The sequence below is a fragment of the Streptomyces sp. NPDC005574 genome (genome assembly GCF_040605435.1).
Lineage (GTDB): Bacteria > Actinomycetota > Actinomycetes > Streptomycetales > Streptomycetaceae > Streptomyces.
In genome coordinates this window covers 56,558-113,890 of the sequence record NZ_JBEXCW010000018.1, presented here as the reverse complement: position 1 = coordinate 113,890, position 57,333 = coordinate 56,558, and the positions used below count along the sequence as shown (strand labels likewise).

Genomic DNA, 57,333 nt, shown 5'->3' with positions numbered 1-57,333 from the left:
CGATTTCAGGAGGCGGCAATGGCCCAGGACGTGGGCGAACGGGCGGCAGACCCGCAGGGTGCGGCGGGACACCGGCACAGGGTGCGGGTGTCCATCGGCGCGCTGCTGCTCGGCATGCTCATCTCGGCACTCGACCAGACGATCGTCTCCACCGCGCTGCCGACGATCGTCAGCGACCTCGGCGGGATGAGCCATCTGTCCTGGGTCGTCACCGCCTACCTGCTCGCCTCGACCGCGGCGACCCCGCTGTGGGGCAAACTCGGCGACCAGTACGGGCGCAAGAGACTCTTCCAGGCCGCGATCGTGATCTTCCTGGTCGGATCGGCGCTGTGCGGACTGGCGCAGGACATGTCGCAGCTGATCGCCTTCCGTGCCGTTCAGGGCCTCGGCGGCGGTGGCCTGATGGTCCTGTCGATGGCGATCGTGGGCGACATCGTGCCGCCCCGGGACCGGGGCCGCTACCAGGGACTGTTCGGTGCCGTCTTCGGCGCCACCAGCGTCCTGGGGCCGCTCCTCGGCGGGCTGTTCGTGGACCAGCTCAGCTGGCGCTGGGTCTTCTACATCAACCTGCCCGTAGGTGCCGTCGCCCTGCTCGTGATCGCCGCCGCGCTGCGCATCCCGGTCCGGGCCGAGAAACCCCGGATCGACTACCTCGGCACGCTCCTGATCGCGGCCGTCGCCACCTGTCTGATCCTGGTGACCTCGCTCGGCGGCAGGACCTGGGGATGGACGTCGGTCCCGCTGATCGGGACCGCGGTCCTGGGCGCCGTACTGCTCGGGTGGTTCCTGTTCGTCGAGCGCAGGGCCACCGAACCGGTGCTTCCGCTGAAGCTGTTCCGGATCCGTACGTTCACGCTCTCCTCGGCGATCAGCTTCGTGATCGGCTTCGCGATGTTCGGCGCGATGACCTATCTGCCGACGTTCCTGCAGGTCGTGCGGGGGGTGTCGCCCACCATGTCAGGTGTGCACATGCTGCCGATGGTGCTCGGACTGCTGCTGACGTCCACAGTGTCGGGCCAGATCGTCTCGCGTACGGGGCGCTGGAAGGTGTTCCCGGTGCTCGGCACCGCCGTCACCGCCGTGGCGCTGCTGTTGCTGCACCGGCTCAGGGAGTCGTCCGGCGACATCGAGATGAGCCTGTGCTTCTTCGTCTTCGGCCTCGGGCTCGGCCTGGTCATGCAGGTGCTCGTACTGATCGTGCAGAACGCGGTGTCGTACGAGGACCTGGGCGTCGCCACCTCGGGGGTCACCTTCTTCCGGTCGATCGGCTCCGCCTTCGGTGTCGCCGTCTTCGGCACGGTCTTCACCGGCCGGCTCGACGACAAGCTGCGCGGCGCCTTCACCGGCTCGGTGCCGCCGGAGACGGCCGCCACGCTCGAAGCCGACCCGCGTGCCATCGCCGGACTCCCGCCGGAGATGCGCCCGCCCGCACTGCACGCGTACGCCACTTCGATCACTGACGTCTTCCTCTACGCGGCCCCGATCGTTCTGCTCGCCTTCGCGCTGTCCTGGCTGCTCAAGGAGGACAGGCTGCGCGGTTCGGTCACCGCGCCCGACCTGGCGCAGACCATCGGCGCCCACCCCGTGCACCGCTCCTCCCGCGAGGAGGTGCAGCGGGCCCTGTCCGTGTTCGGGTCACGGGAGGGACGGCGCGGGATCTACGAGAACATCACTGCCAAGGCCGGCTACGACCTGCTGCCCGCCTCCAGTTGGCTGCTGCTGCGAGCACTGCACCCGGAACGATCGCTGTCGCCGACGCGGCTCGCCGAATACAGCCATGTGCCGCTGCCGGTGATCCAGGCTACCCTGCAGCAGATCGAGCAGCAGCACCTGGCCACACGCGAGGGCATGGACCTACGCCTCACCGACGCCGGGCACGAAGCCGCGGCGAAGCTGTCGGCCGCGCGCGAGGACGCCTTCGCCGAACTGCTCGGCGACTGGTGGGGGCCCGACCGGCCGACGGACCTGGTCGAACTGGTCGAGGACCTGACATCGCAGCTACCGGGCTCGAAACGGGGGCGGGCCGGCTGATCGCGCTGCAATCGGGCCGCACGTGCGCCGTGTCGAGCGGCGGACGAGCGCTGAGGTGCCCGCCGGTGGCCTTCTGGCCGAAGCGGTATTCGTCGCACTGCCGATAGGGGCAGAGATGCCATCGGTCAGTGTCCGCTCTGAGGACGAGGAGGGCCCGCGCCGATCTGGCGCGGATGTCGCTCTCGACCGCCTCCGAATTGCTCATTCTGGCGACGAGCCGCCACACGCTGGGCATCACGGGCGAGTACGTCTTCACCGTGCCCGCACGGAGCCGGGCGCAAGATCGCCCGGAGATCGTCAGGCGAAAGGACGACCGCCTGCTGCACGCCCTGGCCGCAGAAACGGGCGCCGGAATCAGTCGGCCCCGGCCCGCCCCTGCCCACGGGTCTGCCATTGCGTGGTCTACCAGGCATACGCCTCCGGGGCCTCTCCACCGGGGCCGGGCCAGATCTCATCAAGCCTGCGCAGGGTGTCGTCCGACAGATGCACGTCGAGAGCCCGCCGGCTGGCCGCGAGCTGCTCGGGCGTGCGGGGGCCTGCCATCACGGCCGTGAGGACGGGGTTGTGCAGCAGCCAGGCCAGCGCGACGTCGGCGGGCTGTGCGCCGATCTCAGCGCACAGGGCCTCGTACTTCTCCAACTGGGGCCGGTATCGCTCGATGGTCTGCTGCATCTGGGCAGAAGCGCGGCGGCCGTTCTCGATCTTCTGCAGGACTCCACCGAGGAGGCCGCCGCCCAGCGGGCTCCAGGGGATGAGCCCTATCCCGTAGTGGCGCAGGGCGGGAATCACCTCCAGCTCGACGGTCCGTGCGGTGAGGTTGTAGACGCTCTGCTCGGATACCAGGCCCATGAAGTGGCGATTGGCTGCCGCGTTCTGGGCGGTGGCGATCTGCCACCCGGCGAAATTGCTGCTGCCGACGTAGGTGATCTTGCCCTCGCGGACGAGTTGTTCCATGGCCTGCCAGATCTCCTCCCACGGCGTCGACCGGTCGATGTGGTGCATCTGGTACAGGTCGATGTGGTCGGTCTGCAGGCGCAGAAGGCTGGCCTCGACCGACCGGCGGATCTTGTACGCGGACAGGTACTTGTCGTTCGGGCCCGGGCCCATGGGCTGGTACAGCTTGGTGGCCAGCACGACCTGGTCCCGGCGTCCGCCGCCCTGGGCGAGCCAGTGCCCGATGATCTCTTCTGACAGGCCGTAGCCCTGCTTCATGTCGGGTGACTGCGGGCCGCCGTACACGTCGGCGGTGTCGAACAGGTTGATGCCCGCGTCCACCGCCGCATCCATGATCTTGAAACTGGTGGCCTCGTCCGTGACGTCGCCGAAGTTCATGGTGCCCAGTGCCAGGCGGCTGACCTTCAGGCCGCTGCGGCCGAGGTGTGCGTAGTGCATGTGGTGTCCTTTCCTTGGCGGCGCGGGACGGCTACGTGACCGTTCCGCGCACGGCCGGAGTGTCCGGAGGCGGCCGTCATCTCGTCGATGGGCCACCCGGGGCGACGGTGTACTCCGCCGCGCTGGTGTGGGGGTGTGGCGGCCGTGCACGCCTCAGATGCGACGCGCGAGGTCTGCGGTCGAGCGGCTGCCGACCCGGCGCACGGCCCGACGCAGATCAGGAGATCGTGGCAGCGTCGATGTCTGAGCGGTAGCGGACGTCGCAGGCCGACTTGCGTTGCAAGCCTCGCTGCCCTGGTAGGAGGAGATCACCTCGATGTCGGCGCCGACGAGTGCTCAGCACAGAAGTCGAGCATCTCGCGGTGTGGCGCTCGCTTTCGGCAGGTGCCAATTTCTCCGGTGCCATGGTTCGGCTACTCCATTGCGCTCGGTTGCCTACGGGTCACACGAAAGACAGTCGGGGATTCCCGAATCCCGCATCGGGTTCCGGATTGAGAAAACCTGCGGACAGCCGCGTTCCCGCCTGAGCGTCACCTATCCAGGTACAAATCCTTACCCCCTTAGCGCGGGCATTCGGGGCAATGCTGCAAGGGCGTGACCACAGCGCACATGGCAACACCATCGGGCCGGATGCCCCAGCCACCTGCTGTGCCGGGCGGCGCGGTGTGCACCCCACAGGCCAGAACGTGAACACAGCCGATGACGGCTGACCCAGTGCGCCGACACCGAGGACGCACCCACCACATGCCCACTGAGCCGGACGCCACCATGAACGTCCTTTCGAACGGAAAGAAGGAGTGGATGACCATGAAGTTCCGCACCCGACGTACCCACAAGGTCCCGTTGGCACTGCTGGTGTCCGGGGCGCTTGCCGCTTCCGGGACGGCGGCGAGCGCGGCAGAGCACCAAGGACACCCATGGGTCGGTGGCTGGGAAGCGGGCATGACGGCCGGCGGGCCGAGTTTCTCCGAACGGACAGTGCGGATGGTGGTGCACACCACCGTCGCGGGACAGAAGGTGCGGCTGCGGCTGAGTAACAAGTACGGCAGCGCGCCGCTGGTGATCGGCGCCGTCAACGTCGCCGTACGCGCCTCTGGCGGCAGTGTCGCCGCCCGCACCCGGCACAAGGTCACCTTTCACGGCGCTACCGGAGCAGTGGTCCCGGCAGGGGGTGAACTCCGCAGTGACGCCGTCGACTTCACCACCGCCGCCGATGAGGATCTGTTGGTGAGCATCTATGTGCCGAAGAGGACCGGCCCCGCCACCTTCCACTCCGTGGCCCGGGACACCAGCTACGTCTCCACGACGGGCGACCACACCGCGGACACCGGCACCCAGGACTACCCCCGCACGACCAGTTCCTGGTATTTCCTGGACGGCCTGGAGGTTCTCAACCCCCGCGCTCGCGGCACGCTGGTCGCCTTCGGCGACTCCATCACCGACGGATTCGCCTCTTCTCCGGGCACCGACACCCGCTGGCCGGACGACCTGGCCCGCCGCCTCGCCGCGCAGCCGGGTGGCAGCCGCCTGGGTGTGGTGAACGCGGGTATCAGCGGCAACAGGCTCCTGACCGACGCACCGGCCGCCGAGCCCGCACTCGGCGTCAGTGGATCGGACCGCTTCGCCCACGACGCCCTCGGCGCACCCCGGGTCCGCAGCGTGATCCTGCTCGAAGGCATCAACGACATCGGCAACAACGCCAGCCCTGACGGCAAGCCACTCACCGCCCAGGACCTGATCGACGGCTACCGCACCCTGATCGCCAAGGCGCACGCCGCCCACGTCCGCATCTACGGCGGCACCCTCCTCCCCTACAAGGACGCCACCTACACCAACACCAAGGGCGACCCCTACTACACCGCCGCCGGCGACGCCATCCGCCAGAAGGTCAACCACTGGATCCTCACCAGTCACGCCTTCGACGGCACCATCGACTTCGCCAAGACCGTCGCCGACCCGTCCGACCCACTGAAGCTCCGCGCCGCCTACGACAGCGGAGACCACCTGCACCCGAACTCCTCGGGCGACCAGGCAATGGCGAACGCCATCGACCTCGCCCAGCTGCACTGACCCGCGCGGTCCGATGCACAGAGCGGCACCGCGTTATCGGACAGCGCCGTCCGGCCGTCCGTGAGGGCATGAATCCGCCCCTCCCCGGTGCGGGGATCGAGGCCTGTCAAGGCTCTCGGCCGCCAACAGGACTCCTTCGCCGAACCGCCCGGCGGCTGATCGGGACTCGACCTGCCGACGGGCCTGGTCGAACTGGACGAACTGGTCGACGAGTTGCCGTCGGAAGTCGTCGGGCTCCGACGGGGAACGGCCGCACGTCGCGGCGTCCCGGGACCGCACCCGTCGCACCTGGCCCCAGGGCATGCCCCGGTCCGGGTGTGGGCAGGCAGCGCGTCCCTCCCCTCGCCCAGGCCCTCCACGGCGGCGGCCTGGCCGCCGCGTCGGGCGGCCACGCCGATCCGCCAATCCTGCGGCTGTCGGCGAGTCACCTGGACCGGAGAACTCAAGCTGCCGCATCCTGCGCGGGCTGGTCCGGTTCCGCGGTCCACGACGCCAGGAACAGCAGCCCGTCGTGGGAGGGGGTACCGGGATCGGCGGTCGCGACCACCAGCTTCTGCGTGGGGTCAGCGGTGCAGGTCAGGCTGTCCCAGTCGAGGGTGAGGTCGCCGACGATAGGGTGACGCAGCCGCTTGGTGCCCATCCGCCAGCCGGGCATCTGGCGTCCTGCCCACCACTGCCGGAAGTCGGCGTCGGTGACGGACAATTCGCCGACGAGGGCGGTCAATCCGGGGTCGCCGGGATGCCGGGCGGCCTCCATGCGCAGATGGGCGACACAGGTGCGGGCGTTCGTCCTCCAGTCGAGGCAGAGCTCTCGGAAGGCGGGGTCGGTGAACATCAGCCGCGCGAAGTTGCGCTTCCTGGCGGGCATGGTGTCGAAGTCGGTGAGCAGAGCGGCCGCCAGAGGATTCCAGGCGAGGATGTCGAGACGTCGTCCGAGGACAAGCGCGGGGGTCGCGGTCAGCTCGTCCAGGATGCGTCTGAGCTGCGGGTGAACCTTCTGCACCGGCCGACGGCGCGATTCACACTCGCCCCCCGCAGCCAGCTCGAAGAGGTGGTCGCGCTGGGCGTCGTCGAGGTGCAGGACGTCGGCGAGCGCGGCGAGCACAGTCCGCGGCACCGGGGCACGCCCCTGTTCCAGCCGGGCGTAGGCGTGGGTGCTGATCCCCACGAGGTGAGCGACCTCCTCCCGACGCAGCCCCGGCACGCGCCGGGGCGTACCGGACTCGGGCAGACCGACGGTCCGCGGGCTGAGCTGGGCCCGGCACACCTTGAGGAATTCTCCCAGTTCAGGAAATCGCACTTTGGTGTACATGAAAGTGAGTGTCACATCGTTCAGCCGAAATGTAAGGGGGAGGATTTTCTCCCGGGTCTGCCGTCTGTCCTTTGCGAAGCGGCGGGGCCGAGATGATGGGCGTATCAGCCGGGCTGACAGGACGTGTTCCCGCCGGGCCGACCGGTGGTCCGCGAGGCGAGGGTGCGCAGTCCGTCGTACGACGGCGTGCCCGGCTCCGCAGTCCAGACAACGAGTTCCTGATCGGGATCGCCGCCGCAGACGAGGGTGTCCCAGTCCAGGACGAGTTCACCCACGAGGGGATGGCAGAACCTCTTGACGCCCGCCTTGCGCGACGGCGCTCGACGACCACCCCACCATTGACCGAATTCCCTGTCCTCCACGGAGAGTTCACCGACCAAGCTGATCAACTGCGGATCCTCGGGGTATTTGGCGGCCTCCCTGCGCAGATGGGACACGCAGTCACGGGCGACGGCCCGCCAGTCCGCGTAGAGCGTCCGCATGGAGGGATCGGTGAAGAGGATGCGGACGCAGTTCCGCCGGCCCTCCGGCACCTTCGCGAAATCGGTGAACAGGGCGACTGCGAGCGGATTCCACGCCAGGATGTCCATACGGCGGCCGATCACCACGCCAGGACTCGAGGTGAGATCGTCGAGCAGGCGGCGCAACTGCGGATGCGCCTTCTGCGCGGCCGGACGGCGGTGTCGTGCCCGTTGTCGGCCCCCCAGCTCGAACAAGTGGTCACGCTGGTGATCCGACAGGCGCAGCACCTGGGCGAGCTCGGCCAGCACTGACGCGGACGGCTTGATGCGGCCCTGCTCCAGCCGTGTGTAGTAGTCGGTGCTGATGGCGGCCAGCAGAGCGACCTCCTCCCTGCGCAGACCTGGCACACGTCGGCCACCGGTGTCGGGAAGACCGACGGCGCGCGGAGTCAGCTCGGCCCTCCGCGCCTTGAGGATTTCTCCCAGCTCATTCAGATGCGCGTCGCCGGCCATGACGCCAGTGTGGCATCGCTCGACCGCCGGGAGGGGGGTAAGGATTTCTCCCCTGGATAAGGGGATCCCCGGATGAAATTCTCCCCTTGCAGGTTCCTGGGAAAGTGACAGGGTCGGTGACGTGACCGCCGGAGAGAATGTTTTCCCGAATGTCACCGATATCCAGTATTCCCGTGGAAAGCGGAGGAAGCGAGGCCAGACAGTGCGGACGGATGTCCCCTTCCTCGGCAACACGCTGGCCCTCACCGGTGGCCCCACAGACCTGGCGCCCGTGCCAGAACGCCTCGAAAGCCGCGTGTGCCACCACTCCTCCCGCCCTCGCCTCGGTCATCGGTCAGCAACCCGCCCAGCCCCGGTCAACGGCTGGGCAGCGTGAAGTCCCCCCACCCGAAACCACGCCAGGAGCACCACCTCATGTCCGAACGGAAGAAGTTCGCGCCGCCCGCCATCCAGGAGTTCGCCCCCAAGCTCGCGGAGGTGACCGACACCGTCCTATTCGGCGACATCTGGGAGCGGCCGGGTCTGTCCCCGCGCGACCGCAGCCTCGTCACCGTCACCGCTCTGGCTTCCCTGTACCGGGCCGACCAGCTCGGATTCCACCTCGGCAAGGCGCTGGAGAACGGTGTCACCAAGGACGAACTGATCGAGGTCATCACCCATCTGGCCTTCTACGCCGGATGGCCCAACGCCATGACCGCGATGACTCAGCTCAAGGAGATCGTGGAGAAGTCCGACCAGTCGGGCTGATGCTCCTCCGCCCGCACATACCCCACAACACGGGCTCTCTCCCCCACACACCGCCGCCGCGCGGTCCGGTGGCAGCACCACACCAGAGGAACGACACACCATGGAACTGCTGAAGCGGCCTCCCACCATGAAGCTCCCGGCCGAGTGGTTCACCGGCGACGCCTACGCCGACGTGATTTACCGCGGTGAGGACCCCTCGCGGATGCGGGCCAACCTGGTCCGATTCGCTCCCGGAGCCCGTACCGCCTGGCACTCCCACGCTCTTGGCCAGACCCTCCACATCGTCGAAGGCATCGCCCTGGTGCAGTCCCGTGGCGGCGACATTCTCGAGGCCCATCCCGGCGACGTCATCCACACACCCCCGGGTGAGGAGCACTGGCACGGTGCCGCGCCCGACCAGTTCATGGTCCATCTCGCCCTGTGGGAAACGGACGACACCACCTGGCTCGAACACGTCCCGGACGACGAATACAACGGCCCGCGCGTCAGCACGCGTACCCACCCCTGACGCCACGACAGACCGATAGGAACTGGGAAGCCATCATGCGAGCAACCATCATTCACGCGCCCGGGGACATCCGGGTGGAGGACGCCCCAGAGCCGAAGATCGTGGCGCCCACGGACGCGGTCATCCGCACTGTCGCCACCTGTGTGTGCGGCTCCGACCTGTGGAGCTACCGCGGCATCAACCCGGTCACCGAGCCGCAGCCGATCGGCCACGAGTACGTCGGCATCGTCGAGGAGATCGGCAGCGACGTATCGACCGTCAAGCCCGGCCAGTTCGTCATCGGCTCCTTCATCGCATCCGACAACACCTGCCCGAACTGCCAGGCCGGCTACCAGACCAACTGCATGCACCGGGACTTCCCCAACGGCTGCCAGGCCGAGTACGTCCGCGTCCCTCTCGCCGACGGCACTCTGGTCGCCACCCCGGAGCAGCCGGCCGAGGAGCTGATCCCTGGCCTGCTGACACTCTCCGACGTCATGGGCACCGGCTGGTACGCCGCCAAGGCCGCCGAGGTCAGGCCTGGTTCGACCGCCGTGGTCGTCGGTGACGGCGCGGTGGGCCTGTGTGGTGTCATCGCCGCCAAGGAACTGGGCGCCGAGCGCATCATCGCCATGAGCCGGCACGAGTCCCGGCAGAAGCTGGCGCTGGAGTTCGGCGCGACCGACATCGTCGCCGAACGCGGCGAGGAAGGCGTCGCCCGCGTCAAGGAACTCACGAACGGCATCGGCGCCGAGTCCGTCCTCGAATGCGTCGGTACCCAGCAGTCCATGCACCAGGCCCTGCAGTCCACCCGCCCCGGCGGCAACGTCGGCTTCGTCGGCATGCCGCACGATGTGCAGATCGACGGCCAGGAGCTCTTCTTCTCCCACGTCGGTCTGCGCGGTGGCCCCGCTCCCGTGCGCGCCTACCTTCCCGACCTGATCGACCGCGTCGTCGGCGGTCGCATCAACCCGGGCAAGGTCTTCGACCTCACCCTGCCCCTGGACGAGGTCGCAGAAGGTTACAAGGCCATGGACGAGCGCCGCGCCATCAAGGCATTGCTGCGCCCGTGACCTGCAGCCCAGGCCATGGTGGGCGCCGGTCGACGGCGCCCACCACCGCCGACCCGACTGGCGGCGGCTCGGCCGCCGGCCCGTCGCAGCCGCCGGACAGAACGGACCGACAGCCATGATCAGCGAAGCGATCGCCACCGTCGAGGCGTACTTCGAGGCCTTCGGCACGCGCGACATGGAGCGCGTCCTCTCCCACTTCACACCCGAGGCGACCTGGACGATTCCGGGCGATCAGGCCCTGACCCCCTGGGCCGGGGGCCGCACCGGTCCGCAGGAGATCCGGCAGTCCCTCACCGCATTCTTCGCCGCCGTCGAGCCACTCTCATTCGAGCTGGGCACCGTGGTGGAGGCCGACGGACGGGTCTTTGCACCGGGCCGGTACACCTCCCGGTTCCACCCCTCAGGACAGGTACTCGAAAGCGAGATGATCATGCGCTTCACCGTCGCCGACGGAATGATCAACGACTATCGCGTTTTCGAGGACTCCCTCGGCGTCACCCGCACCTACCTCGGTGAGCCGCTCACCACAACTCCCAACTGATCACGAGTCTTCCGGCACCCTCCATCACAGCGGCACCGCCTTATGCCCTGCTCGGCCTCCGGATTTCCCGCATGTCCGCCCCGCTCGCCGCCTCCTCGACCGGAGAACACCGATGACGCAATGGACGAACGACGAGCTCGACCGCATCGCCGCGGCCGACGAGCTGGAGATGGCGCCGCGCCGCGGTGACAACACTCTGCGAGGTCCGGTGCCGATCTGGGTCGTCCGTGCCGGCGACGACCTGTACGTCCGCTCCTTCCGCGGGACGGACGGCGGCTGGTGGCGCACGGCCCGCGCCTGCCACGAAGGGCACATCCGCTCCGGCGGCGTCGACAAGGACGTCACCTTCGTCCACGTAGCGGACTCCGAGATCAACGACCGCGTCGACACCGCGTACCGGACCAAGTACGGCCGTTTCGGCGGCGCATACGTCAACCCCATGGTCGCGGCGCGCGCCACGACACTGCGACTGGTGCCCCGATGACCAAGACGATCCCGGTGGAAGCCGCTGAGCCACCACCGACAGCCAGTCCCGCACAGGAGTAAGCACCATGCTCGGTCTCGAACTCGTCGTCGTCCTGGGTGCGGCCGTGCTGGTGGGCAACGTTCTGGGGCAGCGCCTCCGCGTCGCGCCGCCCGTCGTGCTGCTCGTCGTGGGCGCGCTCATCGGTCTCGTCCCGGCCGTTCGCCAGACCCAACTCCCGCCCGAAGTGGTGTTGTTGCTCTTCCTTCCCGTGTTGCTGTACTGGGAGAGTCTGACCACGTCAATGCGGGAGATTCGTACGAACCTGCGCGGCATCGTCCTGCTGAGCACGGTCCTGGTGATCCTCACCGCAGGGGCCGTGGCGGTCGCCGGGCACGCGCTTGGACTGCCGTGGGGACCGGCGTGGGCTCTGGGCGCGGCCGTCGCTCCCACCGACGCCACAGCGGTCGGCGCGCTGGCCGGCTCTCTCCCCCGACGTCAGATCACCGTGCTGCGCGCGGAAAGCCTCGTCAACGACGGCACCGCACTGGTCATCTACGGCCTGGCGGTCGGTATCACCGTCGGCGAGGAGCACCTCACCCTTCCGCACGTCGGAGCGCTGTTCCTGCTGGCCTACGGCGGAGGGGCCGCGGTCGGAGTGGCGGTCGCCTGGGTCAACATGAATCTGCGGCGCCGGCTGGACGATCCCCTGCTGGGCAATCTCGTCATGATTTTGGCCCCGTTCACGGCGTATCTGCTGGCCGAACAGATCCATGCCTCCGGCGTCCTCGCGGTCGTCGTGAGCGGACTGATCATGGCCCAGGTAGCTCCGAGCCTCATCCGCGCCGATCACCGCCGCCAGGCACTGGCCTTCTGGCCACTGGCCACGTTCATCATCAACGGCGCGCTGTTCGTCCTGGTCGGGGTGGAACTGCAATACGCACTCCGTCATCTGAGCCGCTCCGACCTCCAGGATGCCCTGATCGCGATCGGAGCGATCAGCGTGGTCCTGGTCGCGGTCCGGTTCGCGTTCCTGTTCTCGTCCGCCTACCTGATCCGCGTGATCGACCGGCGTCCCGAGCAGCGGCTGCGGAGAATGAGTGACCGGGCCCGCGTGGTCAGCGGGTTGGCCGGCTTCCGGGGCGCGGTGTCGCTGGCCGTGGCGCTCTCCGTACCGGAGACCCTCGACTCGGGGGCGCCGTTCCCCGGCCGGGCGTTCATTGTCTTCGTCACCTCGGGCGTCATCGTGGTGACTCTCGTGGTGCAGGGGCTGCTGCTGCCGGGCGTGGTGCGCTGGGCCCGGCTGCCCCGCGACACGTCCGTCGACGAGGAGCAGATCCTCGCCGAGACCACAGCCACCAAGGAAGCCATCAAGGCACTGCCCCGACTCGCGGCCGAACTGGGCACCACCCCCAAGGTCATGGAGTGGCTGCGCCAGGAGTACGAGGCCAACCTGGCGACCGCACGAGCAAGGGGGGCCGGCACCGACGACGATCCCGCCCTGCTCCACAACCGCCACTACACCGACCTCCGCCTCGCCCTCATCGCCACAAAGCGTGCGACTGTCGTCCGCCTGCGCGACGAGTCGCAGATCGACGACACCGTGCTCCGCCGGCTCCAGGCAACCCTGGACAACGAAGAGGTCCGGTTGGCCGGAGGCGAGCAGGTGGAGTAGGCCAATTGCGGTATTTGCATTGACTACGCGATCCCCACGAGAAGGATTCCCGCTGCCATGTCCTCCAGCCTCATCGATGTCCACGCCCATCTGCTTCCCGACTTCTACGTCCAGCAGGCGACGGCGGCCGGCCACGCCCACCCCGACGGCATGGGCGGCTGGCCGTCATGGTCCGTGCAAGCCCATCTCGATCTGATGGACCGCAATGGCATCGAGACCGCGATGCTCTCCATGTCCTCCCCCGGTGTGCACTTCGGCGATGACAAGGCAGCCCGCCTCCTTGCCCGGCGCGTCAACGAGTACACCGCCGAACTGGCCCGGGACCGCCCTGGTCATTTCGGCAATTTCGTGTCGCTTCCGCTGCCGGATGTCGACGGTGCGCTGGAGGAGATCGCCTTCTCCTTCGACGAACTCAACGCCGACGGCGTGGCGTTGCTGACTCACACCCACGGGGTGTACCTGGGCGACCAGCGCCTCGACCCGGTGTTCGCGGAGCTCGACCGGCGGCGGGCCGTGGTCTTCCTGCACCCCACCTCCCCCGTGTGCTGGGAACAGTCGGCGCTCGGCAGGCCGCGTCCGATGGTCGAGTACATCTTCGACACGGCCCGCACCGTCACGGACCTGGTGATGGCGGGCGTCCTGACGCGTCACCCGAACATGCGGGTGATCGTCCCGCACTGCGGCGGCTCGATTCCCGTCCTGGCCGACCGCATCAACGAGTTCATGAGCCTGTTCCTGGATGCGCGGCAGCCACCCGGCCCCGACGCAGTGCAGCAACTCCGCAGCCTGTACTACGACATGGCGGGTACAGCGTTCCCACGCCAGGTCCCCGCACTGCTGCAGCTCGTCGACCCTGACCGCGTGCTCTTCGGCAGCGACTACTGCTGGACGCCTGCGCCACTGGCCGACGCCCACATCGCGGCGATCGACGCGGCCGAACCACCGGCGCAGGACACGACATGGCGATCGCTCACGACCGCGAACGCCAAGCGCCTGTTTCCGCGGACAACGCGGTGACCCGCAGTACGCCGGCCCTCAGCGCGATCACGCTCCCGACGTCGTCGGCACGATGGCCGGTCGCGGCGGCCGTGAGCGGGGCGATCTTGCCCGCCGGGGTCAGGAGGTACTCGCGTTGGTCGCCGTCGAGGCGGAGCACCCATGTGAGTACGTCGAGGCGGCCTGCGACGCGCTGTCGCGCAGTGCGCGTCGGCATGGTCGTCCCGCCCTGCACGTAACACGTAAGTCGCCGGGCTCGACATGCGAAGAAAAGCAATCCGCGACGACACCGGATGCGGCGGCGGCCTGCCCATGGCCTGGCCCACCCACCGGTATTGCCAGCAACGAGGAGGAAGAATGCACACCCGAACACTCGGACGCGACCTGCATGTCTCCGCCATCGGTCTCGGGGTCATGGGAATGTCCCAGAGCTACGGCCCCAACCCCGGCGATCGCACCGACATGATCGCCGTACTGCGTAGCGCCGTCGACCGCGGAGTCACGTTCTTCGACACCGCAGAGGTGTACGGCCCCTACGTCAACGAAGAGCTCCTCGGAGAAGCCCTCGCTCCAGTGCGGGAGCAGGCAGTGATCGCCACCAAGTTCGGATTCCGCATCGAGAACGGCGCCTCCGCCGGACTCAACAGCCGGCCCGAGCAGATCCGCGCCGTCGCCACGGCCTCCCTCAAACGGCTCAGGGTCGAAACGCTCGACCTCTTCTACCAGCACCGCGTTGATCCGGACGTGCCGATCGAAGACGTCGCCGGAACCGTGGGAGAGCTCGTACAGGAAGGCAAGGTGCGCTACTTCGGGCTTTCCGAAGTCAGTGCGCGGACCATCCGCCGCGCCCACTCGGTCCACCCCGTGACGGCAGTACAGAGCGAGTACTCGCTGTGGACCCGGGACCCCGAGCATGAAGTTCTGCCGACCTGCTCGGAACTCGGCATCGGATTCGTACCCTTCAGCCCGCTCGGCAAAGGGTTCCTGACCGGGACTGTGGACGCCACCACGCCCTTCACCGCCGACGACGTCCGCACGAACATTCCACGGTTCACAGCCGAGAACCGGGCGACGAACCAAGCCCTCGTCGACCACGTCACACGGCTTGCGCAGGCCAAGGACGCCACACCGGGCCAGGTCGCGCTCGCCTGGCTGCTCGCGCAGCATCCGTCGATCGTTCCGATCCCCGGAACCCGGCGCACCGCACGCATCGAGGAGAACATCGGCGCGACCCAACTGCCCCTCTCCGCCGACGAACTGGCCGACCTCAACCAACTCGCCAGCCGCATAGGGGTACAGGGAAACCGCTACAACGAGCACCACATGTCCCTGGTCGACAAGTAGCTCGGCCTGTCCACCCCGCCAAGCCGCTTTCCTGCACCGCTCCTTCTCCCGGCCCATCCAGTGGCCAGGTTCTCGGCGAACAGTTCGCTGAGGGCGGCCGAAAAGCTGTCGCGGCACACCACCAGTGGGATCCGCGCCGAGCGTGTTCCAGTCCCTACCGGAAGCCTTCGTAGCGGCGTCCCTGCACCAGCAAAACCCGCATCCGCCCCCCTTCCCTCGACGATTGAGGAACCCCTTCATGCGCATCGACACACACGCGCACGTCTACCCCAGCGACTACCTGGACTTCCTGGCCGACTCCGGCGTCACCACCACCCGCGGCCAGCGCGGGCTCGGGGCCGACGACACAGACAAGGAACTCGAGGCCCGCTTCTCCCTGATGGACCAGGCCGGTGTGGACAGGCAGGTGATCTCCGCCTCCCCGCTGACGGGCGCACTGCCGGATCCGGATCACGCCACGGCGGCCGCACGCATGATCAACGACCGGTACGTCGACCTGGTGGACCGCCACCCCGACCGCTTCCTGGCCTTCGTCGTGCTTCCTCTCCCGCACGTCGACGCGGCCCTGGCCGAACTCGACCGCGTCCTCGACGCGCCGGGTGTCGTGGGCGTGGCCCTGACCACCTCAGCCGCGGGCCGAGCCCTGACCGACCCGGCCTTCGCACCGGTGTGGCAGGAACTCGACCGCCGCGGCACCGTGATGTACCTCCACCCCGCCGGCGACGGCGTCGCCTCGCCGCAGATCACCGACCACAACCTCACCTGGATGGTCGGCGCGCCCGTGGAGGACACCGTCGTAGCGGCCCAGCTCATCACCCGTGGGTTCATCACGCGCTACCCCCGTGTGCGCATCCTCAACTCCCACTTCGGCGGCGCGTTGCCCATGCTGCTGGAACGGTGGGACAACCTTGCCCACTTCGAGGCACCTGATGCTCCTCTCCCGCCGAGCGAGGCGGCGCGCCGGATGTGGTACGACACCGTCGCCCACAGTTCCCAGGCGGCACTGCGCGCCGCGGTCCAGGCAGTCGGTGCGGACCGGCTCGTCCTCGGCAGCGACTTCCCGTACCAGGGTGGCGAGCACTACCTCGACACCGTCGCCTACATCGAACGGGCCGGCCTCGACGCAGAGGACACCCAGGGCATCCTGGCCGGCAACGCCGAAGCGCTTCTTGGACTGGCCTGATCCTCGGGGGGCTGTCGAGACCATCCGGGCCGACAGGACAGCAAGCGCACAGCGTTGTACCGCGGTACCACCTGATGGAATGGGGTTCCTACCGCGGTACCACGGTCTGCTCGACTGCCGCGCCTAGCGTCCTTGCAGGGCACCGAACGGCGGTGGCCCGGTTCGAAGGATGAGTAGATGATCAAGGCACGGCAACTTGCCAAACGCTTCGGGGACAGGACAGCCATGGCCCGGCTGGACTTCTCGGTAACGCCTGGGACGGTAACCGGGTTCCTCGGGTTGAGCGGTGCGGGCGGGTCAGTTCCCGGCGGTTCCACCTCTGTTCTCCCCGGCGGGCGTTCATGACCGAGACCAGCCAGGCGCGCCGTACCGGATACCTCTACGCCAAGGTTCCCGCGCTCACCGCGGTCTTCTGGGTCGCCAAGTTGCTCACGACCGGTCTGGGGGAGTCGGCCTCGGACTTCATGTTTCTGGGCGGGCACTGGATCACGCTGATCGTCGCCGCAGTCGCGGTCGTCGGGGCTTTCGTGTGGCAGTTCCGGACATCCCGGTACCGGGCGGTCCCGTATTGGACCGCGGTCCTGGGCGTCGCTGTGTTCGGCACCGCCGAAGCCGACATCGTGGCCTTCGTCGTCGGCGTACCTCTGCCGCTGGTGGCCGCCAGCTACGCCGCTGCCACCGCTGCCGTACTCGCACTCTGGTACCGGTCAGAAGGGACGCTCTCGGTTCACAGCATCACGACGCGGCGCCGGGAGACCTTCTACTGGCTGACCGTCATGTGCAGCTTCGCTCTGGGCACCGCGGCGGGTGACCTGACAGCCAGCACCCTGGGACTCGGCTTTGTGGGCTCGATGGCGTTGTTCGGCGTCGCCATCGTGGTGCCGTGGATCCTCCACCGCCGCGGAACCCTCCATTCGGTCACGGCTTTCTGGGCGGCATACGTCCTCACCCGGCCGCTGGGTGCCTCGGTGGCCGACTGGCTCCTCAAGCCAGTCCACGACGACGGTGAAGGGGGCGGTGGTATCGGCCTCGGGTCAGGCGCGGTCACCTTCGGAGGGCTCGTGCTGTTCGTGGTCCTGGTCGCCTATCTCGCGATCAAGCGCCCCGACGTGCAGGATTCGATCGAGAGTGTCGACGCCCAGCGCGTCGCCTCTCCCACCGGGACGCCGAACGCCTGAGCAGGGGAAGTGCGGGACAGGCCAGCGCCGCTCGTGGTCGTGGCCCCCATTGCCCACGTGATCCGGGCGTCGCCGACCGGGGTCCTGCGGGACGCGCATGGCTCGGTTCCGTTCGCGACCGCGCCCTGCTCATCACCGCCGCTGGGGGGAATTGATGGGGTCAGCTGGAGGCCGGAGTCCGGCCGGTTCCGGGGACACCTGCCTGCGGTAGCCGCAAGGTGAACGTTGCTCCCTTGCCCAGCCCGTCGGATGCCGCGGTGATGTCTCCGCCGTGAGCCCGGGCGATGCCGCGGGCGATGGTCAGTCCAATGCCGCTGCCGCCGGCGGCAGCGGGTCTGCCGGGATGTTCGAGGCGTTCGAAGCGGTGGAAGATGCGCACGAGGTCGTGTTCAGCGATGCCGATGCCGTCGTCCATAACGCGGACGATCACGTGGTGCCCGAGCGACGGCTCAGCGTGAACCGACAGCGCCACTTGCCCGTACGGATCGGACGCGGCCAGTGCGTTGCCGAGCTGGTTCACCAAGACCTGCGTGATCCGGTCCGGGTCGCAGAAGGCGGCGACGGGTGTGTCTGCGTCAACGATGAGGGTGACCTTCTGGTCGTCGTATTGGGGGCGCAGTCGCTCGGCTGTGCTCCGAGCCAGCATGGCCACGTCGGTGGACTTGCGGTGGAGATCGAAGGCACCCTCCTCCGACCGTGACAGGCTGGAGAGATCACCGGCAAGGCGCTGCAGCCTGTCGAGGTCATCGGCGAGGGAGGCGAACATCGCCTCGTCGGGGGTGAAGATACCGTCGGCGATGCCCTCGATCTGGCCGCGAAGAATGGTGATCGGGGTGCGCATCTCGTGGGCGACCTCAGAGATCAGCCGGGCGCGGCGGCGCTCGGTGTCGGCGAGGGCAGCCGCCAGCGTGTTGACGTCTTGGACCAGCGCTGCCAGGTCCGGCTCACTGGGAAGTTCGAGAACATCGTCGTAGTGTCCCTCCGCCAGTCGGCGCGTGGCGGCGCGCACCCTGTCGAGCGGACGCAGCAGAAACCGGGACAGGGCGACGGACGCCGAGAAGGCGGCGGCCCCGCCGAACAGAAGCCCGACCTGCAGGACCACGTCGCCTTCGATGTCGTCAAAACCGAGCCACACCTCGATCAGTGCGCTGATCGCCGCCATGGCCGCCAGTGCCAGGAGCAGCACCATGACGTGCGAGAGCACCAGCCGGTTGCGCAGCGACAGACGCTCCTTGATCCGGCGCAGCCGCGCACGAGACCGGTGGTAGTCCGGAAAGTGGGAGGCACGCATGCGTCGGTGTCCTTCCTGGCCGCTAGGCAGGGCGCCCGATGAACCGGTAGCCGATGGTGCGGACGGTCCTCACGAACCGGGGTGCGCCCGCGTCGTCGCCCAGTGCGCGCCGCAGAGTGCGGATGTGCACGTCCACGACGCGCTCGTCACCGAAGAAGTCATCGCCCCACACCTGGGCCAGCAGACCGCGCCGGGTGAAGACCCGCCCGGGGGAACGGGCCATCGCGGACAGGAGATCGAAGTCGAGGGCGGAAAGCTCCACCGTTCGCTCGGCATCGACCAGGACGGTCCGTGTCTCGGGATCGACCGTCAGTCCCTCGAAGCGCAGCACCCCGTCCTCGGGGTCCGCCTCAGACCGGCTGTCGGTGCGCCGCAGGATGGCGCGTACGCGCAGTGCCAGTTCGCGGGGGCTGAACGGCTTGGTGACGTAGTCGTCGCTGCCGGTGGTGAAGCCGATCAGCCGGTCGACCTCCTCGTCCCGGGCGGTGAGCATGATCACCGGGATCTGGCTCGCCTCCCGGATGCGGCGCAGGACCTGGAATCCGTCCAGGCCCGGAAGCATCACGTCGAGCACCACGAGGTCCGGCCGGTCGCGGGTGACCGCCTGCAGGGCGGACGGCCCGTCTGCGGCTTCGACGACGTGGAACCCGTCCGCCTCCAGGTAGCCGCGCACGGTCATGCGGATCTTGGGCTCGTCATCGACGACCAGAACCCGCTGCGTACTCATCGTGCTCGCTTCCATCGCCGAGGTGGGAGGGGGACGGCCGCTTTGGCCGCGGGGTGACCGGCAGTATCAAGGCAGAGGGCCTCGGATGCGGCCAGCGTACGGTGTCCGTCGCGGCCAGCGACGGGGTGCGGGCTGGTCTCCGCTTGACCAGGACCAGCGTGGGGGAAGGGATCACACGGTGCCTCGGCTGACCTTCCACCGCTCCCCGCTCCGTCCCGCGGGTCTCCCCCGTCAACCGGCCCCGGCATTTTGCGCAGGTCCCCGGCCGCCGCCCCTGGGCGGGGCAGCGGCGGGTGGGCCGCGGTGGGGGCGCGGTTCAGCGCGAGCCGGCGCGGCGTATGCGCGCCTTCAGGTTCGGGAACTGCTCCAGGGCGTTGTTCCGCTCCAGAGCGATCCGCTGGCGCCGGTTGTAGATTTCGTCGACGGTCGGTTCGGGGTCGCCTGCCTTGAGATTCGGCAGGCTGCCCTTGAGGAAGGGCATCGTCTCCACGTTGTCGGCCGCGTAGAGGTGGCGGGTCGCAGGCCAGTCGCTGCCGAACATGATGTGGTCGTCGGGCACCAGCGACGACAACGGCTCCAACTGCGCGGCGGTGAACGCCTGTGCGTTGTCGAAGAACAGCCGCTTGATGTAGGTGAGGGGGCCTTCCGGCAGCACCTCGTTGAACGGCGGGAAGGCCGAGTGCCGCGTCGCGAGTCGGTAGGCCAGGAAGGGCAGTGCCCCGCCGCTGTGGGTGAAGTGCCAGCGGATGTTCGGGTAGTCCCGCAGGACGCCGTTGTAGATGAGGCTTGTCATCGCACGGGTCGCGTCGAAGGTGTACTCGAAGACGTTGTTGCCGGCCGGGATGTCGGGGCCGAAGCAGAGCTTGGGAGCCGGGTTGTTCTCCGGACCTGTCGGGTGGACATAGACGTAGGCATGGCGGTCGTTGAGGATCTCGTACATAGGCTTGAAGGAAGGATCCCCCAGGTAGACGCCCTTGTAGTTGGTGAGCAGGCAGATGCCGTCGAGGTCCAGTTCGCCGAGCGCGCGGTCCACCTCGGCCACGGAGCCCTCGATGTCGGGCATCGGGGTGACCGCGAAGATCCCGAACCGGTCACCGCGGGTCTGCACGAGGTCGCGAGCCCAGTTGTTGACCGCGCGGGCGGTGGCGCGCCGGTCATCGACCGGGCCGACGGTGACCTGGAGGTCGCCGAACGACAGGACGCTGGCCTGGATCCGGTACTGGTCCATGAAGGCCAGGTGCCGGTCGACCGACCACGGACCGTACGCCCCGGTGATCGCGCCGAGGAGGCCGTAGCGCTTCAGGTAGTCGTTGTACACGTCGGGGCTGTAGTGCGCGTGGGTGTCGATACGCCAGTTGCCCTTCGGCAGTCCCGGACCGGACGATGCCGACTCCGGACTGGCCATGGCAGCGGGCACCGTGGCCGCAGCCGCCGTGACGAGCGCCGCGGCCGATACCCCTTCGATCATCCTTCGACGCGAGATGTTCCGTCGATGGTTCATTTCCGGTTCTCCTCTTCGTTCTGTGTGCGAGTCAGGTCGTGTGTGCGTGCGTCACGGCGCCGGGCCGTGCTGGACCTGCGGGGGACTGCGGTGCTCTCCCCCGACCTGATGACCGCCGTCTCTCTGGGCGAGCGGGCGACGGTTCAGGCCGATGGGGGGACGCGGGCGGGTCAGTCGTCCTCGGCCGGGCCGGATGCCGCCGAAGAGCGCGGTCCGGCGGCGCTCACGCGTGGGAATGCCATGTCGCCGAGGTAGCCGCGCCACCCGGCAGCCACGTGGCGGGGCGAGCCCGCGAGCGACGCCGCCGACCCTGCCGACGCTGTCCCCGCAAGGGTGAACAGGCCGCCGGTTTCTTCATGCAGTGCGTCATCACCGGCCTCAGGCCCGACGGGGTCCACGCGCCCGGCCGACCCCGGACGAAGGAACATGCCGATCGCATCGGAACCAGACAGCGCAGTGTCGACCGCCGTGGTCAGGTGCCACACAGCAGGGTGATCAACACTGTCTACCGGCGGGACGAGGAATACGTGCATGACCGCCAGACAACAGCCGCCCCATAAAGCACGTAGCACTCGGTGCATGAAGCTTCCATGAAGCCGATCGCCGCATTGGCCCGTGCCTGCGGGATCCTCGTACCAGTACAGGGCCTCGCTTCTGTCGGCGGCCGACCACACCGGCTCGGCCAACCGAGCAGCGCTCGGCAGGGGGGCAGCCGACGGCTCGCGCCGACCGACCGGCCGGTGCTCGAAGTGCTCGGCCTGGTCCGCGCAGAGAAAAGCTACGCGAGGACGCATGTCGCTGGTCACCAGGCGGGGGCGCCTCCAGTTGCTGGGCCGACGGCCGCGACGCACCGACGGAAAGGCGGTACCTGGAGCTGTTTTTCCAGGTACCGCCAGAGAGCCGGCAAAGCCGCCCGACTCCCTCTTGGGAAGCGGGAGCGTCACCTCGACGTCGGCCCACCTTCCACGGCGGCGAGCGCCGTCACACCGCCTCGACGGAGCCCGCCTCGCTGCGGACGACATCCCGCAGACGCTTCTTGTCGATCTTGCCGACCTTCGTCAGCGGCAACTCGTCGACGACCAGCAGGTCTTCGGGGAGCTTGTAGCGGGCCACCTGCATCGCGGTGAGTGCGGCGCGGACCGATTCGAGGCTCAGGTGAGCCCCAGGCTCCACGACAACGACCACGCACACCCGCTCCCCCAGGTCGGGGTCGGCCTTTGCGACGGCCGCGACGCGGGCGACACCAGGCAGGCGGTAGATGAGGTTCTCGACCTCCTCGGCGGAGATCTTCTCGCCGCCCCGATTGATGAGGTCCTTGTCTCGTCCTTCGACGACGAGATTGCCCGAAGGGTGCAGCCGTATGACGTCGCCGGTGCGGTACCAGCCGTCGGGGGTGAACGCACGGGCGTTGTGCTCGGCGGCCCGGTAGTAGCCGCGTGGGGTGTACGGGCCGCGGGTGAGGAGGGCGCCCATCTCGCCGGGCGGGACCGGGTTGTCGGATGCGTCGACGACGAGGATCTCGTCGTCCGGGCACATGGGGCGCCCCTGCGTCTCGATCTTGATGTCGTCGGGGTCGTCGGGGTCGTCGGGGCGCGTGTAGTTCAGCAGCCCCTCCGCCATGCCGAACACCTGCTGGAGGGTGCCGCCGAGCACGGGTTCGGCTCGGCGGGCGATCTCCGGCGCGAGGCGGGCGCCGCCCACCTGCAACAGCCGTAGTGCGGGCGGGGCGGGGTGGCGGCCGGAGGCCACCGCGTCGATCCAGCGCTGGACGACGGCCGGCACGGCGGCGGTGGCCGTCACGCCCTCGGCGGCCATCAGCGGCAGCACTTTGCCGGGGTCCGGGGTGCGGGCCAGGACGACCCGGCCGCCGTTCATGAGGGTGCCCAGGATGCCGGGGCAGGCCAGGGGGAAGTTGTGTCCGGCGGGCAGTGCCACCAGGTAGACGGAGTCGGAGTCGAGGCCGCAGACCTCGGCGCTGCGCCGCGCGTTGTACTCGTAGTCGTCATGGGTGCGGGTGATGAGCTTTGGCAGTCCGGTCGTGCCGCCGGAGAGCAGGAAGACGGCGATGTCGCCGCTGTCCGGGGCGATCCGGTCGAGCCGGGCCCGTGCGGCGACCGGGTCGTCGGCCGGTTCGGCCAGGGCGCGCAGGTCCGTGGCGTCGGTGCCTCCTGTGCCACCCGCGACGAGCAACAGCCGTACGCTCGGGGTGTCTTCGGCGACCTCCCGGCCCAGGGCCTGGTGGTCGAAGTCGCCGAGTCGGTCCGGTACGGCGATCGAGGTGACCTCGGCATGCGCGGCCAGGTAGCGCAGTTCGTGACCGCGGTGGGCGGGCATCGCCATCACGGGAGCGATTCCGGCCCGCAGACAGGCGAGGGTGAGTGTGACGAACTCCCAGCCGTTGGGCAGCTGGACGAGCATCGCGTCACCGGGGTTGAGACCGCTGTCCAGCAGGCTGCATGCCAATCCGTCTGCCCTGTCGACGAGTTGGCGGTACGTCAGGCGGGTGTCGCCGTCCACGACGGCCACCGTGTCGCCGTAGGTCTCGGCCCATTCGTGGAGGTACGAGCCGAGCGGCCTGCCACGCCAGTACCCGGCCTCGCGGTAGCGGTCGGCCGCCTCCTTGGGCCAGGGCACGAATCCCTCACGCGTCATCGGATCCTCCTTGATCCCGGGGGTCACACAGCAGCAGTACGGCGTCGAGCGCGACGACGTCGCCGTCGGGCAGGACACGCAAAGGGTTGATCTCGCACTCGGCCACGGCGTTGTCGGCGGCGAGGGAGGCAAGGGCCAGCAGCACGTGGGCGAGTCGCGCACGGTCGACCGGGGTGGCGCCCCGCGCGCCGAGGAACATCGCGCGGGTGGCGAGTTCGTCGAGCATGGCGTGCGCCTCGTGCGCAGACAGGGGCGCGAGGCGCAGGGAGACGTCGCCCAGGATTTCGGCGGCTGTTCCCCCGGCGCCCAGAGCCAGCACGGGGCCGAAGACCGGGTCGCGGCGTACGCCGACGATGAGTTCAGGTCCCGCGGGGGCCATCTGCTCGACCAGCAGCGCGGGGCTCGCGGGCATACTGACGAGGGCTTCGTCGAGCTCCTCGTGCGTGCGGATACCGACTCGGACCCCGCCGACCTCCGTCTTGTGCAGGATCTCCGCGTTGAGGATCTTCACGACGACCGGCCCGCCGAGCTCATCGAGGGCCGCGTGCGCCGCGGCGGGGTCGGCGCACACGCGCCGTACGGGCGTACGGATGCCCAGGTCCGCGAGGACGTTCTTGGCGGTGTGTTCGTCGACCGGGCCCGGCGACAGGGTGGGTGTGTCGGAGGCCGCGACGACGTTGGCCTCAAGGCGGGTGCGGGCGGCCGCGTCCTCGACGAGCGCGCGCACCATCACCGATCCGGAGGCCGGTGTGGCCGCGCAGGGAATGCCGGCTTCGCCGAGTTCTCGGCGGGTCCGCCGCGCCTGCTCCACGGGTCCGCCGACGACGGCGACGAGCGGGGTGGCCGTGTGGGCGGCGGCCAGCACGGCCGGGAGGTCCACGGCGGTGGGTTCCAGCAGCCCGTACACGGCGGTGATGTCAATGCCGGGATCCTCCGAGACCCGCTCCACGACCTGCGTGAGCGCGGGTGAGGGGCGGCCGGTGTCGACGGGGTTGTTCAGGTAGGTGAGGGCCGGGAGCAGCTCGCGCAGCTCCTTCACCGTCCGCTCGACGAGGGGCGGGACCTGGATGCCGTGGGAGCGCAGGTCGTCCGTGAGCAGCAGTCCGGGCCCGGCCTGGGCGGTGACCACGCCGATGCCCGGGCGTGGGTTGGCCGAGAGCCGTACGCGGCTGAGCGCGGTGACGGCGTCCACGAGGTCGCGTTCGTCGTCGACGAGGACGGCTCCGGCCTGGCGCAGGGCCGTCCTGGTCACACGCCAGGAGGTGGCCAGGGCGCCGGTGTGGGAGCGGGCGAAGTCGCCGATGTCGCTGCGGCCCACGACCAGGGCCACCACGGGGACACGATCGGTCAGGCGGCGTACCGCCTCGGTGAGGCGGCGGCCTTCCGCGGCGGTCTCCACGTGCAGGGCGACGGCGCGTACGCCGTCGTCCTCGGCGAGGTGGTTCAGCACGTCGGCCTGGGTGACGTCCAGGCTGTTGCCGAGGCCGATGCCGAGGCGCAGGCCGACGCCGGCCTCGGCGAGGGCGAAGGCCAGCGCGTGGTTCACCCCGCCACTGGCAGCCACTACCGCCACCGGACCCGGTTCCAGGTCGGCCACACCCGGGACGAAACTGGCGGTGAGCCGTCGGTGGGGGGCGAGGAAGCCCGAGGTGTTCGGTCCGAGGACACGGATGCCGGTGTCCCGCACCACCTCGGCCAGGGCCTGTTGGTGCAGCTCACCGTCGCCGCCCGCTTCGGCGAATCCGCCGGCGCACACCAGGGCGGCACGGGCTCCCGCGCCGGCCGCGTCGCGGACGGCTCCGGCGGTGGCGGCGGCCGGGATACAGGTCACCACCAGATCGGGTGCAATGCCGTGGGCCGCGGCGGCCTCGGCGACGGTTGGGAAGAAGCCCCGGTCGGGATCAGGCCGGCCGGCGTTGACCTTCAGCACCGGTCCGGGGAACGAGGCGAGGGAGTCGGTCATCGCCGCGCCGAGCTTTCCGGGTGTGGCGGAGGCACCGAGCACAGCGATTGCTCGGGGTGCGAACAGTGGTTCCAGGGCAGTCACTTGACGCCTCCGACGAGGTCGGCCCGGCCGGACAGCAAGAGCGTGGTCGCGGTGTCGTCGTCGTAGGGGCCGATGACCGCGGCGGGCAGGCCGTGCGCGAGCCTGGCCTCCTCGGTGACGAGCACACGGGTCAGCGTCGTACCGCCGCGTACGCCGATGAGCGGGGCGCCTGCCTCTGCCGCCTCCCGCACCTGGTCGAGGGCGAGCGGCATTCCCTCCTCGGTGTCCGGGGCGTCGATCCACACGCCCGCGCTCGACGGCTCACCGCTGAAGGGGAGCATCGGGATCGCTGTGCCGTCGGCCCCGGTCAGGAGATCGTCGCCGGCCGTGACACGGCGTGAGGGAAGCCGGAAAGGCCCGCGACTGAACGGTGTCTCCAAGGGCGGTGTCTCGTGGCGTTGCCGCCACCATCCGTCGACGCGGTCCACGTACGCCGTGTCGCGCACGGCGAGTTTGCCGCGCGGGATGCTGCGGGTGAGGAAGTGGAAGGCGAACTGTGTCGGGTCGTCGAGCGTACGGACGTAGCGTCCGAAGTGCTCCCACCAAGACAGGCTGGGCCGCGCCGAGTTCTGGATCCTCTCGACCTTGGGGCGGCGGCGCGACTCGTAGGCCTCCAGTGCCTCCGGCACACTGTGCGGGGCCTCTCCCAGGGCTTCGGCGAGGGCGACGGCGTCCTCCATGGCCATCTTGGTGCCGGACCCGACGGAGAAGTGGGCGGTGTGCGCCGCGTCGCCCAGCAGTACCCACTTCCCGTGCCGCCACGAACTGGCTTTGCGCGTGGCGAAGTTGGCCCAGCGGGAGTTGTTGCCGACCAGCGGATGTCCGTCGATCTGTTCGCGGAAGAGGTCTTCCAGGTAGCTCTTGGTCTTCTCGTCGCTCGTGCCCGGTGGGGTCGACGGATCGAAGGCGTCGAGTCCGGCCCTGGCCCAGGAGTCGGCGTCGGTCTCGACGATGAAGGTGCTCAGGGAGTCGCTGATGGGGTAGGCGTGGGCGGCGAAGACACCGTGGGGGCCGTCCTGGTGGACGAAGGTGAGCCCATCGAACATGTAAGTGGTGCCGAACCAGATGAACTTCGCGCTCGCCACTTCGGCGGTCGGTCCGAAGTCGTCGGCGAACAGGGTGCGGAAGCGGCTGTTGGCGCCGTCACAGACGACGACCAGGTCGAAGTCGTCCAGTTCGGCGGGATCACGGACCTCGTGCTGGAAGCGCATCTGGACGCCCTCGGCGCGGGCCCGTTCCTGCAGCAGGCTCAGCAGCGTCTTGCGTATGACCGCCGCCATGCCCATGCCTCCGACGCGTTCCTGGGCGCCGTGTATCCGAACCTCGATGTCGTCCCAGTGCCTGCCGTGCTTTTCCAGTGCCTCGCTGAGGACGGGATCGGCGGCGTCGATCGCGTCGAGTGTGGCGTCTGAGAAGACCACCCCGAAGCCGAACGTGTCGTCGGGCCGGTTGCGTTCGAACACCACGACCTCGGCTCCGGGCAGGCTCCGTTTCAGCAGTGTGGCGAAGAACAGCCCTCCGGGTCCCGCACCGATGCAGGCAACTTTCATGATCTTTCCTTCGCGCTCACAGCCACGCGGGCAGTTGGGGTACGGAACCGCCGTCGGCGGGGTGCAGGGGGCCGGGCAGGGGACGCCCGGTCGCGTAGGCGGCCAGTCTGGTCAGGTCACCGCTCACCACGACCGGCTCCGCGCCGCCGGGCGCTCCCAGGAGCCAGGTGCGGTCGGCGTCCTCGGCCCGCAGTTCGACGGGAGGACAGTCGGTGCGGGCCCGGAAGGAGGTGGTCACGTCGTCGAGGAGCGCGTCGCACACCTCGTGCGGCACATCGTCGAAGGTGGTGTCGATGTCCAGGTCGACGGCGTGGACCCACACCTCACGCACCCGCATCCAGGCCACCTGGGAGGCGGGCACCTCACGCCCTCGCGCGGTGCGGACGGTCGCCGCCCAGCACTCGTCGGGCAGTGCGGCGAGTTCCGCGGCAAGACGGCCGTCGGCCGCGAGCAGTGCTGCCCGTAGTTCTGCGGCCGGCCGCCGGGCGCCCTCCTCTATCTCACGCGCCCGCTGGTCGCCACTGGCGTACATGGGTGTCTCGACACCGGTCCGCGCCCAGGTAAGCAGGTTGACGAGCGCGTCGGCGTTGCGGGCGACATGGGCGACGAGGTGGGCCCTGCTCCAGCCCGGCAGGTACGAGGACTTGGTGAATCCCGGGCCGGTCAGCCAGTGCACGGCGGCTTCGAAGGCCGCCGTGCCCTTGGCCGCCTGCTCCAGCATCACTGCCGGGCGTTGGCTCACCGAGTCTCCCGGCGGCAGGTGTTGCGGGTCTCGCCGATGCCCTCGATCCGGGTGACGAGGCGCGTACCGTCCTGCAGATAGCGGGCCGGCTTGCGGGCGTGGCCGACCCCGCCCGGAGTACCGGTGGCGATGACGTCGCCGGGCACGAGGGTGACGATCTCGGACAGGTACGCGACGAGAGTGGCCGGGTCGAAGACGAGGTCACCGGTGTCGGCCTTCTGGACCGTGTCGCCGTCGACCTCACAGGTCAGGCTCAGGCCCTGGGCGGACGCCGCGGGGTCGTCGGCCGTGACCAGCCAGGGTCCGATGGGAGTGGTGGCCTCGAAGGTCTTGCCCTGGTCCCACTGGGTGGTGCGGTACTGCCAGTCGCGGGCGGTGACGTCGTTGAGCACGGTGTACCCGGCGATCGCGGCCCGCGCCTGCTCCGTGTCGGCGTGCCGGACCTCGGCACCGATGACGACGCCCAGTTCGGCCTCCCAGTCCATCTGTGTGGAGGAGGCGGGCAGGGTCACGTCGTCGTAGGCGCCGACCAGCGCTCGCGCGAACTTGGAGAAGAGTGTGGGGTGCGAGGGGAGCTCGCGGCCCATCTCCAGTATGTGGGTGCGGTAGTTGAGACCGACGCACACAACCTTCTCCGGCGCGACAACGACTGGGGCGTAGTCCAGGGCACCTTCGTAGGTGTCACCGTCGGCGTCCGCAGCGCGCGCCGCCCAGTCGGTGTGGCGCAGGAAGGCCACCAGGTCGTTCTCGCCGAGGTCCACGGCCTTGTCCTCGTCGACGCGGACGGCGCGTGTGGTGCCGTTGACACGGATGGTGGCGAGCTTCACTGCTGTTCTCCTCGGGAGGTGCGGGCGAGGCCCAGGGCCTCGTAGACGGGCTCGTCGCTGAAACGGAAGAGGTCGACCTGGGTACGGGCGGACAGCGAGACCTCGCACCAGGACGGGACGACGAACAGGTCCCCCTTGGCGATCTCGAAGACCTTGTCGCCCACCGTGGCGACGGCCTCGCCCTCGAACACCTGCCAGACCGCGGAACCGACGGTGCGTACCGGGACGGTCTGGGTACCGGCCCGCAGTCGGCGCATCTCGGTGCGCATCGTGACCAGGGCGTCCCTGCCGGTGGTGGGGTTGGAGAAGCGGATCCCGGCGTGCCCGGGCTCGATCACGCCGGGAACGCCTTCCTCCTCCAGTTCCAGCTGGGCGGTCAGGGCGGCGTCGGTGTGTTCCCAGCGGTAGGCGTTGAGCGGGGAGTTGGGCTGGTCGGGCCGACTGATCGGGCGCAGTCCGGGCTGTCCCCACAGCCGTTCGCCGCGCGATCGCTCGGGGGTTTCGCGGGTGGACAGCTCATCCGGGCCGAACTCGAAGAAGCCGCCGTCGAGTTTGGAGACGAGCGGGATGTCGAGGCCGTCGAGCCAGGCCATCGGCTCGTCGGTGACGTTCTGGTGCTCGTGGAAGGCCCAGCTCGGCGTGAGCAGCAGGTCACCGCGCCGCATCGCCACCGCGTCCCCGTCGACGTTGGTCCACACGCCTTCGCCTTCAAGCACGAACCGGAAGGCTCCCTGGCTGTGCCGGTGCGAGGGGGCGACCTCGCGCGGGCCCAGGTACTGGATCGCGGTCCACAGGGTCGGAGTGGCGTAAGGAAGGCCCGGAAGTCCGGGGTTGGACAGGGCCATGGCACGGCGCTCGCCGCCACGACCCACCGGCACGAGCTCTCCCGAGCGCTGTGCGATGGGCAGCAGCTCCGCCCACCGCCACAGGTGCGGCACCGCGGCGGGCTGCGGCGACATCGGCATCAGGCCGTCCACCTGTGTCCACAGCGGGATCAGACCCGCGTCCTCGAAGTCCGCGTACAGCTCCTCGAGCAACTTGCGCTCGGTCTGTTCGCTGGTGGTATCGGTCACGGAAACCTCCACGTCGTGTGTTCGGCGACCGCCGTAACAAGCGCGCGTCCTGCGGCGCTGTTTCCTGACGTTACGCCGATGTTTCCCCTCATCGGAATCCTTGAAGGGTAGGATTCCGCTATGGAGAATTCAGTGGAGCGTTCGCCCGGTCCGTCGTATCCGGTGAGCGCGGCCGGCAACGCCCTGCGCGTCGTACGGCTGCTGCACGAGCTCGACGAGCTGCGGGTGATGGATGTCGCGGACCGGCTCGGTGTCGCGCGCTCGACCGCGCACCGGATCCTGGCGATGCTGGTCTTCGAGGGATTCGCCGTGCAGGACCGCCACAAGGTGTACCGGCCGGGCCCGGCTCTCCAGGCGATCAGGGGAAGCCAGGCGGGCCCTCCTCCGGACCTGATCACCATCGCCCACCCTCACCTGCGACGACTGGCGGACGCCGTTCGGGAAACGACCCACCTGATGGTGCTCGAGGGCAACGGCAGCCGCTTCCTGGACGGCGTTGAGGGCTCCCAGGCGCTGCGCGTCAGTTACCGTACCGGCACACTTCTGCCCGCCCACGTGACCTCGGGCGGCAAGGCCCTGCTCGCGGCACTGACGCCTGACCGGCTCCGAGCCCTCTACCCCAACGGACTCCCTGCCGACGGGGCCAAAGCCCCCAAGGACTTCGAGAGCCTGCTGAACGAGCTGGTGTCCGTGCGTCGCCACGGCTACGCCCTCAATTTTCAGGAGAGCGAGCGCGGAGTGCACGCCGTGGGCGCGTGTGTGCGGGACCGCACCGGCGCCGCAGTGGCGGCCGTGGTCGTGGCGGCCCCGTCCGTCCGCTGCACCCGTGCACGGCTCGCTGAATTGTCCCAGCCTCTCCTCATAACCGCGCGGGACATCGGTCAGGGACTGTGAACGGCAGCGGCGCGCGCCACCTCAACCCACAGGGTGGCGCGCGCCGTAGCAGTCTTCGAGGAATGCCACACAACCTCTTCGAAGGGTGTCCTGGTGAACGCGCGGTTGCAGTCGTTCGCCAGGGCGGCCACGCCCGGCACTGCCCTGCTCGCCCACCGCGCGCGACAGCTGGTCATCGACAGGGATGAGACCCCGTCAGAGCTTGCGCACGATCTTTGCTCACAGTCTCAGAATGCGGTCGGCGTTGCCGTGCGCGATGCGTGCGAGGTCGGCCGGTGCGTACGGTGCCGAACGCAGGAACGCCACCGCTTCGGCGCTGGACTCGAACGGGTAGTCGATGGAGAACAGCACCCGGTCGGCGCCCACGGCATGGACGGCTCCCAGCAGCGCGGCATGCGACATGACTCCGCTGGTGGTCACGTACACGTTGTTGCGCAGGTAGTACGAGGGCAGGTGCTCGACCCGCTGCTCCACGGGCACTTGGGGGTAACGGCTGTCAAGCCGGGCCATCTGGAACGGCAGCAGCTCACCCATGTGCCCCAGCATCACCGACGCACGCGGGAACTGGTCGAACACCCCGCCGTAGATCAACCGGAGCGCATGGGCACCCGTCGTCGCGGTCCAGCCCCACGACGGCCCCACCAGCACCGGATACCCGTCAAAGACACGCCAGTTGTCGGCCGGGATCACAGCCGGATGCAGATACAGCGTCACACCAAGACGCTCCAGCTCCGCCCACACCGGCCTGAACTGCGGCTCATCCAGGTAATGACCCCGCACATGGTCGTTGTACAGCACGCCCTTGAGCCCGAGCTCCTCCACCACCCGGCGCAGCTCCACGACCGCAGCCTTCGGATCCTGCAACGGAAGCACCGCGAAACCCGCGAACCGCTTCGGATGGCCGGCCACCGCCTTGGCCAGAAAATCGTTGACCCGCCGCGCGACAGCCACCGCCTCCGCCGGATCCTCGATCACCTCCAGACCCGGCGTCGAATACGACAGAACCTGCATGTCGACGCCGTTGGCATCCATGTCCGCAAGCCGCAGCTCGGTCAGATCATCCAGACGCCGGAACCACTCCTGCTTGATCGCCTCCGGCACATCCATACGCTGACGGATCGCCGCCTCCTGCCGGATAGCTCCCGGAATGGAGAACGCCTCTTCCACGGCCACAATGCGCATCTTCTTCTCCCTCTTGGCGTTCCGATGGTCCTTCAAGCCGCCGACCGCCGCAGAAACACGGCCACCAGGCACCGCCCCGGCCGCGAACGCAGGCTGCCCCGCGCCCACACCGCCGACCACAGCAGCTCCCCCAGCAGCGGCAGTCGCGGCGATAAATCTTCGCCGGGTGGACCCGGCAGGAGGCTTGGTGCGGGGCTCGGCGGGCGGAGTCATGGCTTGGAAGGAACGGTCGTCGGGCATGTCCACTCTCCCTCTAGGGCGCGCGGGTGATTGCCAGGGTCACGCCAATGGCTGTCGCGCTCCGCGAGGGTGCGCGTCGTTCGCGATGGGGCCGATGGCCCTTCGAGCCGCAGCCGTTGAAGGCATGGCGCCAGCCATGGGCTGGTTGTCGCCGACTGGTCGCGGTCAGCTCGCAGAGTCGGCGGGCCGCGTCCGTCGACCGGGTCCGAGGGCGAGTGCACCCTCTTGGGCCGAGCTCCGGCCCGCACGAGGTCAGGCACTCAACTCGGCAAGTCGCCGGCGCCCATCCCTGTTTGCCACCTGACCATCAGCGCCTGAGCAGCGGAAGTGTCGGCTCTTGCCGCTCCAGAGCGCTCCTGGGTGAAGTAGGGCTACTGCCCCCTTCTCTCTTGAACTGGAGCCAAGCTAGTTCTAGGGTACTTTCCAGTCAAGACCAGTAAAGAGGTCGGATAGGCACGGGCTTATCTCATGACCCGCAGTCAAGAATCCGGCAGTCTGTCAACCTGTACCGACCGCCACGGCCGGGCCACGCGACGGGGCACCCAAGATCGTCGGACTGGTCATTCTCCTGGTCCGCCCCGGGTGAACCGCCTGGTCGGGGTCCGCTCGCACAGAGCCTTCCCGGGCGCGTGAGGTGCTGGCGGCTGTGCCGGGCCTGCGATGAACCGCGTAACGATCTGAAGGAACATAAGAGTGGAACAGACCATGATGGCGGTCCGCCTGTTCGAGCACGGCGGGCCCGAGGTGCTCAAGTACGTGGAGGCACCGATCCCCGACGTTGGCCCTGACGACGTCTTGTTGCGCGTGCACGCCACGGCCGTCAACAGCTGGGACCTGCGCTACCGCGCGGGCAACCTGCCGCAGCCTCTCCCGGGACGGCCGGCCTGGCCCCTGCCGTTCCAGCTCGGCCGTGACGCGGCCGGTGAGATCGTCGCCACTGGCGAAAACGTCACCCGCTGGCGCGCCGGCGACAGGGCGGTCCAGCTCCCGCACCCGCCATGCCGTAACTGCGCCCTGTGCGTACGCGGACTCGAAAACCTGTGTATCGACACTGCCTACCCCGGACACCAGGTCTTCGGCGGATACGCCCAGTACGTCGCGCGCCGCCAGGACGCCGTCCTGCCCATTCCCGACGGCGTCGATTACGAGACGGCCGCAGCCACCATGTGGACCTACACCACCCCGCTCAACTGCGCCAGGCAAGCGCCCGTCGGCCCCGGCGACACGGTGGTCATCACCGGCGCCAGCGGCGGAATGGCGATCGCCTGCGCACAACTGGCAAAGCTGAGCGGAGCCACCGTCATCGGCACCACCACCAAGCCGGACCGCGACGAAGCACTCAGGAAGCTCGGCTACGACCACATCGTGCACTCCACCGATTCCCGGATGCCGGCACAGGTACGGGAGCTGACCCAGGGAGCGGGCGCCGACGCCGTCTGGGACTGCGTCGGCGGCAACGACTTCTTCCAGCTCTCTCTTGCCTGCACACGCCTCGGCGGCACGGTCATCGTCCTTGGCACACCGACCGACCAGGGGTCCCGCCTCGAACTGGACGCACTCGCCCTCATCGGCCAACAGGTCAAGATCGCCAGCGTGCGCGGCGCCACCCTGCGCGACCAACAACTGTGCCTGGAACTGCTGGCAGACAAAAAGATCAACCCGATCATCGACCGCGCCTACCCCCTCGAAGAAGCAGCCGACGCCCACACCTACCTCGAAAGCCAACGACAGACCGGCAAAGTAATCCTCCTGCCCTGACGCCAAGCCAACTGCCGAAGGAGCACGGGTGGAGTCCGGGGTGGCGCCTGCACGGTGACGTTCGGAGTGCGCGGAGATGCGCGCGGGTCCATGAGACCCGCACCGAAGGCAAGGGCCGGGCGACGGGAAGATGTCGTTCTCCGAGTTGAACTACCAGTAGACGTGACCCTTGGCCACCGTGACGACGGCGCTGATGTCCGCCATCGCGGTCTTGTCGTAGCCCTTGGCGAGAAAGAGCTCCGTTAACGCGGCGAGCAGATCACCCGCCCGTTCTTCGCGGGGGGATCTATTGGCGGTTCCGCGGCATGCCCCGGGCTCCTCTGACGTGTTCAGCTCGTCCCAAGTGAATGTAGGCAGCGAACTGGACCGGCTTGAAGGCAGTCGAGGGACACAGCCGCGTCGGTTTACCGACCTGCGTTGCGCTGGCCGTGAACGGTCGTCGGTCGAGGGCACGGCTCTGGTGGTTTACGGCACCAGGACAATTTTTCCGCTGGTATGACCGGTCATGATCTGGCGATGGGCGGCAGCAGCTTCGCTGAGCAGATAACTGCCGGCGATCAGCACGCGCAGTCGCCCGGCCTCCGCAGCTTCGGTGAGCTGTAGGCGGGCGGCGGCGCGGATCTCCGTGCCCGGATCCGCGCCGGGGCCGCCGCCAAGAAGCTTGATGCCGACCTGGGCCCCGCGCCCGAAGCCCGCGATAGTGGCGATGCGGGAGCGGTCCGCCACGAGTTCCACGGAGACGTCCACCGCCTCGTCGGTGCCCACCAGGTCGGCTGCCGCGTGGACGCCCTCCGGCGCTGCCGCGTGTACCCGGTCGGCCAGGCCAGCCCCGTACGCGATCGGGATCGCCCCCAGGTCGCGCAGCAGCTCGTGCCTGGCCGGGCTCGCCGTTGCCAGGACAGTGGCGCCGCGCGCCACCGCCAGCTGCACGGCCATCAGGCCGACTCCTCCCGCGGCGCCGTGGATCAACACCGACTCGTCCTTGCCCAGGCCGATCGCCTCGAGAACGTGCACGGCGGTGACGCCTGCGGCCATCAGTCCGCCGGCCTGCTCCCAGGACAGACCGACGGGCTTCGGCACCACCGACGAAACAGGGACGACGAGCTCCGCAGCGTACGCGCCGGCCGCACGATAGGCGATCACCTCATCGCCGACCTCGACCGGACCTGCGGGGCCGGTTGCATGGACGCCCACTGCGGTCACCACCCCCGCCGCCTCGACACCGAGCCGTAGGGGCAAGTTCGCCGGATCGGCCCCGAAGGCGCCGCTGTACATCTTCTGATCGAAGGGATTGACGCCGGCCGCACGAACTTCGATGCGCACCTGGCCCGGCCCCGGATCCGGGACGGCTGCATCCATCACCGAGAGGACCTCGGGACCGCCGTATGCGCTCGCTACTACTGCTTGGCTCATGGCAGGGACCAACTCTGTATCGGAGGGGTTCATTCCGCCCGCTGGTGCCCACTTCCAACTGTGTCGCACTGTGCATGATGTGCGTCGGGTTATCGGTGTCTGACGCTCCTTGGGCCCAACGGAGTAAGCGTCGTCGGACGTTCCACGCCGGTGTAGGCGGCATTGCTGTGGACCTGCTCGGGGTGGGAGTCGCCCGCGATCACGGGCGACTTCACTGCAGCGCAGGACTCGGGCCGGTGCTATTGCAGGTCGGTCGGTCGAGAGCAACCACACGAAGGCCCTCACCCTGTGCGGCATCCACCAATCCAATGAATGTCAGGGCACGTGGAAACACGCTGTGTAGAGCGAGGATGCACCGACTTCCCGCAGATAGCCACGAAGGTCAGTGCGCCCGTCCACTACGGACTCGTCGAATACGACGCTTTCTGGGCCGCAACCCGACACTTCCGCGGCCTTCGCGAGGTCCTTCACCGCTGCTCTCTCGATGGCCGCACGGTGGCTTCCTCCCGGCTGCGGTCACAACATCGACCATCATTTTGCCGGCGCTGACTTCCATCGGGCGCAAATCGACTTCGCGAAGGCGCTGACACCGGCACCTCGCGAGGGACCGGTTCACGCAGTCCGCTACTGTGCCTCGCACCACTCGGCTCCGGCCCGCGCGAAGCACTGCCCCGCGAGTATCCGAAGGCAGTCCGGCCCGCTCGCACAACGCCGCTGTCCATCCAGAGAACGGGAAGTCGATACTTAGCCGTTGCGAACCTTGACATCAGGGCTCCAGCCGAGGAGGCGGGAGAGGCCGAGACCACTCGCGATAACGGACGGAAGCACCGCATGGTGCTTTACCGAGTCAGTGCGCACGACCACCGACAGCGCCGCCACGACGCGGCCTTCGCCGTTCACGATGCGCGTGGCCACCGAGTCGGCCCCGAGGGTCAGCTCTCCTCGCACCGTCGCCGTCCCGGTGCGACGGCAGTCGGCGATCTCTTTGCGCAGCACCTCCGGTGCCACGATGCTTCGCGACGAATATGCCCGGAGTTCGCCCGTCAGTACGGTCTCGATCAACTCCGTGTCGCTGTGGCTTAGCAGCACCTTCCCCACGCCCGTGCAGTGCAGCGGAAGCCGGCCACCAACCTGCGAGACGAGCTCGGGCGCCTCCAACGCGGACAGCCTCTCGATGATCACCGCTTCCCGGCCTTCCAGGACTGCCAGTTGGACGTGCTGGTGAAGCGCGGTGTAGAGGTCCTCAAGGAACGGCCGGGCCAGCGTGCGCAGTGATTCGGTGAGCGGGGCAAGGGTCCCGAGTTGCCACAGCCGCAGTCCCACCGTGAATCTGCCGTCCGGCCGACGGTCCAGCGCGCCGAAGTCGGCGAGGTCCATGGCCAATCTCCGTACGGTGGCGTGCGGCATGCCTGTCTTGCGTACCAGGTCGGCCAGGCTGAGCGCACAATGCCCCGGGCGAAAGGCGAACAGTACCTCCAGCAGGCGGGAACTCACCGTCCTGCCGGGCTCGCTGGTCCGAGACATATGGGACGGCCTCCTCGCTGTGTGGCACCGCTCGCCTGCCGACTCAGAATAGCCACGCCATGGAAAGCGACGTCCATTCAATGAACACAGCCATTCCCGGCGGCGCGGGACGCCCGACAGGATCTGGGGGCCAGTCGATCTGTCCTGGACGAGTTAGAGGAGTCCCCCGATGCCTGCCACCGCGCCAGGTCCGCGCATTGCCATCGTCGGGGGTGGCGTCGGTGGTCTGGCCGCCGGCGCCTTCCTGCGCCGAGCGGGGTTGACCGCCACCGTCTACGAGCAGGCGCCCGCACTCACCGAGGTCGGAGCCGGGCTCGTGATGGCTCCCAATGCCGTACGGCTGCTGCGGCGCCTCGGCGTCATGGACCAGTTCCTCCGTCGGGCCGTGCCGCTGGACTGGGGTTGGGAGTTCCGCCGCTGGACGGACGGCAGTGTGCTGTCGGTGGAGAGGCTCAGCGGCGTGTGCGAACGGCTCTACGGCGAGCGCACCTATGTCGTGCACCGGGCCGACCTGTTGGACTCGCTCAGGACGGCTGTGCCCAGCGAGTGGGTCCGCCTGGGCGCACGCTGCACAGCGGTCGACGCAAGAAAGGACGTCGTACTGCTGCGCTTCGCCGACGGCAGCCAGGCCGAGGCGGACATCGTCATCGGCTCCGACGGCGTACACTCCGTCGTCCGCAACGCGGTGACCGAGCCCGCACCGCCGACGTATTCCGGTCTCTGCGCCTTCCGCACGCTCGTGCCCGCCCGAGCCGCGCCCGGCTTCGCCCTGCGCCGCGCCCAGACCCTCTGGCTCGGGCCCGGACGGCACTTCGTGCACTACCCGGTCGCCGATGGGCAGGCCGTCAATGTCGTCGCTTTCGCCCCGGCCGGGGACTACACCGACGAGTCATGGAGTACCACAGCCACGATCGAGGCGTTCCATGCCGAGTTCGCCGACTGGGACCCGCGGGTGACGGATCTGATCACCGCCAGCGGTGTACCCGGGCGTTGGGCGATGCTGGACCGGGCGCCACTGAGGCGTTGGAGCCGTGGCAGGATCACCTTGCTCGGTGACGCCGCGCACCCAATGTTTCCCTTCTTCGCCCAGGGAGCGGCCCAGTCCATCGAGGACGCCGCAACCCTGGCTCGCTGCCTGGCCGCGTATGCGAACAACCCCGAACAGGCACTGAAGCAGTACGAGGCGGCGCGGATCGAACGCACCACACGCCTGCAGGAGATCAGCCATGGTCGCAGGGACATCAACCACCTGCCCGACGGGCCCGAGCAGCAGGCTCGCGACGCCTCACTGGCCGAATCCGATCCGCTGCTGCGCAACGGCTGGATCTACGGCTACGACGCCGAGGAGGCACCCACCTCGTGAACAACAAGGCCAACGACAGGGGGAACACCACCATGGCAGCCTCTCTCCCAGTATCGGACCGGCAACGTCAGGTTGAAGAAGAGCTGGTCCGGACCGTCCTCGCGTCATTCCAGGACACCCCGGATCCGCGGCTCAAGGAGCTGATGCAGACCCTGGTGCGGCACCTGCATGCCTTCATCCGTGAGGTACGCCTGACCGAAGTGGAATGGCAACACGCCATCCAGTTCCTCACCTCGGCCGGCCACATCACCACCGACCGCCGACAAGAGTTCGTGCTGCTCTCCGACGTGCTGGGCGCGTCCATGCAGACCATCAACGTCAACCATGGGGCCGCCACGGGCGCCACCGAAGCCACCGTCGTCGGCCCGTTCTTCGTCGACGGCTCTCCCGAGATCCCGATAGGGGGTGACCTGGCCGCCGGTGCCCCGGGACAACCTTGCTGGGTCGAGGGCACCGTCACCGACACCGACGGCAACCCGGTCCCCAGAGCGCGACTCGAGGTGTGGGAAGCCGACGAGGAAGGCCTCTACGACGTGCAGTACGACGACGACCACACCGCCGGCCGAGCACACCTGTTCACCGACGACCGTGGTGCTTACGCGTTCTGGTGTCTCACTCCCACTCCGTACCCCATCCCCCACGACGGGCCGGTCGGGCTTCTGCTGGAGGCGACCGGGCGCTCACCCATGCGTGCATCCCACCTGCACTTCATGGCCACTGCGCCCGGCCTGCGCACCCTCGTCACGCACATCTTCGTCGAGGGCGACGAACTACTCGCCTCCGATGCGGTGTTCGGTGTCAGGGAATCTCTCGTCCTTCGATTCGAACAGCACCCCGCCGGCACGCCGACTCCCGACGGGCGCGATCTGCCGGGGCAAAGCTGGTCGGGTGTGCGGTTCGACTTCGTACTCGCTCCACGACCGAGGTAACGGGGCAGTCATCCGTGAACGACAAGGAGTGAGCGGTGCGTTTCACGCATGAAACTCTGGCCCAGCGTGTGTGCTTCGCACCTGGTGAGGCGTCGTCGACCGTACGCGACGAGGTGGAGCGGCTGGGCGGCGAGCGGGTCATGGTGATCGCGTCGGCATCCGTGGCCGGCCTGGCCGAGCGGATCACCGTCCACGTGCCCGTCGTGCTCCGCTACGACGAGGTGGTGATGCACGTTCCGGTTGAATCGGCCGAGGGGGCGCGCGCCGCAGCAGCTGCGCACAAGGGGGACCTGGTGGTCAGCGTCGGCGGAGGCTCCACGACGGGCCTCGCAAAAGCGATCGCGCTGACCAGCGGAATCCCGATCGTGGCCGTTCCCACGACGTATGCCGGGTCGGAGGCTACCAGCGTCTGGGGGCTGACCGAGCGGGCACGCAAGACCACGGGAGTGGACGCGCGGGTGCTACCACGCGCGGTCGTGTTCGACGCGACGCTGACCCTGTCGTTGCCGGTGCCTATGAGCGTCGCTTCGGGATTGAACGCGCTCGCGCACTGTGTGGATTCGATGTGGGCTCCGCGCACGGATCCAGTGGACCAAGCACTGGCAGGAGAGGGCATTCAGGCACTGGCAGCCGGACTCCCGGCGGTGGTGGCGGACCCTTCCGCAGTCGAGGTCCGCAAGCGGATGCTGTACGGCGCTTAACTGTCAGCAGTGGCCTTCTCCTCGGCAGGTTCAGGTCTGCACCACAAGATCTGCCATGTGCTGGGCGGCACCTACGACCTGCCGCACGCCGAGACGCACGCGGTCATGCTGCCGTATGTGCTGGCGTTCAACGCACCCGCCGCCCCCGAGGCCGAACGCCGAATCGCGGCAGCCTTCGGCGCCGCTACGGCCATCGAAGGCCTGCAGCGACTGCGGCGTTCGGTGGACGCCCCAAAGGCGCTGCGGGATCACGGATTCGACGAGGCCGACATCGAGGAGGCGGTGCGCAAAATCCTGGAGGTGGTCCCAGCGGACAATCCGCGCCCCATAACCGCCCACAGTGTGCGGCGGCTGTTGCGAGCAGCGTGGGAGGGAGCGGATCCGCTGACGACGGACGACCCTTCGCAGGACAGAGGACCCGGCAGTCCACAGTGACACCGGACCCGGCGACCCCGGACATGCGCATACGCACGTGGTCCCCACCCAGGCACCCCGCCAGGGCACAGTCGAGGCCGGCCACGGACTCGCGCCGCATGATGGCCCATCAGCGCTGAGAAGCAGGCGGGCACGGCCGCCCGGCACGGCCGATTGTTCCCACGCAGAAGAGCCCTGGCACTACAGCGCAAAAAGATGCCCTCGGTGCCTTCCGCGGAGAGGCTCGCCCGTTCGATGGAGGTGCCCGTCTCGAGGTAGTACTCGCCTCCGTGGTACGTAAAAGATTTCTCGGCGCCGTGGTGGCTTTACGTTGCAGTCGCTGCGCGGGGTGTCTCCCCTGGTTCAGGGGAGACACCCCGACTGCGTCGGGAGCCCTCAGCCTCGCGCGGCGAACGCGGTGGCCGCTTCCGCGAAGGATGTGGGTGCACGGCCGAGCAGCATCCGCAGGACGTTGCTGTTGCCGCGCAGACCGTGCCGGTCATAGTCCTGCCACATGGCGCGCATGTCCGAGGCCCGGGACGCGGAGTCGGCCACTCCCGGCGGGAGCGGTGCGTCCGCCCAGTGCACCGTCCTCGCCTCCAGATCCACTCCTCGTGCCCGCCCGGCGAAGCGCACCGCGTCGGCCAACGTCAGGGCAGGTCCGGCGAGTTCGTAGGTCGCCGAGTCGTGCCCCTGCTGGGAGAGCACCTTGACGCCGGTTTTCCCGAGGTCACGCAAGTCGATGAACGAGAACTCGTTGTCCACGTTGAACGGCACCTCGACTGGGCCGGCCGGGGCCCTCCCCCACGTCGACAGGACGATCTGCGCGAACATCGAGGGCTGGAGGATCGTCCAGTTCAGCCGCGAAGCCCGCACCGCGGCCTCGGCGTTCGCCTTGCGCAGGTGGTGGCGCAGCCCGGGGGTGTGCGGGTGGAGGACCGACAGGTACACGAACCGGCGCGCGCCCGCGTGCTCAGCCGCCGCAAGTGCCCTGATCGCGAGCACGTCTTCCTCCGGGTGGAATGCCGGCGGAATCATGAACACGAAGTCGACGCTCTCCAGCGCCTCACGGACGGTGTCCGGCTTCTCCAAGTCGGCCTCGACGATGTCATCCACGCCCAGGGCAGCGACTCGTTCCCGCCCTGCCGGGCCGTGCACAACGGCCCGGACCCGGAATGGAGATCGCAGCGCGGCCTCCAGCACGTACGTACCGCAGAGCCCTGCCGCCCCGATCACAGCGATCAGGGGCGGCTCCTGGCTGTGTACGGCTTCTGATTCGGACACTTTCCGGCTTCCTCTCACTGTACTGAGGCGACTCCGCGGAGCCGTGACGCGCGCGTGCGCCGGGTCAGGGATTGATCACGGTCATCCACATGGGGTCCTCGACGCGTTGCTGCATTGCGTCCATGGCCTTGAGCGCTTCGGTGAGCGGGAACCGGTGGGTGATGAGTTCGTCTGCCGTGAGGGTGCCCGCCGCGAGCAGACGCAGGACATCCGTCGCGTCCTGGCGGGTGTAGGCGCGCGTGGAGACGAAGCGCCAGCAGTGCATCATCAGGGCGATGGGGGGCAGCGCCAGCGGCGTGGAGTTGCCGCCCATGTGCACGAGTGTGCCGCCGGTGGCCATAGCAGCCATGGCCTGGCCGAGGGCGGGACCCTCCGGGATGAAGTCGATGACGGCATGGGCTCCCCCGGGTGCCAGCTCGCGCAGCCGCCGGGTGAGAGAACCGTCGGTCGACCAGTTCTCGGGAAGTTCGCCGAGCGCGACGACGTCGGTCGGTATGCCGCCGGCGAGCCCCGCGACACGGTGGAGGCGCTCGCTGTCGCGGCCGACGAGGATCAGACGGGCGACTCCGAAGTGCTCCGCGAGTTTGACCGTCGCGGTTCCCATGGTGCCGGTCGCGGCGGTGACCACGAGCGTGGCCCGTTCCGGAAGGTCGGCGCATTTGAGTGCGCGCACGGCGTTGGCGAGATCCTGGACCTTGGCCGCGACGTCGAAGCCGACGGAGTCCGGCAGCGAATCGATCAGCCAGTGCGGGACACGGACGTACTCGGCGAGTCCGCCGTCGTGGTACTGCTCGTACAGAGGCATCGCGGCATCGCCGAAGGCGGCGTGGCCGAGCATGGCCTGCTGGGCGCACATCATGTCCCGGTCGGTACGGCAGTACTCGCACTCACGGCAGTTCAGCAGCGGGTGCACCCGCACCCGGTCGCCGACCGCGTGGCCGGTGACGTCCCGGCCGACGGCGGAGATGACACCTGCGGCCTCGTGGCCGAGTGTGGTGGGCAGGTGCTTGAGCGCTCCCATCCGAAGCAGGCGCATGATGCCCGGCGCCAGGCCGGCGGAGGCGACCTTCACGACCACGTCGAGCGGACCCGGGTCGGGGACGGGCACCTCCTCAAGGACGAGTGCTTCGGCACCCTCGTGCGCACGCAAGGCAAGCATCGTGGCCATCAGCGGACCTCCACGGTGAGGCTCGGGAGCCGTTCCGGCGTGTACGCGTCCGCCGTACGCGCGGTCTCGGCGACCTGGGGCAGTTCCTGGTGCGAGAGAAGACTGACGTAATCACCGGGCTCGGTCACGACGCTGCTGTGGGAAATGCCGAGCGGGATGCGCACGAAATCACCCGGCTCGAGGTCGACGATTCCCCGCTGGGTGACCAGCGTGCGGTGACCATGGGCCTGGTACTGGATCTCGTCGGCATCGAGGGTGCGCCGGTAGCGGCGCTGCCCGCCAGGAATGGTGGTGACCATGCCGAGGCGGATGCGATCGGTCGAATACAGCCAGGTCACGTCCTGACCGGGATCGGCCCGTAGCACCGTCATCCGCCGGTCCTCCTGGTGCACCTGCTCGAGGAGGAGCTGTTCGTCGGCCCCGAAGACGGCGATGTCGTGACCCGCCGCGGCCATGCACTGCGTGATCGCCTCGTTGGTCTCGCCGGGCTGCCAGCCGGGGAACGGCGGGATCATGGCCTCTGACTCCCGCTGGGCCGGTGCGAGTTCGGTGACCGGTGCGGGGATGTAGAACAGCAGGTGGCTGTCCTCGCGGCCGTAGTTGTCGTGGGCGACGCCGCGCGGGATGCGGGAGAACTCGCCGGTCTGGAACTCGATCACACCGAGCTCGGACATCAGCGTCCGCTCGCCGCCGATCTGGTAGGAGATCTCGTCGACGTCGCAATTGCGGTGGTAGAACGGCTGCCGGCCGTCCATTTTCTGCCACTCGACGCGGATCCCGTCGTTCTCGTAGACACCGCGCGGCGGGGCAAACGCCTCCGGCTCGTACTGCTGCGGATAGTGCACCACGGTCAGCGGCTGGTGCTCCCCCCACAACTTGACGGGCACCTTCGGGGGATGCGGCGGCGAGAGCAGCAGGTGCTCGTCGCGGACGATACTGCGCAACGGATGGTCGGAGCCCAGAACCATGACGTCTTCAACGACACTCACGGGGACCTCCTTGTCCTTGAGTGAAGGGGTGGATCGACTCTGGTGACTGGGAAGGAACGCGTGCCGCAGCCCCTTGCCCCAAGCCTGTGGCGGTGGTCACCGCTTGCGGCCCCAGTACATCTCGATGCCCTTCCATTCCATCAGCTGGGGGCTGTCGACCTTGTCCCCGAACGCCTCGCGGATCTGTTCTCCGGAGTAGTAGGGGATGTCGTCCACGGGGACGTGCGCGAAGAGTTTGTCGAACCACTGCCGAAGGTGGACGTCAGAGTTGATACGGGAGGTGAACGTCGTTCCCTTGAGGACCGCTTCGGCCAGCACGATGCGTCGGCCGGGCTTCATCACCCGCAGCAGGTCCGCGGCCGTCTCGTGCCAGTCGTCGGAGTGTTGTGTGGCCTGCAACACGGCGACGCAGTCGTATGCCTCATCGTCCACCGCGTCCGTGTACGACCAGCGCCAACAGCCGATCTGGCCGTTCCGGCCGGGGACCTTGCCCAAGACGGCGTTTCGTCCGTCCTTGATGATCTCCACGGTGTCGATGACGCCGTCCGGCCCCACAATGGCTTGCATGTCCTCCACCCATCCGGCGGGCGCGATGCCCTCACCGATGAGCAGAACCCGGTCTCCGGCACGGAGCTCGAGGAGACCGTAAACGATCTCGGAGATCGGCCGGGCCAGCTCCTGCCAGATGTAGGGCAGACCACCGGCGATGGCCATGGTCATTTCCCACTTCACCCGCTGGTTGACGTCGTGGATCTCCGAGCCGAAACGCTCCTCGTCCCACGGCTGGATGTATTTCCAGGGGTCTCCGCCACCGAAGCTGTCGTCAGCTTGTGTACTCATGTCATGGCCTCCGTAGCCTGCCGGAATCCTGTGATGAGGGCGGCATTTCTCCGGCTGGAATGCCGCCTCGTAGCGCCCTGTCCGTCAAGCACAGATGTTGACGAGGGCGCCGATCCCTTCGATCTCGATACGCACCTCGGTGCCGGACCGCAGGAAGAGCCCCTTCTTGTGGCCGACACCGGCGGGGGTTCCAGTGCTGATCACGTCGCCGGGTTCGAGGGTCGTCTGCCGAGAGAGATAGGAGACCAGCGCTGGAACAGGGGCGTACGCCTCCGCCTCGGACACGTCGGTCGCGCGTCGGCCGATGACGACCGCGAGCTCGCCTTCGTAGTCGACCGCATCGGGGGCTGCCTTCGGGAAGCGGATCCGCTCTCCAGTACCGATGACCGAGGACGGTGCCTTCAGGAAGACGACCGGCTCGGCAGGGCGCGGCGGGGCGTCCGGATCGGGGGTCCGCTCGTAGAACGGACCGTGCCCGAGGACGTGGGTGTGGAAGGCGGCCATGTCGTCGTAGCGCCCGGTCTTGAGCACCAGCTCTGAGAGCTGCAGCGCGACGGCTTGTGTCCCGTCGGGCCCTGCCTCGGTCTGAGGGGTCGTCGTCATCGTGAGGGCCTCCTTGCCCGTCAATCTGTGGGCCGCAACGGCCTTGAGGTGCGGCGCGTGATGCACCGCTGCCCGCGGTCCAGGACGAAAGCACCATCGGGCTGCCGCATATGGGCAGTCACGCGGACGGTCTGCCGTCTACCAGCAGGTCGATCCCGGCAGCGGTCCTCCGTCGAGGGCGTGGTGGTATCCGACAACCAGAGCCAGGCAGCAGCTTCCGGCATCGCTGTGATCAGCGGGAGTCACCAAGATGCTCCCTCTCTCTTGAACGCAAGACGAGCGTAACACCGCACACGAGCTGTCAGAAGTCTTGTGTTTTTCCAGGTCTTCCCTATGACGACATGCTCGTGTAACTCTGACCCCGGTTCAAGAGATGGGACCATGAACACTCCGCCCCTTGCTCAGGAAGGCAGATCTTCAATGTCCGACCAGCACGAGAGAGCCGCATCCGGGCGCGTCCTGGTCGTGGGAGCAGGGCCTGTAGGCCTCGCCCTCGCGACCGAGTTGGGATGGCGTGGTATACCGGTCACCGTGATCGATCAAGGCGACGGTCACGTGCCCTTTCCCGCAGGTGAGGCGATCTTTTCGCGCACCATGGAACACCTGCGCCGCTGGGGTTGCGCGGAAGAAGCTCGCAGGGAGTCCGCACCACCCCCGGACTACCCACACCGAACGGTGTTCGCCACCTCCGCCACGGGGCACGTCCTCACCGACTTCGACTACGGGGTCACCAACCGGTCTGCGGGTGTGTACACCCCGCTGACGCCGGAGGGTCCCGCGTTCCTGTCCAAGTTCTCTTTCGTTCCGTTGCTCGCACGCACGGCCAGCGAACTGACGGGAGTCGAGATCAGGTACGGCACCCGGCTGGAGACAATGGAGCAGGACTCGGAGGGTGTCCTAGCCGTGGTGCGCGACGTGGCGAGCGGCGCCACCGAGACGCTGGCCGGCACGTACCTGGTGGCCTGCGACGGGGGCCGCAGCGGCATCCGTCGGGCGCTCGGCATCGAGTTCGAGGGCATGTTCGCCCAGGGGCACAATTTCGCTGTGCACTTCCGTGCCCCGCAGCTACTGGAACTGCTGCGAGAGCGGCTGGGCGGCCCCGCTGTACAGATCCACACCCTGTCATCGGCACGCAGGCCCTACATCACTGTTGTCAACGGCGTGGACGAATGGCGGCTCTCGGTCTACCTGGACGACGAGCCCGACCCCGACGACGCGATCGCCTGGGTGCACGAGGCCGCCGGGGCGCCGATCGACGTGGAGATCCTCGCAGCACAGCCCTGGAGCGGACACTGCGTCGTGGCCCGCACCTACCGTGACGGGCGGGTCTTCCTCGCGGGCGACGCGGGGCATCTGTTGTGGCCCAAGGGCGGCTTCGGCGCCAACACCGGGATCGGCGACGCCGTGGACCTCGGCTGGAAGCTCGCCGCGACCCTCCAGGGATGGGGCGGCCCGGCGCTCCTGGACAGCTACGAGCAGGAGCGGCGCCCGATCGCCGTCCGTAACGTCACGGAAGCCTCCAGCAACTGGAGGGCCGACGCTCAGCTCGTCCCCGATCCGGTGCTCGACCGCATGGACGCGGAGGGCGAACTGCTGCGACGTGAGGTGGGCGAGGAGATCCGCCGGTCCCGGGCCAAGGAGTTCCGCTGCACGGGGGTCCAGCTCGGATACCGCTACAGCAGCTCCCCGATCTGCGTGCCTGACGGCAGTCCGGAGCCGCCCGACGAGCCGGACGAGTACGTGCCGTCGACGTGGCCCGGCTGCCGCGCACCGCACGTCTGGCTGCCCGACGGCAGTTCGGTACTCGACCACTTCGGACGCGGGTTTACGCTCGTCGTCTCGGGTTCCGCGGACCCGACGCCGCTGGTGCAGGCCGCCCGCGGGTGCGGTGTGCCGTTGACGGTGCTGCGCCTCGCCGACCCGGCCGCCGCCGAGCTGTACGAGCGACCACTCGTCCTCGTCCGCCCGGACGGCCACGTCGGCTGGCGGGGTCGGCAGGCTCCCGCGGATCCCGTCGCCGTGCTCGACATGCTCCGCGGGGCGACGCTCCCGCCCCGGGACGCCAGAGCAGCCGGTGCAGGGCAGGCGATATCAGCGGGAGTCGGGACTCACCTCGGCTGAGGCACCGCGCTCAGCGCTTCCGCCCCTTGGCCGCTGAACTCCTGGCCACGACGGACTCCAGCAGAAACCGGATCATCTCGTGGGCCGGTCTGTTCCAGTCATTGGGCACGTGCGCCCCTTCGAAGACGGCGATCGCGACATCGCGGACGAGCTCGGCATCGATGTCAGGGATGTCGTCGAGGCCGCGCTCGGCCATGAATTCGTCGACCAGTCCGACGATCCAGTTCAGGAAGGTGTTGTGAGCCTCGCGAACTGCCTCCGAATGGGGAAGCCGGTCGTGCATGGCCTGGTGCAGCGGCCGGGAATAGCGCATGTCGGACAGCCCGCGCACCAGGCGGCTCAGCGGGTCGGCACCGGCCTGCTCCTCGTTCAGGATGCGGATCTCGCGACTGAGCATGCGGTTGATGACGGCGGCGAAGATGTGGTCCTTGGAATCGAAGTACCAATAGACGTTGCCCCGGGCCACACCGGCGGCTGAACTGATGTCCGCCATCGTGGTCTTGTCGTAGCCCCTCGCCAGAAAGAGCTCGGTGGCCGCGGCTAGCAGATCACCCGTGCGCTCCTCCCGGGGGATCTGTTGGCGGTTCCGCGGCATCCCGACTCCTCCCATGAGTTCATCACATCTCATGTGAGTCTAGACACCCGGCAGACTGCCCCCCCCTGCCCAGCAGAAGGAGTGCTGTGCCCACCGGGTCCCGGCGAGCAGTCTCTGCGGTCGCCGACGGCACAACAAAAGGCTCCTCACAATCGGCGCTCAGTTCCCAGGCCGATGGCGTCCCTCCAGGCCGCCGCCCGTCGGTTCACTCCACGGTGGGCCGGGCGAGGCCGTGGTCGTAGGCGAAGATCACGGCCTGGATGCGGTCACGCGCGCCGATCTTGGCCAGGACACGGCCGACATGCGTCTTGACGGTGGACTCGGACAGCACGAACCGCTCGGCGATCTCCCCGTTGGTCCAGCCTTTGCCGACAGCCACGAGGATCTCGCGTTCACGGTCGGTCAGCGAGGTGAGTCTGGGGTCCTCGGCTGGTTCAGTTCTGTGGGAGGGAACGTACTGGGCGAACTCCTCCAGGAGGCGGCGGGTGAGGGCGGGGGCGATGACCGCGTCGCCGGAGGCCACGGCGCGGATCCCGGCGAGGAGTTCCTCGGGGCGCGCGTCCTTGAGGAGGAACCCGCTCGCGCCGGCCCTCAGATCCGGCCCTGCGGGCCTCGCGCAGAGCGGCGTGGACGTACTCGTCGAGGTCGAAGGTGGTGAGCACGAGGACGTGGGAGCGGCCGCCGGCGGCGACGATGCGGCGGGTGGCCTCGATGCCGTCCATGCCGGGCATGCGGACGTCCATCAGGACGACGTCCGGGCGCAGTTCGGCCGTCTTGCGGACCGCTTCGGCGCCGTGGGCGGCCTCACCGACGACGTCGGTCTCGGGGACGGAGTCCAGGAGCAGGTGGAATCCGTAGCGTTGCAGCGGCTGGTCGTCCACGATGAGCACGGTGGTCATCGGTCACCACCGCTTCCAGGTGTGAGGTCGAGGACGGCCTCGACGTTCCATCCTGCGCCGGCCGCCGGTCCCGCGCTGACGGTGCCGCCGTACAAGGCCGCTCTCTCCCGCATGCCCACCAGGCCGTGTCCTTCCTCGTTCGGCGGTCCGGACGGTGTGGCCGGACCGGTGTCCTGGGCCCGGATGGTCAGTCGGCTGTCCTCGACGAGGATCGCCAGGTGTACCCGGGTGTGGGTGTCGGCGTGCTTCAGGGTGTTGGTGAGGGCTTCCTGGACGATGCGGTACACCGTCAGCTGCACCCCGCTGTCCAAGGCGTCCACGTCGCCGGAGGTCCGGTAGGCGACCTCCAGTCCCGCGGCGCGCACCGTGGCGCACAACGCTTCGACGTCCGCGATGCCGGGCTGCGGGCTGAGCTCAGGCCCGTCCGGGGAACCGTCCACAGCCTCGCGCAGCACCCCGAGCACGCGCCGCAGCTCGCTGAGGGCCTGTCGGCCGGTGTCGCCAATGAGCTGCAGGGCCTCCTTGCCGCGCTCGGGGGCGCTGTCGGTGGCGTAGGCGCCGGCGTCGGCGAGCGTGATGATGACGGACAGGTTGTGGCCGACGATGTCGTGCATCTCGCGAGCCACACGGGTACGTTCGGTGGCTGTGGCTAGCCTGCTGCGCTGGTCGCGCTCGATCTCCAGCCGGGCGGCCCTCTCACGCAGTCCGGCGAGCTGGGCCCGGCGGATCCGCACCATCAGGCCGAGCGCGAGCGCCGCAGTCGCCGTGCTCAGTAGGAAGAACAGCGCGTCCCAGACGGACACCACCGAGGACGCACGCACCGCGACCAGCACCAGGGCGCCCGCCATCGCCGCACACGCCAACGGCAGTTGGCGCAGCCGCCCGTGCAGGGCCAGGCTGTACAGGGCGACGAAGAGTGCGATGTCCGCGCGCATCGCGGCGCCCATGGACCATTGGAGGACGAACACCGCGGCGATGACGCCGAAGGCCATCGCGGGCGTGCGCCGACGCCACAGCAGGGGCAGTATCAGTCCGGCCTGCAGGGCCAGCATGCCCGCGATGGGCAGGTGAGTGAAGGCGACCCGGACACGGGGCGGGCTGTCGGCGTCGTCCACACCGCCGTGGATCAGGTCGGGCAGGCAGAACATCAGGAAGACCAGGACGACGACCGCGGTGTCCAGCACCCACGGATGTGTCCGGTCGGCCTGCCGCAGCCGCTGGCCGCCCCGGGACAGCCGGGCGACCAGCGGCCCCATCCCGCTGATGTCATCGGTGGTCACGGACGTCACCTGTCGATGGCGCGGGCGTCAGACGTCACTGCGCACGAGCCGGTACGCCGCGCCGCCCAACGCCAGCACCGTCCAGCACAGGAACACCAGCAGTCCTGCGCCCGGCGACAGTGTCGTGGAGTCGTGGGTCAAGGCGAACATTGCCTGCCCTGCGTTGGACGGCAGGTAGGGGCTGATGTCGTCCTGCCAGGAGCTCGGCAGCAGGGAGATCAGTCCGGGGATCAGCATCAGGGTGGCCACCAGGACCGAGATCCCGCCGGCCACCGACCGCAGCAGTGCGCCCAGGGCGGCTCCGATCACCCCTACCAGGCCGAGGTAGAGCCCTGCACCCAGCAGACTCCGCAGGACACCGGCGTGCGAGAGGCTCATAGCCGCGGGCGTGCCCGAGACGATGCCGCTCCCAATCAGGAAGGTGACGAACGCACCCAGCGTCCCCACCACCAGCGCGACCAGCCCGAACACGGCCGCCTTGGACCACAGCACCGGCAGCCTGCGGGGTACCGCCGCGAGCGTCGAGCGGATCATCCCGGTCGAGTACTCCCCCGCCGTGACCAGCACGCCGAGCACGCCCAGAGCCAGCTGTGCAAAGTTCGTACCGAAGAGGGACAGGCTAACGGTCGTCGAATCGGCGAAGTCCGAGTCGAGATTGCCCGAGTCGATCCCCGACTTGTAGCGGCTCGCGGCAATCAAGCCGAAGGCCACTACGAACAGCAGGCCCAGGCCCAGGGTGATCCAGGTCGAGCGCAGAGACCACAGCTTGGCCCACTCCGAGGACAGCACGCGCCGTCCGGTCACCCGGTAGACGGGCCGGGCGGGGGTGGTCCGGGGTTCCTCGGCGGTTGCGGTGAGGGTGCTCATGCGGTCCTCCCGACGGCCTCGAGGGTCTCGATCCCGGTCGTGGAGCCGTGGTACTCCACGGCATCCCTGGTCAGCTCCATGAATGCCTCCTCCAGCGATACGGTCCGCGCGCTCAGCTCGAACAGGGCGATCCCATGCTCAGCCGCCTTCAAGCCGATCTCGCGGGCTGTCAGCCCGGTCACCTGAAGTTCCTCAGAGCCGATCTGTCCGATGACGTCGACGCCCGGCCCGGCCAGGACGTCCCGCAGCCGTGCCGGGTCCTGCGTCACCACCTTCACCGTGTCGCCGCCCGCCTCGCGAATCAGGTCCGCAACGGTCGTGTCGGCCAGCAGCTGGCCCCGCCCCACGATGATCAGGTGGTCCGCCACCAGAGCCATCTCGGTCATCAGGTGCGAGGACACGAACACGGTCCGGCCCTCGTCGGCGAGCCCCTTGAGCAGGTTGCGGATCCACAGCACGCCCTCCGGGTCCAGCCCGTTGACCGGCTCGTCCAGCATCACCGTCTGCGGATCGCCCAGCAGCGCCGCGGCGATGCCCAGCCGCTGGCCCATGCCGAGGGAGAAGGCGCCGGCCCGCTTCTTCGCCACGCTGCCGAGTCCCGCGAGGTCGATGACCTCGTCGACCCGGCTGCCCGGGATGCCGTGCGTCAGCGCGAGTGCCCTGAGGTGGTTGTACGCCGAGCGGCCCGGGTGGATCGACTTCGCCTCCAGGAGGGCGCCGACCTCCTGGAGCGGCGCCTGATGGTGGGCGTAGGGGTGGCCGTTCACGGTGACGGAGCCGCTCGTGGGGGCGTCGAGGCCGACGATCATGCGCATGGTCGTGGACTTGCCCGCGCCGTTGGGCCCCAGAAAGCCCGTCACCGTGCCCGGCTTCACGACGAAGTCCAGCCCGTCGACAGCCGTCTTCTCGCCGTATTTCTTGGTCAACTGCCGTGCGTCGATCATTCGCGTTCTCTCTGTCGGGCTCCGGCGTCCGTCACTTCGACGCCTCACTGGCAACGCTAGGTGCCGAATCACCCGGCCCGGTGGTACCGGGAGGCTGATCTGCGCCGTCCTCGTGGTACCGCGGTACTACGCGCCCACCTGCGGTACTTTCCATCCGCGTCGGCTCCGCGGTGGTCGCAGCAGGCATCCGGTCACCGAGGAGTGCGACCCGCCGACGCCACACTCGGCGCCCCGACACGCGTGGGCGCAGTGGGCCCATTCGTTCCGCGCTCGACCAGGCGTAGCTGACCCTCCGTCACTCACGGCTGGGCCATGAGAAGACGATGACCACGGCCGGGCGCGGTTCGCTGCGCTCACGCCCGTCATCACGACGATGCTGGCGACGGTTGCCCCTGAGACGTTTTGACAGCCCTTGGTGTCAGGAGAGGTCGGCGAGGTCTTCCTCACTGAGGGTGATCCCGGCGACGGCCATGTTGTCCTCCAGGTGTGACAGAGAGCCTGTGCCAGGAATTGCCAGGGTCGCCGGCGAGAAGGCCAGCAGCCAGGCCAGACCGATCTGTGACACGGCGGCGCCGTGCCGGGCCGCGACCTTGGCCAGCCGTTCGTCGTCGAGTTCCCGCCCGCCACCGAGCGGGAAGAAGGGCACGAATGCGATGCCGGCCTCCTCGCAGGCGGCCAACAGCTGCACGTCGTCGCGCTTGGCGGCGTGGAACTGGTTCTGCACCGCCACGACCGGGGCGATCGCGCGAGCCTCCGTGAGATGGGCGGTGTCGACGTTGCTCAGGCCGAGGTGACGGATCAATCCCTCCTCCCGCAGCGCAGCGAGCGCCTCGAAGCGCTCGGCGAGCGACTCTCCGTGCGGGGGCTCCATCCGACCGATGCGCAGGTAGACCAGATCGAGGCGGTCCACGCCCAGGCCATCGAGGTTGGCCTCCACCAAGCCGCGCAGGTCGGCCGGGGTGGCGGCCTGGCGGAAGCCGTCGGGGCGGCGGATAGGGCCCACCTTGGTGGCGATGACCAGGTCGGACGCGTAGGGATGGAGGGCCTCGCGAATCAGGGTGTTCGCGCGCACCGCTCCACCGGCGCTGACGTAGAAGTCGGCGGTGTCGATGTGGTTCACGCCCAGTTCGACAGCGCGGCGAAGAACGGCACGGCCGGTGTCGGGGTCACGGGCCGCTCCTCCCATGCCCTCCCTGGACGGCAAGCGCATAGCACCGAAGCCGAGCCGGTTGACGACCAGGTCGCTTCCTAGTCGGAATTCGTTACTCATGGGCGGCCCATCCTGTACGGCGCCACAACGTGCTGACAAGGAGTGTTATTGATCATGAATTTTCCCACTTTCTCGTGGCCGCCTGCACCGTTCAGCGTCCGTCCTGGGCACGCGTGAGGCCGGAAGGAGCGAAAGCACTGGTGAGGGTTCTGGTCTTGGCCTTGCCCTTTCCGACCACGCACCAGGAGTCCGAGGTCTCGAACCGCCCCCACCCACGCGTTGGGCGGGCTGGGAGGCCGAGTCCTGTCAGCCGGAGTCGGTGCGGGGACGGCTGCAACCTGGGCTGGTTTTCTCCTGCCCAGGACGCAGCGAGTCCGCTCCCCCGTTTCCGGCGGCAGGCGGCAGGCGGCAGGCGGCAGGCGGCAGGCGGCTGGACCAGCGGTTCAGCTTCTGCCGGCGCGGCGGCTGGCAGTCGGGAACAGGTCCCAGCCCCGATGGCCGAGTTGGTCGGCCTCGCCTTCGACCAGCACGCGGGAGTCACGGAGCGCCCGGATATTGGCCGCCAACGTCTCGTCCGTATTGCACGGCGCGCCGCTGTCGGAGCCGTAGACCAGGTGTTCACGCGGGACCATGGCGAGCGCCGGCGCGAGACTGGCGTCGGCTCCCGCGTTGCCGGTGTCCAGGTACAGCCTGGCCAGATGCTCGCGGATCTCATCTTGGGTGATGTTCTGCTGGTTGGGCACCCAGGGCTCCGCCCCCAACTGCCCCAGCCGTCCGGACATCGCAGGCAGTGCTCCACCGGCATGGGCAAGGATCACAGTCAGGTCAGGGTAACGGCGGAACACCCCGGCATAGAGCATGTCGACAACGCTCCGGGCGGTCTCGAACGCCACGTCCATCAAGACGGCAGGGAGGCCGAGTTGCGCCGGCGCGATCGTATTCGGGTGGGCGAAGACAACGGCACGGCGGCGGTTCAGCTCGGCCCACACCGGTTCCAGCCTCTCGTCACCGAGAAACACCCCGTTGTACCGGGCGCTCACGGCGTATCCGTCAGCGTGCAGGTCCGATTGGGCCCGTTCGATCTCGGCCAGCGCCGCCTCAGGATCGTCGGTGGGAAGTGCTGCCAACAACCCGAACCTGGTCGGATGGTCTGCGATGATCTTCGCTCCATAGTCGTTGGAATCACGCAATGCCTGCAGCGAGGGAGTATGGATGTTGCTGAGCAGCTGCATGGCGATACCGGTCCGGTCCATGTAATCCAAGGCGGATTCCGGACTCCAGCCATACGGCTGCGTCGCCAGGAACCGCATGGCGCGCAGGCCTTCCCACTGCTTGAGCCGCTGCTCTTCCGTGAGCGGCGGCAAGAAGTGCGCGTGAACATCCACCCACCCATTGACCAACGTCATGCTTCCTGTCCTTCCGTCAGCACAGCCGTCGACGATCGCGCTCCACGCCATGACTCTGGGCAGCCCCGTCTACCGGAGCGGAGCATTCCGATCTGAACGCGGCACTGGTTCACGTCTGTTCGCTTCGCATCCCGGGCTGACGCCATCGCACTGAAGCCGGCAGATGTGCCGAAGTACCGCTTCCCCCCAGCGTTGGCGGTTGACGGGCACCTGCCTACGGCGGTCATGCATCTGGTTTCCCGTCATGCGCGCGTACGCCGCCGAGGAAGCCACCCATGAGCAACACCATCATTCTGGGGCGGGACAACTTCACGCCCGGCCGCCCTTTCTGACGTTTCTGCCTGGCCAAACGGGCAGACTGCTCGGCCACAACGCCCGCGCAGGGCTGTTGCAAAGTCAGTTGATCTCGTGTCTGGTCAGCGGCCGTGTCCGGGATCTTCCAGGCCCCTCAGTTGGCGGAATCGCGTGTCGAATGCCTGCTCCTGCTGGGACATCCCCTGGCATCCGGACCAGTTCGCACCGAGCAGCTCGTTCACTGGGCTCGTCCGGTGACTTCGAGGGCCGGCGCCCAGCGCGGGATCTCGCCCCTGCCGGAGACCAGCCGGATGTTCTTGCTGTAGCCGTACTCGTGCAGGGTTTGCGCCGAGGTTTCCCTGCCGTAGCCGCTCGCACCGACTCCGCCGAACGGCACGCCCGTGAAGTTCCGGTTGTAGTTGTTCACAAAGACGAACCCGGTATGCAGGGCGCGGCTGACCCGCAGTGCGCGCTCGGAATCCGGCGTGAACACCGCGGCGACCAGGCCGAAGTCGGTGCCGTTGGCGATCTTGACGGCCTCGTCCTCGTCGTGGAACGGGATCATCGAGATGACCGGGCCGAAGATCTCCTCCTGCGCGATGCGCATGTCCGGGCGTACGCCGGTGAACAGCGTCGGCGCGACGTAGAAGCCGCCCGCCAGCTCCGGGTCGTCGGGGAGCGGCGCCTGCGCCGCGATCGTGGCGCCCTCCTGGACGCCTATGTCGATGTAGTCCAGAACCCGCTTGCGCTGGGCCGCGGACACCATCGGACCGATGTGCGTGCCGGGATCGACGCCGTTTCCGACGCGCAGCCGCTTCACCGCGTCGCCGTAGCGGCGTGCCACCTCGTCGTAGATGTCGGCGTGTACCAGGACGCGGGACGCCGAGGTGCACGCCTCACCCTGGTTGTAGAGCCCGCCCTCGATCGCCCACGGCAGCGCCAGGTCGAGGTCCGCGTCCTCAAAGATGATGAACGGGTCCTTGACGCCGAGCTCCATCAGAGTCGGCGTCAGGTTGTCGGCCGCGGTCTTGATGACCGAGACGCCGGTGGTGGGTGACCCGGTGAACGAGATTTTGCCGACGAGCGGGTGGCCGGCGAGCCGGGACCCGATCGAGCCGGTGCCGGGAATGATGTGGACCACGTCGTCGGGCAGGACGGACTGGATGATCTCCACCATGCGCATGGATGAGAGCGGGGCCTGCTCCGGCGGCTTGATGACCACCGCGTTGCCGACGGCCAGTGCCGGGGCCAGCTTGCTGGCAGTGTGAATCGGCGGCCAGTTGAACGGCACGATCGCGGCGACGACACCGTAGGGTTCGAGCACCGTGATGTCCAGCAGACCTCCGCCGTCATTGACCTGGCCAGGCATGGAGTCGCACAGGCTCGCGAAGAACTCGAAGATCCCGATCGCCGCGTTCACGTCCCCGTTGCGCGCCTGGGTCAATGGTTTGCCGTTGTCGCTGCACTCCAGGGCCGCGATCTCGTCGGCGTGCTCGCGCACCGCCTGAGCGATCTTGCGCAGCCAACTGCCGCGCTCGCGGGCGGTGCGGGCCTTCCAGGAGAAGTGCGCGTCGTAGGCCGCCTGTACGGCCTGGTCGACTTCCTTGTCGCCGGCGCCGTGCACGACGGCCAATGGCGCGCCCGTCGCAGGGTTGTCGACGGTGAACTGATCAGCGGCGTTCTTGGAGGACCACCGGGTGCGGATCTCGGGTTGTGACGACTTGGCCACGGTCTTGCTCCGTTCAGGGATGTGCTTGGGTCGACGGCTCGCTCGCACGATGGGGCGGCGGCCGGTCTGACTGCCCCTCATCAGGGCTTGAGAACGATCTTGCCGTTCGTGTGTCGGCGTTCCAGCTCCCGGAAGGCCGTCTGGACTTCGTCGAGCCGGTACACGCCTGCAATGGGGATTTCCAGATCCCCGTCGGCGATCAGGGCGGCGAGCTCCCGCAGTACGTAGGCGCTCGATGCCGCCGAGCTGCCCTCCGCCTTGGTGCCGTGCCTCGCCGCGCCCGGGAAGTCGATGATCGTGTTGATCCGTCCACCGGGTACGCCGAGTTCCAGCGCCAGTTCGATGTAGGGAGAGCCGTAGGTGTCGATGAAGGCGTCGACCGTTCCGTACGCCGCGGTGCGGACGCGGTCGGCGACACCCGCGCCGTAGGTCACCGGAATCACTCCGTGCCCGGCAAGCCATGCGTGGTGGGGTTCGCTCGCCAGACCGATGACGGTGGCTCCGGCGTGTCGCGCGAGTTGTACGGCGAGTGAGCCCACCCCGCCAGCGGCCCCGGAGACGACGACGGTCTCGCCGCGCTTGACCCTGAGGGCGTTCACCGCCGCGTACGCCGTGGTACCGGCGACGTAGAGCGCGCCGGCCTGTTCCCACGAGACACCCGCGGGCCGAGGGGTGAGGTGGTCATCGTCCACGATCACGTACTCGGCGTGGCTGGCCCGGTTGTGGGTGAAGCCGATCACTTCGTCACCGACGGCGAATCCCGTGGCTCCCGCGCCGAGTTCCTCGACGATCCCGGCCAGGTCGCTGCCC

48 protein-coding genes and 3 pseudogenes (1 of these 51 running past the window's edge) are annotated in these 57,333 nt (G+C 68.6%); 19 read left to right on the top strand and 32 right to left on the bottom strand.

Features of this window, described 5'->3' with window-relative positions; all coding sequences use genetic code 11:
• Positions 1-18 precede the first annotated feature (18 nt).
• Positions 19-2,031, top strand: a complete 2,013-nt coding sequence (locus ABZT03_RS15275; protein WP_356038842.1) for an MDR family MFS transporter — start codon at positions 19-21, stop codon at positions 2,029-2,031.
• Positions 2,032-2,433: 402 nt separating this feature from the next.
• On the opposite strand, the gene ABZT03_RS15270 is transcribed toward ABZT03_RS15275, so the two are convergent.
• Complete coding sequence (locus ABZT03_RS15270) at positions 2,434-3,423, bottom strand: aldo/keto reductase (RefSeq protein ID WP_356038839.1); 990 nt, start codon at positions 3,421-3,423, stop codon at positions 2,434-2,436.
• Positions 3,424-4,167: 744 nt separating this feature from the next.
• On the opposite strand from ABZT03_RS15270, the gene ABZT03_RS15265 reads away from it, so the two are divergent.
• On the top strand, positions 4,168-5,493 hold the full coding sequence (locus tag ABZT03_RS15265) for an SGNH/GDSL hydrolase family protein (RefSeq protein WP_356038836.1): 1,326 nt from the start codon (positions 4,168-4,170) through the stop codon (positions 5,491-5,493).
• A gap of 442 nt (positions 5,494-5,935) precedes the next feature.
• Here ABZT03_RS15265 and ABZT03_RS15260 read toward each other — a convergent pair whose 3' ends face one another.
• Entirely contained in the window at positions 5,936-6,805 is an 870-nt protein-coding gene (locus tag ABZT03_RS15260; RefSeq protein WP_356038833.1) for a helix-turn-helix transcriptional regulator, read from the bottom strand.
• A gap of 104 nt (positions 6,806-6,909) precedes the next feature.
• On the bottom strand, positions 6,910-7,779 hold the full coding sequence (locus ABZT03_RS15255) for a helix-turn-helix transcriptional regulator (RefSeq protein ID WP_356038831.1): 870 nt from the start codon (positions 7,777-7,779) through the stop codon (positions 6,910-6,912).
• Positions 7,780-8,193: 414 nt separating this feature from the next.
• On the opposite strand from ABZT03_RS15255, the gene ABZT03_RS15250 reads away from it, so the two are divergent.
• The 7 genes from ABZT03_RS15250 (at position 8,194) to ABZT03_RS15220 (ending at position 13,782) form a co-directional block, all read left to right on the top strand.
• Positions 8,194-8,526, top strand: a complete 333-nt coding sequence (locus ABZT03_RS15250; RefSeq protein ID WP_356038828.1) for a carboxymuconolactone decarboxylase family protein — start codon at positions 8,194-8,196, stop codon at positions 8,524-8,526.
• Positions 8,527-8,626: 100 nt separating this feature from the next.
• Positions 8,627-9,034 carry a cupin domain-containing protein gene (locus tag ABZT03_RS15245; RefSeq protein WP_356038825.1) on the top strand — a complete coding sequence of 136 codons (408 nt, stop codon included), beginning with the start codon at positions 8,627-8,629 and terminating at the stop codon, positions 9,032-9,034.
• Between the two features lie 35 nt (positions 9,035-9,069).
• Positions 9,070-10,086 carry a zinc-dependent alcohol dehydrogenase family protein gene (locus ABZT03_RS15240; protein ID WP_356038822.1) on the top strand — a complete coding sequence of 339 codons (1,017 nt, stop codon included), beginning with the start codon at positions 9,070-9,072 and terminating at the stop codon, positions 10,084-10,086.
• Positions 10,087-10,201: 115 nt separating this feature from the next.
• Positions 10,202-10,627 carry a nuclear transport factor 2 family protein gene (locus ABZT03_RS15235; RefSeq protein ID WP_356038819.1) on the top strand — a complete coding sequence of 142 codons (426 nt, stop codon included), beginning with the start codon at positions 10,202-10,204 and terminating at the stop codon, positions 10,625-10,627.
• A gap of 112 nt (positions 10,628-10,739) precedes the next feature.
• Complete coding sequence (locus ABZT03_RS15230; protein ID WP_356038816.1) at positions 10,740-11,111, top strand: DUF2255 family protein; 372 nt, start codon at positions 10,740-10,742, stop codon at positions 11,109-11,111.
• Between the two features lie 67 nt (positions 11,112-11,178).
• Entirely contained in the window at positions 11,179-12,765 is a 1,587-nt protein-coding gene (locus ABZT03_RS15225; protein WP_356038814.1) for a Na+/H+ antiporter, read from the top strand.
• Positions 12,766-12,822: 57 nt separating this feature from the next.
• Positions 12,823-13,782: an amidohydrolase family protein gene (locus ABZT03_RS15220; RefSeq protein WP_356038811.1), complete on the top strand. Its 960-nt coding sequence runs from the start codon at positions 12,823-12,825 to the stop codon at positions 13,780-13,782.
• Here ABZT03_RS15220 and ABZT03_RS15215 read toward each other — a convergent pair.
• Positions 13,736-13,978 carry a hypothetical protein gene (locus ABZT03_RS15215; RefSeq protein WP_356038809.1) on the bottom strand — a complete coding sequence of 81 codons (243 nt, stop codon included), beginning with the start codon at positions 13,976-13,978 and terminating at the stop codon, positions 13,736-13,738. The two genes, ABZT03_RS15220 and ABZT03_RS15215, sit on opposite strands and share 47 nt — an antisense overlap.
• A 140-nt stretch (positions 13,979-14,118) precedes the next feature.
• Between ABZT03_RS15215 and ABZT03_RS15210 the strand changes: the two genes are divergently transcribed.
• The 4 genes and pseudogenes from ABZT03_RS15210 to ABZT03_RS15195 all read left to right on the top strand — a co-directional run bounded on the left by ABZT03_RS15210 (position 14,119) and on the right by ABZT03_RS15195 (position 17,466).
• The gene (locus ABZT03_RS15210; protein WP_356038806.1) at positions 14,119-15,105 is read left to right on the top strand and encodes an aldo/keto reductase; all 987 of its coding nucleotides are present in this window, start codon (positions 14,119-14,121) and stop codon (positions 15,103-15,105) included.
• Positions 15,106-15,343: 238 nt separating this feature from the next.
• Positions 15,344-16,288 (top strand): amidohydrolase family protein, encoded by a 945-nt coding sequence (locus tag ABZT03_RS15205; RefSeq protein WP_356038803.1) that lies wholly within the window; start codon positions 15,344-15,346, stop codon positions 16,286-16,288.
• 177 nt (positions 16,289-16,465) lie between these two features.
• A pseudogene (locus ABZT03_RS15200) lies at positions 16,466-16,588 on the top strand (ABC transporter ATP-binding protein); the annotation flags it as partial.
• Between the two features lie 41 nt (positions 16,589-16,629).
• Positions 16,630-17,466, top strand: coding sequence for a hypothetical protein (locus ABZT03_RS15195; protein WP_356038800.1), 837 nt, complete (start codon positions 16,630-16,632; stop codon positions 17,464-17,466).
• A gap of 160 nt (positions 17,467-17,626) precedes the next feature.
• Here the strand turns inward: ABZT03_RS15195 and ABZT03_RS15190 are convergent, their stop codons facing one another.
• The 10 genes from ABZT03_RS15190 to ABZT03_RS15145 form a co-directional block, all read right to left on the bottom strand.
• The gene (locus ABZT03_RS15190) at positions 17,627-18,757 is read right to left on the bottom strand and encodes a HAMP domain-containing sensor histidine kinase (protein WP_356038797.1); all 1,131 of its coding nucleotides are present in this window, start codon (positions 18,755-18,757) and stop codon (positions 17,627-17,629) included.
• A 22-nt stretch (positions 18,758-18,779) separates the two neighbouring features.
• Positions 18,780-19,484: a response regulator transcription factor gene (locus ABZT03_RS15185; protein ID WP_356038795.1), complete on the bottom strand. Its 705-nt coding sequence runs from the start codon at positions 19,482-19,484 to the stop codon at positions 18,780-18,782.
• Between the two features lie 316 nt (positions 19,485-19,800).
• Positions 19,801-20,952, bottom strand: a complete 1,152-nt coding sequence (locus tag ABZT03_RS15180) for an amidohydrolase family protein (RefSeq protein WP_356038792.1) — start codon at positions 20,950-20,952, stop codon at positions 19,801-19,803.
• 203 nt (positions 20,953-21,155) lie between these two features.
• Positions 21,156-21,791 carry a hypothetical protein gene (locus tag ABZT03_RS15175; protein WP_356038789.1) on the bottom strand — a complete coding sequence of 212 codons (636 nt, stop codon included), beginning with the start codon at positions 21,789-21,791 and terminating at the stop codon, positions 21,156-21,158.
• Positions 21,792-21,966: 175 nt separating this feature from the next.
• A complete protein-coding gene (locus tag ABZT03_RS15170; protein WP_356038786.1) occupies positions 21,967-23,637 on the bottom strand; it encodes a (2,3-dihydroxybenzoyl)adenylate synthase in 1,671 nt (556 codons plus the stop codon).
• Positions 23,627-25,684 (bottom strand): acetate--CoA ligase family protein, encoded by a 2,058-nt coding sequence (locus ABZT03_RS15165; RefSeq protein WP_356038784.1) that lies wholly within the window; start codon positions 25,682-25,684, stop codon positions 23,627-23,629. Before ABZT03_RS15165 ends, ABZT03_RS15170 begins: the two co-directional genes overlap by 11 nt.
• Positions 25,681-27,234: an FAD-dependent monooxygenase gene (locus ABZT03_RS15160; protein WP_356038781.1), complete on the bottom strand. Its 1,554-nt coding sequence runs from the start codon at positions 27,232-27,234 to the stop codon at positions 25,681-25,683. Before ABZT03_RS15160 ends, ABZT03_RS15165 begins: the two co-directional genes overlap by 4 nt.
• 16 nt (positions 27,235-27,250) lie before the next feature.
• Positions 27,251-27,976 carry a maleylpyruvate isomerase family mycothiol-dependent enzyme gene (locus ABZT03_RS15155; protein ID WP_356038778.1) on the bottom strand — a complete coding sequence of 242 codons (726 nt, stop codon included), beginning with the start codon at positions 27,974-27,976 and terminating at the stop codon, positions 27,251-27,253.
• Positions 27,973-28,803, bottom strand: a complete 831-nt coding sequence (locus tag ABZT03_RS15150) for a fumarylacetoacetate hydrolase family protein (protein WP_356038775.1) — start codon at positions 28,801-28,803, stop codon at positions 27,973-27,975. Before ABZT03_RS15150 ends, ABZT03_RS15155 begins: the two co-directional genes overlap by 4 nt.
• Positions 28,800-29,876 (bottom strand): cupin domain-containing protein, encoded by a 1,077-nt coding sequence (locus ABZT03_RS15145; protein WP_356038773.1) that lies wholly within the window; start codon positions 29,874-29,876, stop codon positions 28,800-28,802. Before ABZT03_RS15145 ends, ABZT03_RS15150 begins: the two co-directional genes overlap by 4 nt.
• A gap of 120 nt (positions 29,877-29,996) precedes the next feature.
• On the opposite strand from ABZT03_RS15145, the gene ABZT03_RS15140 reads away from it, so the two are divergent.
• On the top strand, positions 29,997-30,770 hold the full coding sequence (locus tag ABZT03_RS15140; RefSeq protein WP_356038769.1) for an IclR family transcriptional regulator: 774 nt from the start codon (positions 29,997-29,999) through the stop codon (positions 30,768-30,770).
• A gap of 219 nt (positions 30,771-30,989) precedes the next feature.
• On the opposite strand, the gene ABZT03_RS15135 is transcribed toward ABZT03_RS15140, so the two are convergent.
• On the bottom strand, positions 30,990-32,192 hold the full coding sequence (locus ABZT03_RS15135; protein WP_356038766.1) for an amidohydrolase family protein: 1,203 nt from the start codon (positions 32,190-32,192) through the stop codon (positions 30,990-30,992).
• Between the two features lie 693 nt (positions 32,193-32,885).
• Between ABZT03_RS15135 and ABZT03_RS15130 the strand changes: the two genes are divergently transcribed.
• A complete protein-coding gene (locus ABZT03_RS15130) occupies positions 32,886-33,950 on the top strand; it encodes a zinc-binding dehydrogenase (RefSeq protein WP_356038763.1) in 1,065 nt (354 codons plus the stop codon).
• A gap of 150 nt (positions 33,951-34,100) precedes the next feature.
• Here ABZT03_RS15130 and ABZT03_RS15125 read toward each other — a convergent pair whose 3' ends face one another.
• From ABZT03_RS15125 to ABZT03_RS15115, 3 genes are all read right to left on the bottom strand, one after another.
• The gene (locus ABZT03_RS15125) at positions 34,101-34,403 is read right to left on the bottom strand and encodes a helix-turn-helix domain-containing protein (protein WP_356038760.1); all 303 of its coding nucleotides are present in this window, start codon (positions 34,401-34,403) and stop codon (positions 34,101-34,103) included.
• A 12-nt stretch (positions 34,404-34,415) separates the two neighbouring features.
• Positions 34,416-35,363, bottom strand: coding sequence for an NADP-dependent oxidoreductase (locus tag ABZT03_RS15120; RefSeq protein WP_356038757.1), 948 nt, complete (start codon positions 35,361-35,363; stop codon positions 34,416-34,418).
• 744 nt (positions 35,364-36,107) lie between these two features.
• Positions 36,108-36,887 carry an IclR family transcriptional regulator gene (locus ABZT03_RS15115; RefSeq protein WP_356038754.1) on the bottom strand — a complete coding sequence of 260 codons (780 nt, stop codon included), beginning with the start codon at positions 36,885-36,887 and terminating at the stop codon, positions 36,108-36,110.
• Between the two features lie 169 nt (positions 36,888-37,056).
• Here ABZT03_RS15115 and ABZT03_RS15110 point away from each other — a divergent pair, with 169 nt between their 5' ends.
• From ABZT03_RS15110 to ABZT03_RS15100, 3 genes and pseudogenes are all read left to right on the top strand, one after another.
• Complete coding sequence (locus ABZT03_RS15110) at positions 37,057-38,250, top strand: FAD-dependent monooxygenase (RefSeq protein WP_356038751.1); 1,194 nt, start codon at positions 37,057-37,059, stop codon at positions 38,248-38,250.
• A gap of 32 nt (positions 38,251-38,282) precedes the next feature.
• Complete coding sequence (locus tag ABZT03_RS15105) at positions 38,283-39,179, top strand: dioxygenase (RefSeq protein WP_356038749.1); 897 nt, start codon at positions 38,283-38,285, stop codon at positions 39,177-39,179.
• A gap of 35 nt (positions 39,180-39,214) precedes the next feature.
• Positions 39,215-40,315: pseudogene (locus ABZT03_RS15100) on the top strand (maleylacetate reductase).
• Positions 40,316-40,690: 375 nt separating this feature from the next.
• Here the strand turns inward: ABZT03_RS15100 and ABZT03_RS15095 are convergent.
• The 5 genes from ABZT03_RS15095 to ABZT03_RS15075 form a co-directional block, all read right to left on the bottom strand.
• Positions 40,691-41,578, bottom strand: coding sequence for an NmrA family NAD(P)-binding protein (locus ABZT03_RS15095; protein ID WP_356038746.1), 888 nt, complete (start codon positions 41,576-41,578; stop codon positions 40,691-40,693).
• Positions 41,579-41,642: 64 nt separating this feature from the next.
• The gene (locus tag ABZT03_RS15090) at positions 41,643-42,746 is read right to left on the bottom strand and encodes an alcohol dehydrogenase catalytic domain-containing protein (protein WP_356038743.1); all 1,104 of its coding nucleotides are present in this window, start codon (positions 42,744-42,746) and stop codon (positions 41,643-41,645) included.
• The gene (locus tag ABZT03_RS15085) at positions 42,746-43,735 is read right to left on the bottom strand and encodes a hypothetical protein (protein ID WP_356038741.1); all 990 of its coding nucleotides are present in this window, start codon (positions 43,733-43,735) and stop codon (positions 42,746-42,748) included. Before ABZT03_RS15085 ends, ABZT03_RS15090 begins: the two co-directional genes overlap by 1 nt.
• A gap of 96 nt (positions 43,736-43,831) precedes the next feature.
• On the bottom strand, positions 43,832-44,575 hold the full coding sequence (locus ABZT03_RS15080; protein ID WP_356038738.1) for a hypothetical protein: 744 nt from the start codon (positions 44,573-44,575) through the stop codon (positions 43,832-43,834).
• 84 nt (positions 44,576-44,659) lie between these two features.
• Complete coding sequence (locus ABZT03_RS15075) at positions 44,660-45,178, bottom strand: fumarylacetoacetate hydrolase family protein (protein WP_356038735.1); 519 nt, start codon at positions 45,176-45,178, stop codon at positions 44,660-44,662.
• A gap of 333 nt (positions 45,179-45,511) precedes the next feature.
• Here ABZT03_RS15075 and ABZT03_RS15070 point away from each other — a divergent pair, with 333 nt between their 5' ends.
• A complete protein-coding gene (locus tag ABZT03_RS15070; RefSeq protein WP_356038732.1) occupies positions 45,512-47,299 on the top strand; it encodes an FAD-dependent monooxygenase in 1,788 nt (595 codons plus the stop codon).
• Between the two features lie 10 nt (positions 47,300-47,309).
• Here the strand turns inward: ABZT03_RS15070 and ABZT03_RS15065 are convergent, their stop codons facing one another.
• The 9 genes and pseudogenes from ABZT03_RS15065 to ABZT03_RS15025 all read right to left on the bottom strand — a co-directional run.
• Positions 47,310-47,894 carry a helix-turn-helix domain-containing protein gene (locus tag ABZT03_RS15065; protein WP_356038730.1) on the bottom strand — a complete coding sequence of 195 codons (585 nt, stop codon included), beginning with the start codon at positions 47,892-47,894 and terminating at the stop codon, positions 47,310-47,312.
• A 205-nt stretch (positions 47,895-48,099) separates the two neighbouring features.
• Positions 48,100-48,793, bottom strand: a pseudogene (locus ABZT03_RS15060) (response regulator transcription factor).
• Complete coding sequence (locus ABZT03_RS15055) at positions 48,790-50,073, bottom strand: sensor histidine kinase (protein WP_356038727.1); 1,284 nt, start codon at positions 50,071-50,073, stop codon at positions 48,790-48,792. The pseudogene ABZT03_RS15060 and the gene ABZT03_RS15055 overlap by 4 nt, the downstream one beginning before the upstream one ends.
• A gap of 27 nt (positions 50,074-50,100) precedes the next feature.
• Complete coding sequence (locus ABZT03_RS15050; RefSeq protein ID WP_356038725.1) at positions 50,101-50,940, bottom strand: ABC transporter permease; 840 nt, start codon at positions 50,938-50,940, stop codon at positions 50,101-50,103.
• Positions 50,937-51,884, bottom strand: a complete 948-nt coding sequence (locus tag ABZT03_RS15045) for an ATP-binding cassette domain-containing protein (protein WP_356038722.1) — start codon at positions 51,882-51,884, stop codon at positions 50,937-50,939. Before ABZT03_RS15045 ends, ABZT03_RS15050 begins: the two co-directional genes overlap by 4 nt.
• 418 nt (positions 51,885-52,302) lie before the next feature.
• Positions 52,303-53,154 carry an aldo/keto reductase gene (locus ABZT03_RS15040; RefSeq protein WP_356038718.1) on the bottom strand — a complete coding sequence of 284 codons (852 nt, stop codon included), beginning with the start codon at positions 53,152-53,154 and terminating at the stop codon, positions 52,303-52,305.
• Positions 53,155-53,537: 383 nt separating this feature from the next.
• Complete coding sequence (locus tag ABZT03_RS15035) at positions 53,538-54,500, bottom strand: amidohydrolase family protein (RefSeq protein ID WP_356038715.1); 963 nt, start codon at positions 54,498-54,500, stop codon at positions 53,538-53,540.
• 532 nt (positions 54,501-55,032) lie between these two features.
• The gene (locus ABZT03_RS15030) at positions 55,033-56,523 is read right to left on the bottom strand and encodes an aldehyde dehydrogenase family protein (protein WP_356038712.1); all 1,491 of its coding nucleotides are present in this window, start codon (positions 56,521-56,523) and stop codon (positions 55,033-55,035) included.
• Positions 56,524-56,603: 80 nt separating this feature from the next.
• Positions 56,604-57,333, bottom strand: the 3' portion of a protein-coding gene (locus tag ABZT03_RS15025) for an NADP-dependent oxidoreductase (RefSeq protein WP_356038709.1). Its footprint extends 191 nt past the window's final position; 730 of the gene's 921 nt are visible here — the last part of the coding sequence; its start codon lies off the right edge, out of view; the stop codon is at positions 56,604-56,606.

What these genes read in the sequence shown, in the direction of transcription:
- ABZT03_RS15050 (WP_356038725.1), bottom strand. Translation starts at nt 50,940, where the DNA reads ATGAGCACCCTCACCGCAACCGCCGAGGAACCCCGGACCACCCCCGCC.
- ABZT03_RS15250 (WP_356038828.1), top strand. Translation starts at nt 8,194, where the DNA reads ATGTCCGAACGGAAGAAGTTCGCGCCGCCCGCCATCCAGGAGTTCGCC.
- ABZT03_RS15115 (WP_356038754.1), bottom strand. Translation starts at nt 36,887, where the DNA reads ATGTCTCGGACCAGCGAGCCCGGCAGGACGGTGAGTTCCCGCCTGCTG.
- ABZT03_RS15080 (WP_356038738.1), bottom strand. Translation starts at nt 44,575, where the DNA reads ATGAGTACACAAGCTGACGACAGCTTCGGTGGCGGAGACCCCTGGAAA.
- ABZT03_RS15255 (WP_356038831.1), bottom strand. Translation starts at nt 7,779, where the DNA reads ATGGCCGGCGACGCGCATCTGAATGAGCTGGGAGAAATCCTCAAGGCG.
- ABZT03_RS15195 (WP_356038800.1), top strand. Translation starts at nt 16,630, where the DNA reads ATGACCGAGACCAGCCAGGCGCGCCGTACCGGATACCTCTACGCCAAG.
- ABZT03_RS15105 (WP_356038749.1), top strand. Translation starts at nt 38,283, where the DNA reads ATGGCAGCCTCTCTCCCAGTATCGGACCGGCAACGTCAGGTTGAAGAA.
- ABZT03_RS15210 (WP_356038806.1), top strand. Translation starts at nt 14,119, where the DNA reads ATGCACACCCGAACACTCGGACGCGACCTGCATGTCTCCGCCATCGGT.
- ABZT03_RS15215 (WP_356038809.1), bottom strand. Translation starts at nt 13,978, where the DNA reads ATGCCGACGCGCACTGCGCGACAGCGCGTCGCAGGCCGCCTCGACGTA.
- ABZT03_RS15230 (WP_356038816.1), top strand. Translation starts at nt 10,740, where the DNA reads ATGACGCAATGGACGAACGACGAGCTCGACCGCATCGCCGCGGCCGAC.
- ABZT03_RS15260 (WP_356038833.1), bottom strand. Translation starts at nt 6,805, where the DNA reads ATGTACACCAAAGTGCGATTTCCTGAACTGGGAGAATTCCTCAAGGTG.
- ABZT03_RS15270 (WP_356038839.1), bottom strand. Translation starts at nt 3,423, where the DNA reads ATGCACTACGCACACCTCGGCCGCAGCGGCCTGAAGGTCAGCCGCCTG.
- ABZT03_RS15220 (WP_356038811.1), top strand. Translation starts at nt 12,823, where the DNA reads ATGTCCTCCAGCCTCATCGATGTCCACGCCCATCTGCTTCCCGACTTC.
- ABZT03_RS15135 (WP_356038766.1), bottom strand. Translation starts at nt 32,192, where the DNA reads ATGCCCGACGACCGTTCCTTCCAAGCCATGACTCCGCCCGCCGAGCCC.
- ABZT03_RS15065 (WP_356038730.1), bottom strand. Translation starts at nt 47,894, where the DNA reads ATGCCGCGGAACCGCCAACAGATCCCCCGGGAGGAGCGCACGGGTGAT.
- ABZT03_RS15040 (WP_356038718.1), bottom strand. Translation starts at nt 53,154, where the DNA reads ATGAGTAACGAATTCCGACTAGGAAGCGACCTGGTCGTCAACCGGCTC.
- ABZT03_RS15075 (WP_356038735.1), bottom strand. Translation starts at nt 45,178, where the DNA reads ATGACGACGACCCCTCAGACCGAGGCAGGGCCCGACGGGACACAAGCC.
- ABZT03_RS15035 (WP_356038715.1), bottom strand. Translation starts at nt 54,500, where the DNA reads ATGACGTTGGTCAATGGGTGGGTGGATGTTCACGCGCACTTCTTGCCG.
- ABZT03_RS15120 (WP_356038757.1), bottom strand. Translation starts at nt 35,363, where the DNA reads ATGAGCCAAGCAGTAGTAGCGAGCGCATACGGCGGTCCCGAGGTCCTC.
- ABZT03_RS15265 (WP_356038836.1), top strand. Translation starts at nt 4,168, where the DNA reads ATGCCCACTGAGCCGGACGCCACCATGAACGTCCTTTCGAACGGAAAG.
- ABZT03_RS15090 (WP_356038743.1), bottom strand. Translation starts at nt 42,746, where the DNA reads ATGGCCACGATGCTTGCCTTGCGTGCGCACGAGGGTGCCGAAGCACTC.
- ABZT03_RS15140 (WP_356038769.1), top strand. Translation starts at nt 29,997, where the DNA reads ATGGAGAATTCAGTGGAGCGTTCGCCCGGTCCGTCGTATCCGGTGAGC.
- ABZT03_RS15245 (WP_356038825.1), top strand. Translation starts at nt 8,627, where the DNA reads ATGGAACTGCTGAAGCGGCCTCCCACCATGAAGCTCCCGGCCGAGTGG.
- ABZT03_RS15170 (WP_356038786.1), bottom strand. Translation starts at nt 23,637, where the DNA reads ATGACGCGTGAGGGATTCGTGCCCTGGCCCAAGGAGGCGGCCGACCGC.
- ABZT03_RS15240 (WP_356038822.1), top strand. Translation starts at nt 9,070, where the DNA reads ATGCGAGCAACCATCATTCACGCGCCCGGGGACATCCGGGTGGAGGAC.
- ABZT03_RS15045 (WP_356038722.1), bottom strand. Translation starts at nt 51,884, where the DNA reads ATGATCGACGCACGGCAGTTGACCAAGAAATACGGCGAGAAGACGGCT.
- ABZT03_RS15110 (WP_356038751.1), top strand. Translation starts at nt 37,057, where the DNA reads ATGCCTGCCACCGCGCCAGGTCCGCGCATTGCCATCGTCGGGGGTGGC.
- ABZT03_RS15160 (WP_356038781.1), bottom strand. Translation starts at nt 27,234, where the DNA reads ATGAAAGTTGCCTGCATCGGTGCGGGACCCGGAGGGCTGTTCTTCGCC.
- ABZT03_RS15225 (WP_356038814.1), top strand. Translation starts at nt 11,179, where the DNA reads ATGCTCGGTCTCGAACTCGTCGTCGTCCTGGGTGCGGCCGTGCTGGTG.
- ABZT03_RS15190 (WP_356038797.1), bottom strand. Translation starts at nt 18,757, where the DNA reads ATGCGTGCCTCCCACTTTCCGGACTACCACCGGTCTCGTGCGCGGCTG.
- ABZT03_RS15070 (WP_356038732.1), top strand. Translation starts at nt 45,512, where the DNA reads ATGACGACATGCTCGTGTAACTCTGACCCCGGTTCAAGAGATGGGACC.
- ABZT03_RS15235 (WP_356038819.1), top strand. Translation starts at nt 10,202, where the DNA reads ATGATCAGCGAAGCGATCGCCACCGTCGAGGCGTACTTCGAGGCCTTC.
- ABZT03_RS15185 (WP_356038795.1), bottom strand. Translation starts at nt 19,484, where the DNA reads ATGAGTACGCAGCGGGTTCTGGTCGTCGATGACGAGCCCAAGATCCGC.
- ABZT03_RS15180 (WP_356038792.1), bottom strand. Translation starts at nt 20,952, where the DNA reads ATGATCGAAGGGGTATCGGCCGCGGCGCTCGTCACGGCGGCTGCGGCC.
- ABZT03_RS15205 (WP_356038803.1), top strand. Translation starts at nt 15,344, where the DNA reads ATGCGCATCGACACACACGCGCACGTCTACCCCAGCGACTACCTGGAC.
- ABZT03_RS15275 (WP_356038842.1), top strand. Translation starts at nt 19, where the DNA reads ATGGCCCAGGACGTGGGCGAACGGGCGGCAGACCCGCAGGGTGCGGCG.